Below are 56,508 nucleotides of genomic sequence, written 5' to 3' on the forward strand. Positions count from 1 at the left end.
GCTCGACGTCGAAGCGCTGCTCCGGGATGAGGATGACGTTGGCGCCGCCGGCGAGCCCGGAGTGCAGCGCGATCCAGCCCGCGTGCCGGCCCATGACCTCGACGACGAGGACGCGCATGTGGGACTCGGCGGTGGTGTGCAGCCGGTCGATGGCCTCGGTGGCGATACCGACGGCGGTGTCGAAGCCGAAGGTGTAGTCGGTCGCCGAGAGGTCGTTGTCGATGGTCTTGGGCACGCCGACGCAGGGGACGCCGAACTCGTCGGACAGCCGCGCCGCGACGCCGAGGGTGTCCTCGCCGCCGATCGTGATGAGCGCCTGCACCTCCTCCTTGGCCAGGCTCTCCTTGATCCGGCGGATGCCGTCCCGCTCCTTGAACGGGTTGGTGCGCGAGGAGCCGAGGATGGTGCCGCCGCGCGGCAGGATGCCCCGCACGGCCGGGATGCCGAGCGGAACGGTGTCACCTTCGAGCGGCCCGCGCCAGCCGTCCCTGAAGCCGACGAACTCGTACCCGTACTCCTGCACGCCCTTGCGGACGATGCCCCGGATGACGGCGTTGAGCCCGGGGCAGTCGCCGCCTCCGGTCAGTACTCCGACCCGCATGGAAGATGTCCCTTCGCCTGGATGAGCCCGAATGTGCCTGACGCGGGTCACGCTAATGGTGATCCAGGTCACTTCGGCATGGCGCGAAGAGTCAATTCCGTTGCAACACAAGGGAGTTGATCTTTGGCCGTTCACCCTTAAGGGTGGCCGGGCGGCGAGGAGGTGCCGGGACGCTCCCGTGTCGGCTACTCCTCGTCGAGGCCGCGCTCTATCGCGTACCGCACCAGCTCCACGCGGTTGTGCAGCTGGAGCTTGCCCAGGGTGTTCTGGACGTGGTTCTGGACCGTGCGGTGCGAGATGACCAGGCGCTCGGCGATCTGCTTGTAGCTCAGGCCCTTGGCGACCAGGCGGAGCACCTCCGTCTCGCGGTCGGTGAGCTGCGGGGCCTTCGGCTCGTCCGGCTCGGTGGGGACGGGCTCGGAGGCCAGCCTGCGGTACTCCCCCAGGACCAGGCCCGCGAGGCCGGGCGTGAACACCGCGTCCCCGACGGCGGTGCGGCGCACGGCGTCCAACAGCTCTTCCGTGGACGCCGACTTGAGGAGATAGCCGGTCGCGCCGGACTTGACCGCCTCCAGGACGTCCGCGTGCTCGCCGCTCGCCGAGAGGACCAGGACGCGCAGCTTCGGGTCGGCGCCGACCAGCTCCTTGCAGACCTGCACGCCGGGCTTGGCGGGCAGGTTGAGGTCGAGGACCAGGACGTCGGGGGCAGCGGCCTTGGCGCGGCGGACCGCCTGCTCGCCGTCCCCGGCCGTCGCGACCACGTCAAGGCCCGCCTCGGCCAGGTCGCGGGCGACCGCGTCCCGCCACATCGGGTGGTCGTCGACGACCATCACCCGGACCGGTGCCACGCCCGCGCCGTCCTGCTGCGTCTGCTCTTCCGTCACGTCAACTCGCCTTCCCCCGTGGGACCTTCAGCTCTACTTCCGTGCCCTGCCCTGGTACCGAGATCAGCTCGGCGGTGCCCCCGATGTCCCGGAGGCGGCCGCGGATGGACAGGGCGACCCCGAGCCGCCCCTCTCCCTCGGCCTGGGCCAGCCTGCCCTCCGGGATGCCCGGTCCGTCGTCCCGGACCGTCACGATGATCTCGTCCGGCCAGTCCTCGACCAGGATCCAGGCCTGGGCATCCGTACCCGCATGGCTTTTCACATTGTCCAGGGCGGCACTGACAGCGGCGGTCAGCTCCCGCGCCGCGGCGGGCCCGAGCAGCACCGGAGCGCCCGGTTCCGAGAGCGTGACCCGCGCTCCGGCGTACGGCGCGAGCAGCGTACGCAGGTCGCAGGGGCCGGTGGCCGCCGCGCCGTCCGCCCCGTCCGGGCCGTCCGGCTCGTCCACCTCGCGGACCAGGGCGCCCTGCGAGGCGTCCTCGGACGCGCGGGACGCGGGCGTGAGGCCGCCCGCCACCAGGGTGCGCAGGGCGACCTCCTGCTCACCGGCGAGCCGGCCGAGCTCCGCGGCCTCGCCGCCGATGGCCGTGCCGCGCCGCTGCACCATCGCGAGGACCTGCAGCACGCTGTCGTGGATGTCGCGGGCCAGGCGCTCACGCTCGCGCGTGGCCGCCTCGATCTCCAGGGCGCGGGCGAGGGTGCGCTCGGAGGCGCGGGCGACCTCCACGACGTACCCGATCGCTATGGAGGCGACCCACACGAGCAGCACGTTGTGCACGGTGTCCCGGCTGGGGGTCTCGCGCTGCACGATGTTCGCGACGGCCACCAGGGACGAGGCGAACGCGGCCCAGCGCCAGCCGCCCTTCAGGGCGAAGGCGAGCACCGGTCCGGCGGTCCAGATCGTCGGCAGCGTCGGCCCGTCCCCGTGGTCCGGGTCGGCGACCGTGGTGAGCAGGATGCCGGCGAGGGCAAGCGTCAGGTCGGCGCCGAGGAACCGCTTGGTGCAGCTCTGCGCGCTGGACACGCGCGGCAGCGTCGCCAGGGTCCAGACGACGAGTACGGCGAGATAGCCGACGCCGATGAGGGGGCGCTGGTAGTCGCCCCACTGGTGCACGAAGATCGCGATCGCGTAGAGCGCGGTCAGCACGCGGTACCCGGACACCGCACGCCACAGCGGCAGTTCGACGGACATCCGCATGACGCGTTCCCGCTTGGCCATGAATCCCCCCACGGTGCGGCCGGCGGCCGGTTGCCCGGTGCGTCCCTGAAGTCACGCCCCGGCGAGCTCCGGAATCTACGCCTTGGCGGCCTTCTCCTGCTCGGCCTTCTTCTTCGCCGCCTCGGCGATCCGGCGCTTGGCGGCGGTCGCGTAGATGTCGACGTACTCCTGGCCGGAGAGCTTCATGATCTCGTACATCACCTCGTCGGTGACCGAGCGCAGGATGAAGCGGTCGCCCTCCATGCCCTGATAGCGGCCGAAGTCGAGGGGCTTGCCGATGCGGATGCCGGGGCGCATCAGCTTGGGGACGACCTTGCCGGGCGGCTGGATCTTCTCCGTGTCGATCATCGCCACCGGGATCACCGGGGCGCCGGTGGCGAGCGCCACGCGCGCGAGGCCACCGGGTTTGCCGCGGTAGAGGCGGCCGTCCGGGGAGCGGGTGCCCTCCGGGTAGATGCCGAACAGCTCGCCGCGCTCCAGGACCTCGATGCCGCTCTTGATCGCGGCCTCACCGGCGCCGCGCGCGCCGGAGCGGTCCACGGGCAGCTGGCCGACGCCCTTGAAGAAGGCGGCCGTCAGCTTGCCCTTCACTCCGGGTGACGTGAAGTACTCGGCCTTCGCGATGAAGGTGACCTTCCGGTCGAGCACAGCGGGCAGGAAGAACGAGTCCGAGAACGACAGATGGTTGCTCGCGAGGATCGCGGGTCCGTCGGCCGGAACATTCTCCAACCCCTCGACCCAGGGCCGGAACACAGTCTTCAGACTGCCTCCGACGGTCAGCTTCATAACGCCGTAGATCAACGCGTACGCCTTTCTCATCTGTCGAACAGACCTTAACCCGAGCCCGGCCTGCGCTCCTTCCGGGACGACCCTGGTCGGTGTCGGTCCGGTCGCGTACGGTGAACGCAAACTCCTGTTCCACCCCGATCCTCATGAAGGAGACCGAACGTGCCGGTCCTGCCCGGAGCCGAGCCGTACCGCCACGAGGGCGGTGAGGTCGGTGTGCTCCTCTGCCACGGTTTCACCGGAACCCCGCAGTCGCTCCGTCCGTGGGCGGAGTATCTGGCCGAGCGCGGTCTGACGGTCTCGCTGCCGCTGCTGCCCGGACACGGCACGCGCTGGCAGGACCTGGCGGCCACGGGCTGGCAGGACTGGTACGCGGAGGTGGACCGCGCCCTGCACGACCTGCGCGAGCGCTGCTCGCAGGTGTTCGTCTTCGGCCTGTCCATGGGCGGTGCGCTGGCGCTGCGTCTGGCGGCCAAGCACGGGGACGCGATCAGCGGCCTGGTCCTGGTCAACCCGGGCAACAAGGTGCACGGCCCGGCGGCCCACGCGCTGCCCGTCGCCCGGCACCTGGTGGCGACGATCCCGGGCATCGCCAGTGACATCGCGAAGGAGGGCAGCGAGGAGGTGGCGTACGCGCGCGTGCCGCTGCATGCCGCGCACTCGCTGCGGAAGTTCTTCCGCCTGGTCGACGCCGAGCTGCCGCAGGTGACCCAGCCTGTGGTGCTCCTGCACAGCCCGCAGGACCATGTGGTGCCGCCGGCCGACTCCGCGCGTGTGCTCGGCCGGGTCTCGTCCACGGATGTCACCGAGATCCTGCTGGAACAGAGCTACCACGTGGCGACGTTGGACCATGACGCGGACCGGATCTTCGAGGAGAGCCACGCCTTCCTCGCCCGGCTCGCGCCCAGTGTCGGCGCAGGCAGCACAGAGGGGACGGCCACCGGTGGCTGAGCACGGCGCGGAGAGGGACGGCAGCCGCGAGGAGGACGACGGCCCCCGGCTCGACGAGGACGCGGCCTGGGCGGCGATCGTCGCCGGGTACGGCGAGGAGCCGCCGGACCCGCCGGGCGCGAAGCCGTTCAAGTCGGTCGAGGACTTGGCGGGCCTGGAGGCAGAGGCGGCGAACGACGCCAAGCCCGGCTCCGAGGCAGCCCCGGACGCCTCCGCGGACACCTCCGAGGACGACGGCGAGGGCGACGGCAGGGACGACGGCGAGGGCAACGGCAAGGACAACCACAAGGACAGCGGCGACCAGGACAGCGGCGACCAGGACAGCGGGGACCAGGACAGCGGGGGCAAGCACAGCGACGACAAGGGCACCGGCAAGGTCGGCGCCTCCGTCACGTTCGCCCCCGGCATAGGCCCGGGCCCGCGGGACTACAGCCCGCCCAAGGCCACGGACGACGACTTCGACGAGGACGACGAGGGCCACTTCGTACCGCCCGAGCCGCCGCCGCTGCCGGAGGCGGACGCGACCGCCAAGTTCGCCTGGCTCGCCGTCGTCGGCGGCCCGGTCCTGCTGCTGCTCGCGGTGCTGCTCGGCTGGGACATGACGTGGTGGCTGACCACCCTCGGCATCGGCGGCTTCGTCGGCGGCTTCGCCACGCTGGTGCTGCGGATGAACGGCGACGACGACGAGGACGACGACCCGGGGCGGGGCGCGGTCGTCTGAGCCGGGCTCGCCGCACGGCCGGCCGGGCTCCCGCGGCCGCCTTCCGGCCTGCCTCCCCCCGCCAACACCCCTTATTCTGCCGGCTGTTCACGTCCGGGACCGCAGGCGCTCGTGGCCGGCGGCACGGTCTACCTCATCGAGCGCAACCAGGACGACCAGGACGCCGCGCCCCGCCCCGGCGACAGCGCCCCGAAGGACCCCGGTTCAACCCCGACCTCGCCCGGCCAGGGGAGGATGCGCCCTCCGGCAGCGTCCCCTCGTACTTCGTCGGCACATGGACGACCGACACGGGGTACGGACGCCCCAGTCGGATCGAGATCAAACAAGCCGCCGACGGCCGGCAGGCGGTGACCTTCTACCGGTACCCGCAGGACGGGGGCGCGGGCGGGCTGTGCGTGACCGTGTCCCGGCTGATCGCGGTGGAGCAAGGCGGCACACGCCTCAACTTGGACACCGGGAAAGTGGACTCGTCGCGTTCCTCCCCCTACTGCGTCAACGAGTCGGCCTCGATCATCGACGCTCACTCATCCGGAATCCGCAGATCCACGAACAAGAGCAACAGCAACGGCGGCACGGTCTACAGCCGCAGCCGACCCACTGTGTTAGTACGACTATTCACCGCGCCGGATACGCCGTCCGGGCCACGGGTAGGGACTCGCTGACGTGATCACTTAAGGTCGCCGTCCGATGACCCTCCGTACCGTGGATCGCGAAAGGCCTGGCGCACGCAATGGGACAGCCGTTCACCCTCCCCGACTTCTACGTGCCGTATCCGGCGCGGCTCAACCCGCAGGTGGAGGCTGCCCGTTCGCACTCCAGGGGGTGGGCGCGGCGGATGGGGATGCTGGAGGGTTCCGGGGTCTGGGAGGAGCGCGACCTGGACGCGCACGACTACGCGCTGCTGTGCGCGTACACCCATCCCGACTGCGGCGCGGACGAGCTGTCCCTTGTCACGGACTGGTACGTGTGGGTCTTCTTCTTCGACGACCACTTCCTGGAGCTGTTCAAGCGGACGCAGGACCGGGCCGGGGCCAAGGCGTACCTCGACCGGCTGCCCGCGTTCATGCCGGACGACCTGGCCGAGGGGTTTCCGGAGCCGCGGACTCCGGTGGAGGCGGGCCTCGCCGACCTGTGGGCGCGGACCGTGCCGAGCATGTCGCGGGGCTGGCGCGCCCGCTTCGCCCAGGCCACGGAGAACCTTCTCAACGAGTCCCTGTGGGAGCTGTCCAACATCAACGAGGGGCGGATCGCCAACCCGGTCGAGTACATCGAGATGCGCCGCAAGGTCGGCGGCGCCCCCTGGTCGGCGGGGCTCGTGGAGTACGCGGCGCGGGCCGAACTCCCGGACGCCGTAGCCGGATCCAGGCCGCTGCGGGTGCTGCGGGACGCGTTCTCGGACGCGGTGCACCTGCGCAACGACCTGTTCTCGTACCAGCGCGAGGTCGAGGACGAGGGCGAGAACAGCAACGGCGTCCTGGTGATGGAGACATTCCTCGGCTGTACGACGCAGGAGGCGGCGGACGCGGTCAACGACCTGTTGACCTCGCGCCTGCAGCAGTTCGAGCACACGGCGCTCACCGAAGTGCCCGGCCTGTGCGCGGAGCGCGGCCTGGACGCGGCGCAGACGGCGGCGGTCGCGGCGTACGCGAAGGGGCTGCAGGACTGGCAGTCGGGCGGGCACGAGTGGCATCTGCGCTCCAGCCGGTACATGAACGCGGAGGCGGCAGGCCGCGACCCGAGCGGCCTGACCGTGCCCTTCACCCCACCCGGCACCGTGCCCTTCACCGCACCCGGCACCGTGCCCTTCACCGCACCCGGCACCATGCCCTTCCCTCAGCCCGGCACCGTGCCCTTCACCCCGCCCGGCGCCGTCCCCGGCACCGCGATCGGCGCCGGTCTGCGGTTCACGCCGCGGGCCGAGCGGGCCAGGCTGCGCAGCCGCAGCCACCCGCCGCATCGGCACGTCGGGCCTTCCCTGCTGCCGGAGTTCCAGCTTCCGTACCCGGTCTCGCTGAGCCCGCATCTGGCGGGGGCGCGGCCGCGCTGTGTGGAGTGGGGGCGCCGGATGGGCATGCTCCGGACGCAGCCGGGCCGGCCGCTCTCCGACATCTGGGACGAACGCCGCCTCGCCGGTTACGACTTCCCCCTCTGCTCGGCCGGCCTGGACCCGGACGCCACCCCGGACGAGCTGGACCTGTCGGCGCACTGGCTGACGTGGGGCACGTACGGCGACGACCTGTACCCGGCACTGTACGGCCGCACCCGCGACCTGGCGGGCGCCCGCGCGGCGACCGAGCGGCTGTCGCTGTTCATGCCGCTGGACGCGAGCGCCGCGCCCGAGCCTCACGATGCCCTGGAGCGCGGCCTCGCCGACCTGTGGGCGCGCACGGCGGGGCCGATGCCGGAGCGGGACCGTGCGGCGTTCCGCAAGAGCGTCGAGGACATGACGGCGAGCTGGGTGTGGGAGCTGGCCGAGCGGGCGCAGCAGCGCATCCCGGACCCGGTGGACTACATCGAGATGCGGCGCCTCACGTTCGGCGCCGACATGACGATGCGGCTGGCCCGGATCCGGCACGGCGGGGCGCTGCCGGAGGAGGTCTCCCGCAGCGGCCCGCTCCGCTCCCTGGAGAACGCCGCCGCGGACTACGCCACGCTGCTCAACGACCTGTTCTCGTACCAGAAGGAGATCGAGTACGAGGGCGAGGTGCACAACGGCGTCCTGGTCGTGCAGAACTTCTTCGACGTCGGCTACGCCACGGGCGTGGCCCTCGTCGACGCCCTGATGAACTCCCGGCTGCGCCAGTTCCAGCATGTCGTCGCGCATGAACTGCCCGTGCTGTACGAGGACTTGGGGCTGGACGCGGGGGCGCGCGCGGCGGTCGGGGGCTATGTGCGGGAGTTGCAGGACTGGATGGCGGCGATCCTGCACTGGCACCGGGGGTGCCGGCGCTACCGCGAGGCGGATCTGCGGGCGGGTACGGGTGGGGCCCCGTGGCGGCTCGGCGGGCCGACGGGGCTCGGCACGTCGGCTGCGCGTGCTTTCCTCCCCGCCCCGCCCCTTCCCGAAGGTCCTGCCGGACGGGCCTCCTCAATCGCCGGAGGGGCTCATTTTTGAGCCCCTCCGGGGAGCCCCCGCTACCTGCCGCCCGCCGGCACCCGCAGCGCAGCCAGCACCGGCAGGTGATCCGTGGCCGCCACCAGGTCCGCCTCCGTCACACCCGCGTGCCCGGAGGGCACCCCGCACCCCAGGACCTCGATGCCCGAGGTGGCGAAGATCGCGTCGATCCGCTGGTGCGGGTCGGCCGGGACGGAGGTGTACTCGCCGCCCCACGGCTTCACGGCCCAGCCGTCCTGGAGGGCGGTGGCCAGGCGGCGGAACGTGCGGCCGGTGGGCCGGTCGTTGAGGTCGCCGCCCGCGACGGCGTGCTCGGTGCCCATCCCGGCAAGCCGGTCGAGGAGCAGGGCGCCCTGCTCGTACCGCTCGTCGGTCTGCAGGCTCAGATGGCAGCTGAGGACGCCGAGCCGGGCCCCGCCGAAGCGGACCACGGCGGTGGCGAAGCCGCGGCGGTGCAGGCCGGGGGTGAGCGGGAGCAGGACGTCCTCGGTGCGCTCGACGGTGGCGCGCAGCGAGCAGAGCAGCGCGGGCCCGGCCGCGGTGCCGCCACCGGAGAGGATCACCAGGTCGGACGCGGCGGCGAGCCTGGCCAGCTTCTTGCGCCAGCGGAAGAACCGCGGGGCTTCCTGGACGAGTACGAGGTCGGGGGCGCAGGCGGCGATGACGCGGGCGAGGGCGTCGGTGTCGTCGCGCAGGGAGCGGACGTTGTAGCTGAGGACGCGGATGACGGCCGAACCGTCCGGCTCTGCAAGGGAGTTGGGAAGGGCGGTCATGGGGATCAAGGTACGGGAAACGCCACCCGCGGCAGCACGGAAAACGCCGCCCGCGGCAGCACGGAAAACGCCACCCGCGGCAGCGCGGAAAACGCCCGCCGCCCCGAAGGAAGCGGCGGGCGTTCACCCGTGCACGAAGCGCTGGGTCACATCACCGGATCCGGCTGCCGGGCCAGGTCCGCCGCGCCCACCAGGCCCGCCTTGTTGCCCAGCTGGGCGGCGACCACCTCCGCCACCGGCCGCCAGTTGCTGCCGACCAGCCAGCGCTTGTACGACTTGCGGATCGGGTCGAGGACCAGCTCGCCCTCGTCCGAGAGCCCGCCGCCGATGATGAACGCGGACGGGTCGAACAGCGACGCCAGGTCGGCGAGCCCGGCGCCGGCCCAGCGGGCCAGCTCGCGGTACGAGTCGACGGCGACCGGGTCGCCCTGGCGCGCGGCCATGGAGATGTGCTTGCCCTCGATGCCCTCGGGGGTGCCGTCGCCGTACCCGAGGAGGATCTCGGCGTTCTCCGGGGTAGCGTTGGCGCGCTGGCGCGCGTACCGCACGAGGGCGCGGCCCGACGCGTACTGCTCCCAGCAGCCCTGCGAGCCGCAGCCGCAGAGCAGGCCGTCCGGGACCATCCGGATGTGGCCGAACTCGGCGGCGACGCCGAAGTGTCCGCGGCGCAGCTTGTTGCCGATGATGATGCCGCCGCCGAGGCCGGTGCCGAGCGTGATGCAGATGACGTTGCGGTGGCCCTTGCCGCCGCCGAAGCGGTACTCGCCCCAGGCGGCCGCGTTGGCGTCGTTCTCCACGACGATCGGGAGGCCCACGCGGGCCTCGACCTTCTCCTTGAGCGGTTCCTGGCGCCAGTCGATGTTGGGCGCGAAGTAGACCGTGGAGCGCTGGCGGTCGACGTATCCGGCGGCTCCGATGCCCACGCCGACGATCTCGTGCCCCGCTCGGGCGCCCTCGACGGCCGAGGCGATCGCGTCGACGATCCCGTCAGGCGTGCTGGGGGTCGGCACCTTGAAGGTGGAGAGGATGTTGCCCTCTTCGTCGACCACACCCGCTGCGATCTTGGTGCCGCCGATGTCGACGCCGATGGTGAGTCCCATTAGTCCCTCAGTTTTCGGTTCGAGCCCCGCTAGGGGCAACCGTACCCGAGGTCGACGGGCCCCCAGGGGCGTCTCCCCTAGTCGCCCCCTAGTCGAGGTCGATGTGCTCCCCGCCGCCGGTGTCCTCGGGCTTTCCGCCGCCCGGGGCCTGCGGCTTCGCCTCGTCCGGGCCCGCGGTCCAGCGGCGCTCGTGGCCAAAGACGGCGCTGCGGTAGGCGGCGAGGAGTTCGGAGCCCGCGTTGGCGAGGTGGTCGAAGACCTCGGGGTTGCGCTCGATGACCGGTTCGACGGCGGCCTTGGCCTGCTCGACGAAGTGCTGCACGGCGCCCTGGGCGGCGGTGCCGGCGATCGGGGCCTGGAACGAGGAGAGCTTGTCGGTGACGGCGTCCATCAGCTTGCGCAGCTCATCGGCGGCGGAGCCGGGCTCCGGTGCGCCGTGCTGCGCGCGGTGGCGGGCCTGCTCGGCGGCGAGGTCCTCGGCGCAGGCCTTCTGCCAGGCGTCGGCGTCGGGTGCGGTGCGCTCGGTGTCGCTCATGGGAGGCTCCTGCGGAGGCTGCGTACGGCGTGTGACTGCTCACTGTCGACGTTACCCGAACGGGGGTACACGGTTCACCGCCCTTGCGGCCACAGCCCCGGATCCGGTGTGAAGCGGATGCGCAGCTCGCCGTCCCTGAGCCCCGCACCCGAGACCGTGCAGCGGCGCAGCGCGGACGGCAGCGGCACCATGCGGCGGAACGGGCCGACCGTGACCACGAGTTCGTCGCCGCGCCGCACCAGGTCGAGGTCCTCGCGGACGGCACCGGGCAGCGGGATCCGCCAGACCAGGACGCCGTCGTCGGCGAGCCGGTCCTCGACCGGCCACTGCACGGCATCGGGCACCGGGTCGGGTAGGGGCAGGGCGAGCGCGGCCAGGTCGTCGGCGCCGCGCGGGTCCCGCCCGAGGTGGGCGGCGGCGTGCAGCGGGTACGCGTCGCGCCACTCGGCGAGGGCCTTGTCCTGCTGGGCGGCGGCCGAGGCGAGCCACGGGTCGGCCGAGTCGTGCGGCAACACCCGGTTGGCGACGAGGAGTTCGGTGCGCAGTGCGTGCAGGGCGAACCCGGTGCGGGCGGTGTGCACGGCGTCGGCCCCGGCGGGACCGGGCTCGGCGACGAGGCGTACGGCGGTGGTGTCGGCCTCGATCACCGACTGGACGGCGGCGAGGTGCTGGTCCCAGTGCGCGGCGGTGTCGTACAGCCACTGGGCGGGCATCGGGACGCCCGCGAGCTGGGCGAGCATCGGGCGCAGCGCGCGGGCGGCCTGCCGTTCGGGCGGCAGCAGCCGGCGCAGGTAGCGGCGCAGCTGGGCGGGGAGCGCGAGCAGCGCGAGGGCCTGCGGGGCGGGCGGCAGGTCGACGACGACCAGGTCGTACGGCTGCGCGGCGGCGTCCCGCACGGCCCGCAGGAGCGCGAGCTCACCCGCGCCCGGGAGCTCGGTCAGCTCCTCCTCGTCCAGGCGCTGGGCGCCGAACAGGTCGAGGGCGGTGGCCGCGCGGTCCTGGAGGGCGAGGAGTTCGCGCCGGAAGTGGGCGCCGCTGTCCACATGCCGCACGGTGAGTCCGGGTAGCTCCACGGCGCCGAGCACCGCGGGCAGGGTGTCGTGGGCGTCGGCGGTGAGGAGGAGGGTCCGGCGCCCGTCGCGCGCGGCGGCGAGCGCGGTGGCCGCGGCGGTGGTGGTCCGGCCGCTGCCGCCGGGGCCGGTGACGAGAAGGGTCTGCATGGAGGGCCTAACTCCCCGACTCCACCCGCTTCTTGAGGCCCGCGAGCGCCCGGTCGATGATGACCTTCTCCGCCTTGCGCTTGATCATCCCGAGCATGGGGATCTTGACGTCCACGGTGAGCGCGTACGTGACCTCGGTGCCCTTGCCCTTCTCGGCGAGGACGTAGGAGCCGTCGAGGGCGCGGAGCATCTGGGACTTGACGAGGGTCCAGCTGACCTTGCTGTCGCCGGACCAGGTGTACGCGAGGACCTGGTCGTCCTTGATCGCGCCGGTGTCCATGACGAGGCGGACCTGCTCGGCGCGGCCCTGCCCGTCGGCGGCCAGCACCTCGGCCTCCTTGACCTCGGCGGTCCAGTCCGGGTAGCGGCCGAAGTCGGCGATCACCGCCATGACGTCGGCGGGCGCCGCCTCGATCTCGATGTTCGAGCTGGTGTGTTCCGCCATCGCGGTGGCTCCTCCGGTGCGGTTCCGTCGAGGGTGTGATCGGCGGCGTACCACGTGCGCGCCGCCCGCGTGAAGGCTACCGCGCTCCGATCACTCACCACTCCAGGGCCCAGGGCGTCCCGGTGCCCGCGAAGTGGCCCACGTTCACGCACTCCGTGACGCCGATCCGCATGCGGCGTACGAGGGGTTGGTGGACGTGGCCGAAGAGGGCGTAGCGGGGGCGGGTGCGGCGGATGGCGTCGAGGAGGGCGCTGCTGCCGCGCTCGAAGCGGCGGGCCACGGTGTCGTACACGAGGTCGGGGACCTCGGGCGGGATGTGGGTGCACAGGACGTCGACCTCGCCGACGGCCTCGACCTTGGCCGCGTACTCCTCGTCGCTGATCTCGAAGGGGGTCTTCATGGGGGATTCGAGGCCGCCGCCGACGAAGCCGAAGACGCGGCCGCCGATCTCGGCCCGCTGACCGTCGAGGACGGTGGTGCCCGGGAGGGCGTACTCGCTCCAGAGGGCCGGCATGTCGACGTTGCCGTAGGTCGCGTACGTCGGAGTGGGGAAGGCGGCGAACAGCTCGGCGTACTGCTTGCGGACGGCGTTCTCGATGGCCGTGGCGCGGTCCGCGTCCAGGCCGGCCCAGAGCCGCGCGCCCAGTTCGCGGGCCTCGTCGAAGCGGCGGGCGGTGCGCAGCTCGACCAGGCGTGAGGCGTTCTGTGTGCCGAAGAGCTCGGGGAAGATGCCGCGCGAGTGGTCGGCGTAGTCGAGGAACAGGATCAGGTCGCCGAGGCAGATCAGCGCGTCCGCGCCGTCGCCCGCGCGGGCCAGCGCCTCCGCGTTGCCGTGCACGTCGCTCACCACATGTACCCGCATGTCTGGCATGACGATCACCCTAGGGCGAGCCGCCTTGAGCCGGTAGGGGCCGCCGGACCTGCGGTTACTTCCGAGTCGCCCGAAAAGTGGATTACTGTGCGCGAAGGAACGCCGCGACGCGTGACGTGATGTGTGACGCAGCGAACATCTGGCCCGACCCCCCTACCGAAAAGGCAGTACCGGTGGGTAACGTCCGGGCAGTCCAGTCGTGCTCGATGCACCCCACCTGCAAGTTCAGCCATCGAGCACCTGCCCGATCTTGGACCGCACCGTCGCATCGCACACCGTCGTGGCGCCGGCGCCCTATGAGGAGCAGCAGTCTTGCGCGAGTTCAGCCTTCCGGCCCTGTACGAGGTCCCCGCGGACGGCAATCTGACCGACATCGTCCGCCGAAACGCCGCGCAGCACCCGGATGTTGCCGTCATCGGCCGCAAGGTGAACGGCACCTGGACCGACGTCTCGGCCAAGGACTTCCTCGCCGAGGTGCACGCCGCCGCCAAGGGCCTGATCGCGTCCGGCGTCGGCCCGGGCGACCGGGTCGGCCTGATGTCCCGTACGCGGTACGAGTGGACGCTCCTGGACTTCGCGATCTGGAGCGCGGGCGCGGTGACGGTCCCGGTGTACGAGACCAGCTCGCCCGAGCAGGTGCAGTGGATCCTCGGCGACTCCGGCGCGGTGGCCTGCCTGGTGGAGCTGGACGTGCACGCGAAGGCCGTCGAGGCGGTGCGCGACCGGCTCCCCGACCTGGCGAACGTCTGGCAGATCGAGACGGACTCCCCCGAGGCGGGCGCGATCGAGCAGCTGCGCCGCGCGGGCGCGGACGTCGCCGACGAGACGGTCGAGGAGCGCGGTTCGCTCGCGAAGGCCGACGACCCGGCGACGATCGTCTACACCTCGGGCACCACGGGCCGCCCCAAGGGCTGTGTCCTGACGCACCGTTCGTTCTTCGCGGAGTGCGGCAACATCGTGGAGCGGATCCGCCCGCTGTTCCGCACCGGCGAGTGCTCGGTGCTGCTGTTCCTGCCGCTCGCCCATGTCTTCGGGCGCCTGGTGCAGATCGCCCCGATGCTGGCGCCGATCAAGCTGGGCCACGTACCGGACATCAAGAACCTCACGGACGAACTGGCCTCGTTCCGGCCGACGTTGATCCTCGGTGTGCCGCGGGTCTTCGAGAAGGTCTACAACTCGGCGCGCGCCAAGGCGCAGGCGGACGGCAAGGGCAAGATCTTCGACAAGGCCGCGGACACGGCGATCGCGTACAGCCGCGCCCTGGACACGCCCTCGGGCCCGTCGCTGAGCCTCAAGCTCAAGTACAAGACGTTCGACCGGCTGGTCTACCGCAAGCTGCGCGCGGTCCTCGGCGGCCGTGGCGAGGCGGCGATCTCCGGCGGCGCCCCGCTGGGCGAGCGGCTCGGCCACTTCTTCCGCGGCATCGGCTTCACGGTCCTGGAGGGCTACGGCCTCACCGAGTCCTGCGCGGCCACCACGTTCAACCCGCACGACCGGCAGAAGATCGGCACGGTCGGCCAGCCGCTGCCCGGTTCGGTCGTCCGGATCGCGGACGACGGCGAGGTGCTGCTGCACGGCGAGCACCTGTTCAAGGAGTACTGGAACAACCCCGGCGCGACCGAGGAGGCCCTGGCCGACGGGTGGTTCCACACCGGTGACATCGGCACCCTCGACGAGGACGGCTATCTCGCGATCACCGGCCGCAAGAAGGAGATCATCGTCACAGCCGGCGGCAAGAACGTCGCGCCCGCGGTGATCGAGGACCGCATCCGGGCGCACGCCCTGGTCGCCGAGTGCATGGTGGTCGGCGACGGGCGGCCGTTCGTCGGCGCCCTGGTCACCCTGGACGAGGAGTTCATCGGGCGCTGGGCCGACGAGCACGGCAAGTCCGCTAAGTCGGCGGCGGACCTGCGGGACGACGCGGAGCTGCTCGCCGCCGTCCAGCAGGCGGTGGACGACGGCAACGCGGCCGTGTCCAAGGCGGAGTCGGTGCGTAAGTTCCGGGTGCTCGGGGCGCAGTTCACGGAGGAGTCGGGGCACTTGACGCCGTCCCTGAAGCTCAAGCGGAACGTGGTCGCCAAGGACTACGCGGACGAGATCGAGGCGCTTTACACCAGCTGAAGTGGCCGCCCACTCGCCGTAGGGCTGCTGTTTCGTTCGCGGCTGCGGCCCGGCTGTGGTTGCTCGCGCAGTTCCCCGCGCCCCTTTCGGGGCACGGGGAACTCGGCGTTTACAGCAACTCCCGCAACCGGTCCGCGAGCAGGTCCCAGCGCCACTTCTCCTCGACCCACTCCCGCCCCCGCTCCCCCATTCTGCGGCGCAGTTCGGGGTCCTGCAGGAGCGTGACGATGCGGTCGGCGGCCTCCGAGGGGGCGCCCCCCCGGACGACCCACCCCGTCTCCCCGTCGAGCACGGCATCCGGCGCCCCGCCCGAGTCGCCCGCGACCACCGGCAGGCCCGTCGCCGAGGCCTCCAGGTAGACGATGCCGAGGCCCTCCACGTCCAGGCCGCCCCGGCGCGTGCGGCAGGGCATGGCGAAGACGTCGCCGGCGCCGTAGTGCGCGGGCAGCTCCTCCCACGGCACGGACCCCGTGAACCGCACCGAGTCCGCCACCCCGGTCTCGGCGGCGAGCTTGCGCAGCTCGTTCTCGTACGGGCCGCCCCCGACGATCAACAGCACCGCGTCCGGGACCTTCGCGAGGATCGCGGGCAGGGCGCGGACCAGGGTGTCCTGGCCCTTGCGCGGCACGAGCCGGGAGACGCACACGACCACCGGCCGGCCGCTGAGGCCGAGCCGCGCCCGGACCTCGTCGCCGCCGGAGCCGGGGTGGAAGGTCTTCTCGTCGACGCCCGGCGGGAGTTGGACCATGCGGGCCGCGGCCGCGGGGCTGAGGGCGCGGGCGATGCGCGAGCGGGTGTACTCGCCGAGGTACGTGATCGTGTCCGTGGACTCCCCGATCCGCCCCAACAGGCCGCGGGAAACCGGGAGTTGGGCCCAGCCCGCCTCGTGCCCGTGCGTGGTGGCGACCAGGCGCTCCGCCCCGGCCCGGCGCAGCGCGGGCGCCATCAGGCCGAGCGGCGCGGCCGCCCCGAACCACACCGACGTACAGCCGTGCTCCTTGAGCAGGCCGACCGCGCGGCGGGTCACGCGCGGGGTCGGAAGCAGCATCGTCGTGCGGTCGCGTACGACGGTGAAGGGCTGCTCGGCGTCGAACGCGGCGGTGGCCTCGGCGCCCTCGCGGCCGCGCTTCCAGGTGGAGGCGTAGACGACCAGGCGGTCCGGGTCCAGGCGCAGCGCCATATTGTGCAGGAAGGCCTGGATGCCGCCGGGGCGGGGCGGGAAGTCGTTGGTGACGATCAGGGTCTTGTGCATCGCCGCCGACAGTACCGAACGGCCGCGCCGCACGCCCCGGCCGATCCCCGCCCGCCGCCGCGCTCGCCGTGCTCTCCCCCGGCCTGCGGCCCTTCCTCGACTACGCGACGGCGTTCTTCGCCCTGCGCTGCCTCCGCGCCGCGGCGGTCCTCAGCCCAGCACCCGCCGCAGATAGTCCTGCCACGCGCGCGTGAACGCCTCCGGGGTCAGGCCGAGCACGTCCCGCAGCGCCTCCGCCATCGCGCCCTCGCGCCCCGGGTGGGCGCCGGCCTTCCGGTAGAGGTCCACGAGCGCGCTCTCGCCGTGCCGTTCGGCGATCATGCGGCAGGCAAGCCAGCCGCTCTCGTACGCCCGCGCGAGCCGGCCCGCGTCGCCCGCGAAGCCGAACGCCGCGTCGTCCGGGAGCTGCTGCGGCACCCGCCCGGCGCGCACCTCACGGGTCACCTCGGGCGCCGCCTGCTCGGGCGCGCGGCCCGTGCCCCGGTACCCGACCCAGTCCGCGAAGCCCTCGGACAGCCACAGCGGAGTCGCGTCCGAGGTGGCGGCGCGGGTCGCCACATGGGTCGTCTCGTGGGTGAGGACGACCTGCTGGCCGAGGTCGCCGAGCAGGTCGTACGACTCGGGGTTGACGATCACCCGGTCCGCCGGGGCCTTCACGCCGCCGCCCGACTCGCCCGTGGTGACCGCCGCTATGCCCTGGTACGAGGAGGCGGAGGCGCCGAGCAGGTCGGCCATGTCCTGCGTCGAGTCCGGTACGAGGACCACGACGCGCCCCGGCCAGCCCCGCCCCCACGCGCGCTGCACGGCGGGCACGGCACGGTCGGCGAGGTCCGCGTACCGGCGCAGCCGCGACTCGCCCTGGCCCACGCCGAGGACCAGGCTGCGCTCGCCGCGCACCGCTGTGACGGCGCCCTGCTCCCACAGCTGCTCCCCGGCGTCCGGCCCCGGCCGCTCCGCCGCGACGTACCAGCGGCCGTCGCGCCGCCTCAGGTCGAGGGTGCGCTCGACGGTGACGGGGGCGCGGTCGTGCCCGGCGATGCGGTAGTCGAGGGCGGCCGTGGCGGTGGCGCCGGTGCGGGTGCGGTCGAGGCGGATGAGCCGGTACGTCCAGGAGTGGAGCGGGACCTGCGCGAGGTGGTCGAACTCGGCGCCGGGCCCGCCGGTGGCCGCGTACGCCTCCTCGTCCCGCCCCAGCACGGCCTCCGCGCGCCGCTCCAGCAGCGCCTCGACGGCGGTGGCGGCGGAGTCCCGCGGCGCCGGGGCGGAGCAGGAGGTACCGAGCAGGACCGCGGCCAGAGCCGCCCCCACCACCCGCCTGCACCACGCCCGACCCGCCATCCCCCCGATCGTACGAGCCTGGAAGCCCAAAAAGGGGCGCGGGGAACTGCACGAGCAACCACAGCCGACCCGTGAGCCTCGATCGGAAGCAGCCGCCCCACGGCGAGCGGGCGTTGTCCGGGGGCGGGGCTCAGACCCGGGTGACGCCCGAAACCGGCATCATGCCGACCGGGTCGTACCGCACCACGGCCCCCGGGTACGGGGCATGCACCACCTGACCCCCGCCCATGTACATCCCGATATGGCTCGCATCATCCCGGTACGTCACCAGGTCCCCGGGCCGGGCCTCCGCGAGGGAGACCTGGCGGCCCGCGCCCCGCTGGGCCTGCGAGGTGCGCGGCAGTCCGACGCCGGCCCTGCCGTACGCCCACTGGGTCAGGCCCGAACAGTCGAAGCCGCTCGGCCCGTTGGCGCCCCACACGTAGGGGCGTCCGACGGCCTGCCGGATCGCGGCGACGGCGGCCGCGGCCCGGCCCGAGGACGCGGCGGCTCCGGTGGGCGCGGGGACGGCGCCGGAGCCCTCCGTGATGGCCCGACGCTCCTGCGGGGAGAGGGAGTTGAGCAGCCGCTGCGCCCGCGCGAGCTTGGCCTCGACCTTGCGCTTGTGCCGGGCGACGGCCTTCCTGGACGCCTCCAGGTCGGCGAGCTTGCGGGTGGCCTCCGCGCGCTCCTGGGCGAGTTCGCGCTGTGCGGTACGGAGCTTGTCGAGGCGGCCGGCCTGGCGGGCGTTGATCCGGTTCAGGGTCGAGGACTTGGCGAGGTAGCCGTCGGGGTCCTCGGAGAGCATCAGGGCGAGCGTCGGGTCGATGCCGCCGGACCGGTACTGCGCCCCGGCCAGCGAACCGAGCACGCCCCGCATCGTGTTGATGCGCTCCTGCCCGCGCGCCACGCTGCCTTGCGTGTGGGCGATCTCGCGGCGCAGCCGGTCGGCCCGCTCATCGGCCTTGTCGTACGCCTGCGTCGCCCGCTCGGCCTCCTCGAAGAGGCGGGTGACCTCGGCCCGGGTCTCGGCCGGGGAGGCCTGCGGGTCGGCGGTGGCGGTCGGTGCGGTGAGGGCGGCGGCCGCGGTGGCCACGGCGGCGGACAGCACGATCGCCCGGGCGCTGAGGTCACGGCCGGGGCCGGGCTGCGCAGGGCGCGAAGGACGGCGATGGGACGCCACGGGGTACGTCTCTCCTTCCCGCGCCGCTGCGTCCACCGCCCTCGGGGCGGCGGAACTGCCGGGGAACAGCGGCGGTCGGACGTCCTCCGCGGCCGTCGGCCCGGATCCCGGCCTGCCGTCCCGCGGCGCGGAGCGACTTCCGGCGGGTTCCCGCTTCACCGGCCGGGCCCGGGACTTCGTCCCGGCCGAAGAGGCCTCCACAGGCGTCACTTCCCGCCCGTCCGGCGGTAGGTCCGACGGCGCTCGCCGACGAACAGCGGGGAAGCTATCAGCAGCCGGGGCGCGCCGGCGGCGCACCACACGCGCGTGAAAACGCCGAAACCCCGCCGTCCACGCAGGTGGACGGCGGGGCGCCGGGCCGGCACACGATCGGTGAATTCGCCCGTTCGGAGGGCGTGTCGGGACGTGCCGAGCCGCCTTCCGGCCGGTTGCGCGTGTCAGATACGGACGCCGAACTGGAACGGCATGTTGTTGATCGACTCGTACCGCACGGCGGCACCGGGCTTCGGGGCGTGCAGGATCTGGCCGTTGCCCGCGTAGAAGCCGACGTGGTGCAGGTCGCCGTAGAAGATGACCAGGTCGCCGGGCTTGAGCTCGCTGCGCCCGAGGCGGGTGCCGGCGTTGGCCTGGTCCTGCGAGATGCGCGGGATGGAGACGCCGGCCTGCGCGAACGACCACTGGGTCAGGCCCGAGCAGTCGAAGGAGCTGGGGCCGGTGGCGCCGTAGACGTACGGCGAACCGATCTTGCTCTTGGCGATGTTGAGGGCGGCGGCGCCACGGCCCGAGGCGGGCGCTTCGTCGCCCAGGTCGGCGCGGTCCCCGGCGGCGCGGCTGGCGCGCTCCTCCGCGGCGGCCATCGCGGCGCGCTCCTTCTCGGAGAGGGTGTTGAGCAGCTTCTGCGCCTCGGCGAGCTTGCCCTGGACTTCCTTCTTCTTCTCGCCCAGTTCCTCGCGGGTGTCCTCAAGGTCCTTGAGCTTGCCGGAGGCCTCGGAGCGCTGCTGCGCGAGGGTCCGCTGCTTCGACTGGATCTTCTTGAGGGCGTCGGCCTGCCTGCTCGTCAGCTGGTCGAGCGAGGAGGCCTTGTCGAGGTACGAGTCCGGGTCGGAGGAGAGGAAGAGCTGCACGGAGGGGTCGATGCCACCGGAGCGGTACTGCGCGCTGGCCAGCGAACCGATGCCGGAGCGCAGCTCGTTGAGCTCGTCCTGGCCGCGGGCGACCTTGTCCTGCAGATCGCTGATCTCGTCTTCGAGCTTGTCCTGCTGCTCCTTGGCGCCGTTGTACTTCTCGGTCGCCTTCTCGGCCTCTTCGTAGAGCTTGTCGACCTTCGCCTTGACGTCCTTCTTGCTCGGCTTGGGGTCGGCCTGTGCGGCCTGTGAAGTGAGGGCGACGGCAGCTGCGGCGGTCGCGGTGAGCACGGTCACGCGCGTGCGGCTCGGCTGCTTCGGTCGACGGTGGGACGCCACGGGGGCGGCTCCTTCTTCCTCAACGCGCCTACCGGTCGCGGTGGGCGGGACCCCCACCGCCACTCCTGATGAGTGATCAACCGAGCGGAGGTTCGAGCCCAGACACTAAGTGACCTCATCGTGATCCTTCAAATCCTGCCGGGGAAAATCTCGCCAGCGGAGCGGATTCTTTACTCTCAACGCACGGGCAGTGATGCGCACTTGACGCGGGGTAGCGCTTAGGGTTCGCCAAATCGGGCATTAGGGGCAGGAGTTGCCTTGTTCCTCGAATGCCGCGAGCGGGTAGTGATCGGTGCCGGGCGGGTGCGTCCAGAAGGTGAACGTCAAATGCGGCGCAAGCGCGGCGATTGAGGACGAGGCCGCAGGGCAACCGGGCGGGGCCCAGGCCGACGGTGCGGGGCGGACTACCCCCGCGACAACCTCTTCAGCAGCACCGCCGAAGCCACCGGCCGCGCCCCCGCCCGGGCGATCCCGTCGGCCACCTCGCGGTCCGTGGAGACGACGGTCACCGGCCGTCCGGGCGGTTCCGCCCGGACCAGCTGGCGGATCAGCTCGTCCGCCGTGACCCCCGGCTTCGAGAAGAGCACCCGTACCCCGCGCGGCGGCGCGAGCAGCACCGGGGCGGCCAGTTCCGCACCGTCGAAGACACAGGTGACCTCGGCCCCGGTCTGCGCGGCGAGCGCGGAGAGCGAACCGAGCAGCCGCAGCCGCTGCTTCTCCAACGGCATCGTGGGATAGCCGGTCTTGGTGACGTTGTACCCGTCCACGACCAGGTGGGCCTGGGGCAGCGCAAGGAGCTGGTCGAGGATCGCCGGGTCGTTCTCGGACAGCGCGCGGGCCGCGATGTCCTTGGGCGTCATCCGGCCGGGCTCGACCGCGTCCACGGTCTCCGCAGGGCGTACGGACACGGGCGGCAGGGCGAGTTCGCGGCGCAGGCCCTGCGTCGACTCCAGGAGGGTGTCGAGCAGCAGCCGCACCCGCATGTCCTCCACGGACCGCCCCTCGCGGCTGGCCTTGCGGCTGGCTTCGAGCGCGGACTCGGCCTCGCCGAGCCGGGACTTGAGGCGACGGGCCTCGCTGTCGGCGGCGGAGAGCTGCGTGTGCGTCTCGGCGCGCAGCGCCTCCGCCTCTGCGGCGGCCTTGCGCAGCGCCGCCTCGCCGCGCTTGATGTCACTGTGTGCCGCGCGCAGCTTGCGGTGCAGCGACTCGGCCTCGCGCTTGGCGGTGTCCAGTTCGGTGCGCAGCCGCTCCGTCTCGGAGCGGGACTTGTCGCGGGCCTCGGCGAGTTCGCGGCGCAGCCGCTCCAGCTCCGTCCGGGTCTCCTCGCCGACCCGCTCGGCGTCGGCGCGCTGCGCCTCCTCGCCGGCGGCGGTGACCAACTTGACCCAGCCGGTGGGCCGCAGGACGTACGCGGCGGCCGCGACGTCCAGCGGGTCGGCGGCCGGGGGCGGGGTACCGGCGTCGAGCGCGTCGGCGAGTTCGGGCTGGGCCTCGCGGAGGCGTTCGCCGATGCGCTGCCGGAAGAGGGTCTCGCCCTCCAGGGCCGCGGCCATCGCGTTGCCCGCGAACTTCAGGCGCCGGGTGGGGGTGAAGCGCGCGTACTGCCGCAGCTGGGCGGGGAGTTCGGCGACGGTCAGGCCGCCGAAGCCCTCCGCGGCGATCGCGACGACGCGGCGGCGCACGCCTTCGGGCAGCGGACGGTCGAGCGTCTCGGCGGGGCCGTCGGCCGCACCGGCAGGCTCGGCACCGGAGTCACGCCCCGCCGCACCGGCAGGCTCGGCACCGGAGTCACGCCCCGCCGCACCGGCAGGCTGGGCACCGGAGCCATGCTCACCCGCCTCCACCATCCGTCACCCCACTTGCTGTGGGCGGGACCCCTCAGGATTCCGCGCCCGGCCTGTCCACCAACTCGATCTGGTCCACCGCGTTGCACCAGCGGCAGCGCACGGACTCGATGGTCTCACTGACCACCTCGCGTTCCTCGACCTTCGGCTCACCGGCCAGGTCGAGATGGACGTACTCCACCACCTTCGAGGAGCGGGTGACGTCGAAACGCGTGAGGTTGCCGCACAGCGTGCAGCGCCAGCGGGTGGTGTCGGTCGGCAGGGGAACCGTCATCGCGCTCGTGCGCCTTTCCTCGGGTCGTACTCGGGTCGTGCTCGGGGTAGTGCTCGGTGGGTCCCGGTGGGTCCCGGGGGGAAACACTCCGTTTCAACCCTACGGCCTGCCGGAGGGCCTGGGTACGCCGCGTCCACGGGCCGGTACGGCGAGGCGGTCCGTCCCGCTCGGCCCCGTTACGTCAGGATCTGTCGCATGATCACGGACAAGAGCGGACCAAGCCCCGCCGCCCAGGCGCTCAAGCAGCTGCTGCTCGGCCACGGCCCCGTTGTCACGTACGCCCTGGCCGCGCTCTGCTGCGCGGTCTTCGTGCTCTCCCCGTCCTCGGGCCTGAACGCCACGTACGGCACCGGGGAGGCGCTGCTCGCCGCGCAGCGCGGCTACTTCCAGCGCTGGGGGGTGATCCCGGCCGAGCTGCTCACCGGCGACCCGCGGGCCGCGCTGACCCCGCTGACCGCGCTGTTCGTGCACGGCAGCTGGCTCCATCTGCTCGGCAACGTGCTGTTCCTGTGCGTGTTCGGCGTGATGGCCGAGGAGCGGATGGGGCACCTCCAGTTCGCGCTGTTCTACCTGGGCTGCGGCGCCCTCGCGCTGTGTGCGTACGCGATGGTCCACGGGGACTCGCAGGCGACCCTCGTCGGGGCCTCCGGGGCGATCGCGGCGGTGCTCGGGGCGTTTCTGCGGCTGTTCCCGAAGGCCCGGGTGACGAGCCTCTTCCCGTTCCTGTTCTTCGTGCCGCTGCGTTTCCCCGCCTGGATCGTGCTGCCGTTCTGGGTGGCCCTGCAGTGGGTGGCGGCCCAGCGCGACTCGGGCGGCCCCGGGGTCGCGTATCTGGCACACGTGGTGGGGTTCTCGCTTGGTTTCGTCTACGCGTGGGTGCGCTATTCCCGTACGGCTAGGCTGGGGGGCACTGCGACGACGGCCACCGAGGGAGACAGTCAGCCGTGATCACCGCGATCGTGCTCATCAAGACCAGCGTGGACCGGATTCCGGAGATCGCCGAGTCGATCGCCGCGCTGGACAGCGTCAGCGAGGTCTTCTCCGTGACCGGTACGTACGACCTGATCGCCATGGTGCGGGTCGCGCGCCACGACGACCTGGCGGACGTGATCCCCGGCCGGATCAGCAAGATCCCCGGCGTGGAGGGCACGGACACGCACGTCGCGTTCCGTACCTACTCCCAGCACGACCTCGAAGCCGCCTTCGCCATCGGCCTCGACTCCTGATCCGGGCATCCGGGCATCCATACCCCCGTACATCCGGACACCTGTCCGCCGTGAGCGGCGCCGGATGAAGGTTCCTTCACCTTGGCCTCATCCTGGCGCCGCACCCCGTACCGCACGCTCGATGCATGGCCTTCTCCCACCGCATGGCGGCCCTCGCCGCCGTCGTCGCGATTCCGCTCGGCATCGCGGCGACCAGCTACGCCCTCACCGACAGCCCCGAGCCGCCCAAGGCGCCGCCCAAGCTGGAGCTGGAGAGCGGTTCGCCGACCCCGTCCGGCTCGGGTTCCGGCTCCCCGAAGCCGGAGCCGACGCCGACGCCCAGCGACGAGGTGGTCTCGCGGCCGCCGGTGAGCGACGGCCCCACGGGCGGCGACGATGACGGCGCGGACGGCCCGGACGAATCCGCCGACGACACCGACGACCGGTCCGAGCGCGGCGCGGGAGACCGTGACGACGGCTGAACCCGGGCCCGCGCGGTGGATATCCGCGCGCGTCCGGATCCTGCTCTGGCTGCTCGTCGTGATGGCCGTGGCGCTCGCCGCGGTCGCGATGACCACCCGCTCCGTCCTGGTCCGCGACGTCGACCACCGCATCTCCCGGCTGCTCGCCCAGGAGACCAGCGAGTTCACCAACTTCGAGGCGCAGGGCGTCGATCCGGAGACCGGCCGCCCGTTCACCGACCCGGACCGCCTGATCCACGTCTTCCTCGAACGGCAGTACGCCGACACCGACGAGGAACTGCTCGGCCTGGTCGCCCGCGACGGCCGCTCCCCCGCCCAGCGCGTCCAGCAGCGCGAGATTCCGGTCGAGCGCCCGCTGCACGAGGACGCCGCCGCCCGCCGCGCGATCTTCGAGGCGGACGAGGCCACCGGCGCCCTGCACCGCCCCGAGGGGGAGATCCGCTGGGCCAAGGTGAGCGTCGCCCGGCACGGCGGCGAACCGGAGGCGGCCTTCGTGGTCGCCTTCCACCCAGAGCGCGAACTCGCCCGCGTGGACGAGGTGTTCCGCCTGATGCTCGCGATCTCCGGAGTGGCGCTCCTGATGACGACGGGCATCGGCTGGGCCGTCGCGGGCCGCATCCTCAAGCCCGTACGCACGGTCCGTACCGCCGCCGCCCAGCTGACCGAGCAGGACCTCACCCAGCGCATTCCGGTGCAGGGCCGGGACGACGTGGCGGCGCTCGCCGAGACGTTCAACGCGATGCTGGACCGCCTGGAGCGGGCGTTCGCCGCGCAGCGGGAGTTCGTCGACGACGCCGGGCACGAGCTGCGCACCCCCATCACCATCGTCCGCGGGCACCTGGAGCTGATGGGCGACGATCCGGCCGAGCGCGAGGAGACCGTCCGCCTGGTCACCGACGAACTGGACCGGATGAGCCGGATCGTCGAGGACCTGCTGCTGCTCGCCAAGGCCGAGCGGCCGGACTTCGTCACCCCGGCGCCCGTGCAGCTCGCGGAGCTCACCGCCGATGTCTTCGTCAAGGCCCGCACCCTCGGCGAGCGCGACTGGCAGCTGCCCGAAGTGGCCGACGGCGAGGCCGGGCTGGACGCCCAGCGGATCACCCAGGCGATGGTCCAGCTGGCCCAGAACGCGGTCCAGCACACCACCGCGGGCCAGACCGTCCGGATCGGGTCACGCCTGGCCGGGGCCCGGGTCGAGCTGTACGTCGCCGACTCGGGCCCCGGCGTGCAGCCGCAGGACGCCGAGGTGATCTTCGAACGGTTCCGACGCGGCACGGCCCGGCGCGGCGCCCGTACGACCGGGGCCGGGCTCGGCCTGGCCATCGTGCGGGCGATCGCCGAGGGCCACCGGGGCGGCGTGCGGCTGAGGTCATCGGACGCCGGGGCCACGTTCGTACTCGATCTGCCGCTGGAGGAAGACCGTTGAACGCTCCCCTCCCTCGAAAGGGACACAGGTGAACCGGATTCTGATCGTCGAGGACGAGGACCGCATCGCCTCGTTCGTCGAGAAGGGCCTGCGCGCCAACGGCTTCACCACCACCGTGGTCGGCGACGGCGACGCGGCCCACGACTACGCCCTGACCGGCGGCTTCGACCTGATCGTCCTGGACATCGGCCTGCCGGGCCGGGACGGCTTCACGGTTCTGCGGCAGCTGCGCGAGGCCCGCGTCACGGTCCCGGTGATCGTGCTGACCGCGCGGGACTCCGTACGGGACACGGTCGCGGGCCTCGAAGGGGGCGCGGACGACTGGATGACCAAGCCGTTCCGCTTCGAGGAGCTGCTCGCCCGGGTCCGGCTCCGCCTGCGCACCGCGGCCCGCGCCCCCGAGGTGACGGTGCTGCGCAGCGGCGAGCTGAGCCTGGATCTCCGTACCCGCAGGGCGCGTTCGGGGACACGGACGGTGGACCTCACGGCCCGCGAGTTCGTGCTGCTCGAACTGTTCCTGCGCCACCCCGGCCAGGTCCTCGCCCGCGAGCAGATCCTGTCGCACGTGTGGGGCTACGACTTCGACCCGGGCTCCAACATCGTGGACGTCTACGTGCGCGCGCTGCGCAAGAAGCTGGGCGCGGAGCGGGTGGAGACGGTTCGGGGGATGGGGTACCGGCTGCCGGGGGACGCGGCGTAAGGGGCATGTCGGCCGTGGGTGAACTTCCTTTCATTTACGGCTCATAGAGGACTCACGCCCGCCTCGAAGACTGTCGTACGTGACAGTGAACTTCCGGCAAGCGGCAACCCTCTGCGTGGCCCTGACCCTCTGCGGGCTGCTGCTCGTCCCCACCAACTTCCCCGGCCTCGGCGGCGACGCCCGTCTCACCCTCGCCGTGTTCGCGCTCGCGACGTGCGCGTGGATCGGCACGCCGATCGACGACACGTACATCGCGCTCGGCGCGGGGCTGGCGCTCACCGCGACCGGGGTGATCAGCAGCGACACCCTCTTCGGCACCCTCGGCGACGCCACGGTGTGGCTGCTGATCTGCGCGTTCGTGCTCGCCGCGGCGGTGGCCCGGACGGGGCTCGCGGGGCGTGCGGCGGCGTTCCTGGTCTCGGGGGCCCGCAGCGTACGGCAGTTGACGCATCTGACGACCGCCGCGCTGGTGGTGACGGCCTTCGCGGTGCCGGCCACCTCGGGGCGGGCCGCGCTCGCGCTGCCCGTCTTCCTGGCGCTCGCCAAGGTGCTGTCCGACCGCAGGCGGCTCGTCGTGATGCTGGCGCTGCTGTTCCCGACGGTGATCCTGCTCTCGGCGGTGGCGACGCTGATCGGCGCGGGGGCGCATCTGATCACCGTGTCGGTGCTGTGGGAGGCGACCGGTGACCGGATCGGGTTCACGCAGTGGCTGCTGCTCGGCCTGCCGCTCGCCGTCGCCTCCTCCCATCTGGCCGCCGAACTCGTCCTGTTGACGACGACCCGGCGGGCGGACCGGCGCGGCCCGGTCCGGATCACCGCCGACCGGATACAGGAGCACAGCGAGCAGCCCGTGACCGGCCCGCTGTCCTCCGCCGAGGCCCGCTGCGCGCTGCTGCTCGGCACGGTCGTCGCCCTGTGGTGCAGCGAGCCGTTGCACCAGGTGCCGCCCGCCGTGGTCGCGTTGATCGGCGCGGTCGTCGCGGCCTCCCCCGCGCTCGGCACCGTACGCCTGAAGGACGCCCTGAAGACGGTGCCGTGGGCGCTGCTGCTCTTCATGGCCGCGACGATGGCGATGGGCGTGGCGCTCGCCGACTCGGGTGCGGCGAAGTGGCTGGTGTCGGGGCTGCCGGTGGCGGTGGAGCCGTGGGTGTTCCTCGGGGTGGTCGTGGTGATCAGCACCGCGGCCCACCTGATCCTGCAGTCCCGCTCGGCCCGTTCCTCGGTGCTCGTCCCGCTGGTCGTGGCGGCGGCGGTCGGGGCGGGCGTCAACCCGGTGGCCGCCGCGCTCGCCTCCACGGCCGCCGCGGGCTTCTGTCACACCCTGCCCGCCTCGGCGAAGCCGGTCACGCTCTTCTCCGACCTGGCGGGCACGCCCACGTACGGCCCTCGCGACCTGCTGCGCCTGTCCGCCGTCCTTGCCCCGGCGACCGCCGCGCTCGTCCTGCTCTTCGCCCTCACCGTCTGGCCGCTGCTCGGCGTGCCGGTCCTGAACCCCTGAACTCACCTGTGTCATCGAGGAGTTGACAGCCATGCTGACCCGTTTCGCCGTAGCCCCCAGCGGCTTCAAGGAGTCCCTGTCCGCCCAGGACGCCGCCGAGGCGATCGCCTCGGGGGTACGCCGTGTCGTCCCGCACGCCGAGGTCGACCTGATCCCGCTGGTCGACGGCGGCGAGGGCACCGCGGGCGCGCTCGCCTCGGCCACCGGCGGCCGGCTCGTCGCGCTCCCGGCGACCGGCCCGGTCGGCGAGCGGGTCGGCACCCACTTCGCGCTGCTCGACGGGGACACGGCGGTGGTCGAGATGGCCGCGGTCGCCGGCCTCTCCCTGGTCCCGCAGGCCCTGCGCGACCCGGGCGCCACGACCACGTACGGCGTCGGCGAGCTGATCCGCGCCGCCCTGGACACGGGGGTGCGGCGCATCCTGGTCGGCTGCGGCGACTCCGGTACGTCGGACGGCGGCGCCGGCGCCCTGCAGGCTCTCGGCGCCCGGCTGCTCACCGCGAGGGGGTACGAACTCCCGCGCGGCGGCACCGAGTTGCGCCGCCTGGACCGCGTCGACGCGAGCGGCCTCGACCCGCGCCTGAAGGACGTGGAGCTCCAGGTCGCCTGCAACCCGTTCAACGTGCTGTGCGGGGAGCGCGGCGTGGCCCGCGTGTTCGGACCGCAGAAGGGCGCCTCCCCCGAGCAGGTGGAGGAGCTGTCGGCGGGCCTGGAGCGCTGGGCGTACGTACTGGAACGCGACCTCGGCGCCGTCGGCCTGCGCGAGGGCCCCGGCACCGGCGCGTCCGGCGGCCTCGGCGCGGGCCTCGCCGCCCTGGGCGCCCGCCTGCTCCCCCGCTTCGACGTGCTCCTGGACCACCTGGACCTGGACGCCCGCCTGGCCCGCGCCGACCTGGTCGTGACCGCGGAGGGCGCCCTGGACCACCAGACGCCGCGCGGCAAGGTACCGGCCGAGGTGGCCCGTCGCGCGAAGCAGTCCGGCCGGCCGGTGCTCGCCCTCGCGGGCACGATCGGGGAGGGCGCTCACCAGGTCACGGCGGCGGGAGTGGACGCGTACAGCTCGATCCTCCCGGCCCCGGTGTCCCTGCCGGAGGCGCTGGGCCGGGGCGGGGAGTTCTTGACGGACGCCACGGAACGAGCCCTGCGGATGGTGCTGTTGGGGGCACGGTTGGCGGCGTGAGCAATGCAGTTTGTCCGGCTAGGACGCCGAACCCGTGTCCGGCACGCAACGACCACCCTCGGTGCGGTACGACCACCGCGCACCGTCCCGTACCAGCTCCCGGACCGCCCGTACGAACCGCTCCACGTGCTCGTCCGGGGTGCCCGCGCCGAAGCTGACGCGGATCGCGTTGAGGGACTTCTCGCCGGGCGCGCCCTCCGGGGCACCGCACTCGCCCTGCTCCTGCGGGTCGCTGCCGAGGAGGGTGCGGACCAGGGGGTGGGCGCAGAACAGGCCGTCCCGTACGCCGATCCCGTACTCGGCGGAGAGCGCGGCGGCGAAGTGCGAGCTGTTCCAGCCCTCCACGACGAAGGAGAGCACCCCGACCCGCGGCGCGTCGTCGCCGAACAGCGAGAGCACCTTCACCTCGGGCACCTCGGCGAACCCGTCCCGCACCAGGTCGATCAGCTGCCGCTCGCGCGCCACGAGCGAGTCGAACCCGGCCTCGGTGAGCGCCTTGCAGGCGGAGGCGATGGAGTACGCGCCGATCACGTTCGGCGAACCGGCCTCGTGGCGGGCCGCGGTGGTGTGCCACTCGACGTCCACGCCGCCGTCCGTACGCCGGGCCACAGCCTTCGACGCGCCGCCGCCGGCGAGGTACGGCTCGGCCTCCTGCAGCCAGTCGGCGCGCCCGGCGAGCACACCGGAGCCGAACGGCGCGTACAGCTTGTGCCCGGAGAACGCGACCCAGTCGACGTCCAACTCCCGGACGGAGAGCGGGTGGTGGGGTGCGAGCTGGGCGGCGTCGAGGACGATCCGGGCGCCGTGCGCGTGCGCGGCGGCGGCGAGCTCCTTCACGGGCCACAGCTCACCGGTCACGTTGGAGGCGCCGGTGACGCACACGAGCGCCGGACCATTGGGGCCTCCCCTGCTCGAACGAAGCTGAGAGCTCGGGGAAGGCTCGCGGTCGGCGAGCGCCCGCTCCAGGGTGGTGACGGCCTCACCGGGCGTGCGGGGCGCGTTGAGGTACGTGACCCGCGCGTCGCGCCACGGCAGCAGCGAGGCGTGGTGCTCGGTCTCGAAGACGAAGACCTGGCAGTCGGCGGGCAGCGCGGCGGCGAGCAGATTGAGGGAGTCGGTGGTGGACCGGGTGAAGACCAGCTGGTCGTCCGCGCGGCAGTCGAGGAACTCCTCGACGGTGCGGCGCGCGTTCTCGAACAGGTCGGTGGAGAGCTGCGAGAGGTACCCGGCGCCGCGGTGCACGCTGCCGTAGTACGGGGCGTAGGCGGCCACGTCGTCCCACACGCGCTGCAGGGCCGGCGCGCTGGCGGCGTAGTCGAGGGCCGCGTAGGTCACTTCGCCGCCGGTCACCAGCGGGACGGTGACGTCCCGGCCGAGGACGGGCAGCGGGGTACAGCCGGACTCGTCGGCGGCGGCAGAGGCGGCGGTGGTGGTGGCGGCAGAGGTGGCGACAGACATGGCGAACTCCCGTAAGAGGCAGGCGAATTCACCGCGACCGGACGCAGCCTCAAGCACACACGGGGGTGCACGGGGGCGCGTCGACGGCGCGGGAGTGAGGAAAGAAAGGTGATACGCGGGAAGGGGCTCTGCGCCCTATCGCATTCGCTTGCTCACGAGACTGCTCCCTTGAGGACCAGGACCCCAGGGTGTGCAGGGGTCCGCGCTTGCCGCAGACCTCGCTGCCTGCGGCCTGGTCTTCACCCGGGGCACCCCGCCACGGACGGAGGGTTGCCGGACAGCGGGCCGGGGCCTCGATCGCTGTCACTCATGACCTGACGAGCATCTTGCCAGAAGATCGAGCACGCGCAAGGCGCAGTCCAGAATCCGGACTGCGCCTTGCGTCACACTGCCTGCTGTCTCAGCAGATACGGGCTCACGAGTTGCTGGCCGCGACCCACCGGTCGAGCGCCCGCTTCGCCGCCCCCGAGTCGATCGACTCGGCCGCCCTGGCCATCCCGGCCGCGATCTGCTCGGCCAGCGGCGCCCCGGTCGGCTCCAACGCCACCAGCGCCGCCGCCGCGTTGAGCAGCACGGCCTCCCGTACGGGCCCGGTCTCGCCGCTCAGCAGCCGCCGGGCCACATCGGCGTTGTACGAGGCGTCCGCGCCGCGCAGCGCCTCCACGGGCACGAGATCGACGCCGACGTCCCGGGGGTCGAAGGCCTCCTCACGCACGCTCCCGTCGCGCACGATCCACACCCGCGAGGTGGCGGTGGTGGTGAGCTCGTCCAGGCCGTCGTCCCCGCGGAACACCAGGGCACTGGAGCCGCGCTTGGCGAGCACTCCGGCGACGATCGGCGCCATCCGCGGGTCGGCGACGCCGGTGGCCTGGGCCTTGACGTGGGCGGGGTTGGTGAGCGGGCCGAGGAAGTTGAAGGTCGTCCGGATCCCCAACTCCTTGCGCGCGGCGGCCACATGGCGCAGCGCGGGGTGGAACTTCACCGCGAAGCAGAAGGTGATGCCCGCCTCGCCGGCCACCTCGGCGACCCGCCGCGGCGTCAACTCCAGATTCACCCCGAGCTTCTCCAGGACATCCGAGGCCCCGCTCGCACTCGAAGCCGCCCGGTTGCCGTGCTTGACGACCTTGGTGCCGGTGCCGGCCACCACGATCGCGGACATCGTGGAGATGTTGACGGTCTTCGCGCCGTCCCCGCCGGTGCCGACGATGTCGACGCTGGGCCCGGGCACCTCGATGGTGTTGGCGTGCTCGTACATGGTCCGTACCAGACCGGAGATCTCCTCCACGGTCTCGCCCTTGGCCCGCAGCGCCACCGCGAACCCGGCGATCTGCGCGTCCGTCGCCTCGCCGCGCATGATGCGGTCCATCGCCCACGCGGTGTCGTCGGCGCTCTGGTCCCGCCCTTCGAGCAGTCCGTTCAGTACGTCGGGCCAGGTACGGCCCGCCGCGTGGTTGCCTCCAGCGGGGGTCGTAGCGCTGCTCATGGCTACTCCTGGTCTCGTACGTACGAAAGGGGTGTGGGCCCCAGCCTAGCCAAGGCCGGGGACGGCAAAGAGCCCCGTCCGACGATTGGACGGGGCTCCTGCCGTGGCGTTCAGCTACAGCCGACGGGGATCAGTGGTGGCCGTGGCCGCTGGTGATCTCCTTGTACTCGTCCGCCGTGGCCTTGGGGATCTGGCTGTCCTCCCCGTAGTAGCCCTTGGAGAGCTTGGCCCGGAGCTTCTCGCCGCGCGACAGCTTGCGCCTGACGCCGTTCTCGTCGACCTCGGGGCCGAGTTCGACCGGCTCGTACTGCTCGTGCGCGGTGAGGGTGTGCAGCTGCTCCTGGTTGAGCGGCTCGTGCACCTCGATGAACTCGCCGTGCGGCAGGCGCTTGATGATGCCGGACTCGCGCCCGTGCAGCACCTTCTCCTTGTCGCGCCGCTGCAGACCCAGGCAGATCCGCTTGGTGATGACGAACGCGAGGACGGGAGCGACGAAGAACGCGATCCGGACGAACCAGGTGATCGAGTTGATCGACAGGTGGAAGTGGGTCGCCCAGAGGTCGTTTCCACCACCGACGAGCAGGACGAAGTACCAGGTCAGCCAGGCGACACCGAAGGCCGTACGGGTCGGGGCGTTGCGCGGGCGGTCCAGGATGTGGTGCTCGCGCTTGTCGCCGGTGACCCAGGACTCGATGAACGGGTAGACCGCGATGGCCGCCAGGACCAGCGGGAAGATCATCAGCGGGACGAACACACCCAGGACGAGCGTGTGACCCCAGAGGTTGATCTCCCAGCCCGGCATCACACGGATCAGGCCCTCGGAGAAGCCCATGTACCAGTCGGGCTGGGCGCCCGTGGACACCTGGTCCGGCCGGTACGGGCCGATCGCCCAGATCGGGTTGATCGTGGCGATCGCGGAGACGACGGCGATGACACCGAAGACCAGGAAGAAGAAGCCACCGGCCTTGGCCATGTAGACCGGAAGCAGCGGCATGCCGACCACGTTCTTGTTGGTCCGGCCGGGACCCGCGAACTGGGTGTGCTTGTGGTAGAAGACCAGGATCAGGTGGGCCACCAGCAGGCCCATCATGATGCCGGGCAGCAGCAGGATGTGCACCGAGTAGAACCGGGCCACGAAGTCGCCGCCGGGGAACTCACCGCCGAACAGGAACATCGACAGGTACGTGCCGACGACCGGGACGGACAGCACGGCGCCCTGCATGAAGCGGACACCCGTACCGGACAGCAGGTCGTCCGGGAGCGAGTAGCCGGTGAAGCCGGTGAACATGCCGAGCACGAGCAGCAGGAAGCCGAACAGCCAGTTGACCTCGCGCGGCTTGCGGAACGCGCCGGTGAAGAAGACGCGCATCATGTGCACGAGCATCGCCGCGACGAAGATCAGCGCGGCCCAGTGGTGGATCTGCCGGATCAGCAGACCACCGCGGACCTCGAAGCTGATGTGCATCGTCGAGTTGAACGCCTCGGACATCAGCTGACCCTGCAGCGGGACGTAACTGCCCGCGTACTCCACCTCGTTCATCGACGGGTGGAAGAACAGCGTCAGATACACACCCGTGAGGATGATGATGATGAAGCTGTAGAGGCAGATCTCGCCCAGCATGAAGGACCAGTGGTCCGGGAAGATCTTCCGCATGTTGGCCTTGGCCAGGGAGTAGATCCCCAGGCGGCCGTCGGCCCAGTCGGCTACGCGCTCGCCGGCCGGTGCCTTCCTCTTGTTCTCAGTATTGGTGCTCATCCGCGCTCCCAGAAGGCAGGACCGACGGGCTCTTCGAAGTCGCCGAGCGCCTCAAGGTAGCCCTCCTCGTTCACACCGATGCGCAGTTGCGGCAGGGCGTGACCGGCCGGGCCGAAGATCACTCGGGCACCGTCGGAGAGGTCGAAGGTGGACTGGTGGCACGGGCAGAGGGCGTGGTGCGTCTGCTGCTCGTACAGGGAGATCGGGCAGCCCACGTGGGTGCAGATCTTCGAGTACGCCACGATGCCCTCGTGCGACCACTCAAGCTCGCGCTTGTCCTTGATGTCGTCCGGCTGGATGCGGACGATCATCAGGGCGGCCTTGGCGATCTCCTTCTGGAAATCGTGGTCGTGCTCCGACATGCCCTCGGGCATGGCGAAGGTCAGCGAACCCACGGCGACGTCCGACGGGCGCAGCGGCTCGTGCGTGTTCATGTTGACGAGCATCTTGCCCTTGGCCCAGCGCGTGTGCCGCAGCTTGTCCTCGGGCAGGGGACCCAGGTCACGCAGGAGTACGACGCCGGAGAGCGGCACGAGGGCCATGGCGCCGAACATCGTGTTGCGGATCAGCTTGCGCCGGCCGAAGCCGGACTCCTCGGCGCCGGCCGCGAAGTCCGCCATGACCTTGGCCTTGACCTCGGGCTCGGCCTCGATCGCGTGCCGGTCGTCGGCGATCTCCACGTCGGACATCAGCGTGCGGGCCCAGTGGACCGCGCCCGCGCCGATGCAGAACAGCGCGATGCCGAGCGTGATGCCCAGGGCGAAGTTCAGCGCGCTGATGTGCCCGAGCGGCCAGATGTAGACGATCTTCTCGACCGGGAAGGTCACGTAAGAGGCGATGAAGCCGATGGTGGCGAGCATCGAGATCGTGAACAGCAGGGCGACCGTGCGCTCGGAGCTCTTGGCGGCCCGCTCGTCGATGTCCTGGACCCGGTGCTCGTGCGGGGGCAGTCCCGGGTCCGCGAACGGGTCGGTGTCCGCGGTCTTCTGCAGGGTGTGCCCGGCAGCGTCCTGCTCGCTCGGCAGGTTCTCTTCAGGAATGTCTTGGCTACTCATGACTTCTTGGCCTTTGCGGTCCGAGCGGCTACCCAGACGGCGACGGCGATCATCGCGCCCAGACCGAAGATCCAGGCGAACAGACCCTCACTGACGGGGCCGAGGCCGCCCAGCTTGAGCCCGCCCGGGCTGGCGGTCTTCTCACCGTTGACCGCGTCGATGTACGCGATGATGTCCTTCTTCTCCTTCTCCGGCATCGTGGTGTCGGGGAAGGACGGCATGTTCTGCGGGCCGGTCTGCATGGCCTCGTAGATGTGCTTCGGAGACACGTCCTCAAGGGTCGGCGCGAACTTGCCGTGGGTCAGGGCGCCACCCTCACCGGTGAAGTTGTGGCACTGCGCGCAGTTGCTGCGGAACAGTTCGCCACCCTTGCCGATGTCGGCGCCCTCGGGGTTGTACTGCTTTTCGGTCGGCACCGCGGGACCGGCGCCGAGCGACGCGACGTACGCCGCGAGCTGGTCGATCTCGGCCTGGTCGTAGATGACCTTCTTGCGCGGCACCTGGGCGCCGGGCTGCTGGGCCGGCATACGGCCGGTGCCCACCTGGAAGTCCACCGCCGCGGCGCCGACGCCGACAAGGCTCGGGCCGTCGGAAGTGCCCTGACCACCGGTGCCGTGGCAGCTGGAGCAGCCGACGGCGTAGAGCTTCTTGCCCTCGTCGATGGCGAGGGACTGGGCGGTTTCATCGGCCTGCGCCTTGTCCGCGGGTGCGAACGCGGCGTACAGCCCCCCGGTGGCCGCCAGCGCGAGGAGTAGGACGACGACCGCCGCCAGCGGATGGCGTCGTCGTGCGGAGAGCTTTTTCACGGATTACCCCGGTGTCAGGATCTTCTGCGTCGATGCTTCTGGAATGTGATGGGCGGCGGGTTCGTCGTACGGACCCGGGCCCGATTACTTGATCATGTAGATCGTGGCGAAGAGGCCGATCCAGACGACATCGACGAAGTGCCAGTAGTAGGACACGACGATGGCGGAGGTTGCCTGCTCGTGAGTGAACCTCTTGGCCGCGTACGTCCTGCCGAGAACCAGCAGGAAGGCGATCAGACCGCCGGTCACGTGCAGACCGTGGAAGCCGGTGGTGAGGTAGAACACCGAGCCGTACGGGCCGGACGAGAGCGAGAGGCCCTCGTGCTTGACCAGCTCGGTGTACTCGAAGACCTGACCGCCGATGAAGATCGCGCCCATGATGAAGGTCACGATGAACCAGGCCCGGAGCTTCTTCACGTCACCGCGCTCGGCGGCGAAGACGCCGAGCTGGCAGGTGAGCGAGGAGAGCACCAGGATCGTGGTGTTCGTCGCCGAGAAGGGGAAGTTCAGGGCCGAAGCCATTTCCTTCCAGTGTTCGGCACCCGTAACCGAACGCAGGGTGAAGTACATCGCGAAGAGGGCCGCGAAGAACATCAGCTCGGAACTCAGCCAGATGATGGTTCCGACGCTGGTGAGGTTCGGTCGATTGACCGACGGGTGCGCGTGCCCCTTGTCTACTGTCATTGCTGTCGCCACGCCGACATTATGTCGGTCGCTTATCCAGCCCTCACTCCGGGGGGTGCCGTTCGGAGTGTTCCCAGCCCATGTCCAGCCCGGATGGCCCATCAGCGGCCTGTTCGTACCGGTGTTGACAGGGTATCGACAGGAGTAACATCCGCGCATCGGCCCCGAGTCGAGGGGCCGGGCCTTGCACCTCGACGAAGCGGAGCAACCATGAAGTCGACCGCCACGGTCCTGGTCTACAGCGACAACGCGAACACCCGCGAGCAGGTGCGGTTGGCGACGGGGCGCAGGCCGGCCGCGGACGTTCCCCGGGTCGAGTTCATCGAGTGTGCGACGCAGGCCGCGGTCCTCAAGGAGCTGGAGCACGGCGGCGTGGACGTCTGCGTCCTGGACGGCGAGGCGGTGCCGGCCGGCGGTATGGGCGTGTGCCGGCAGATCAAGGACGAGGTCTTCCGGGCCCCGCCCGTGCTGCTGCTCATCGGGCGCCCGCAGGACGCCTGGCTGGCCACGTGGAGCCGTGCGGAGGCGGCCGTGACGCTGCCCGTCGACCCGGTCGAGTTCGCGGACTCGCTGGCCGCCCTGCTGCGCCGCAGGCTCACCGCGACCTCCTGAGGCGGCCCTCCGCCGACGACCGGCGCCCCTGCCTCGTACGCGCCAACGGCCGTACGGCGCAGGGGTGCTGGTCGTGGCAGGGGTGTCGGGCATGTGGGCGGGCTCAGACCTGCGGGCGCAGGCGGGCCTTGTCGACCGGGGACTGGCCTTCGCGGGTGTCGGCGAGGAGCACGCTGCCCTTGCGCCAGTCCTTCCAGTCCATGTTCCAGTCGCCGAGGCCGTTGCCGAAGGTGGGCATGTCCTCGCCGTAGCTGTTGATCGTCTTGACGAGGTCGCCCTGGCGCAGGGTCTCGTACAGCCAGGCGGCGTTGCCGGTGCTCATTCCGACGCAGCCGTGGCTGGTGTTGGCGTAGCCGTGCGAGCCGGCGGACCAGGGGGCGGCGTGCAGGTACTCGCCGGTGTCGGTGACGCGGGTCGCGTAGTACACCATCTTGTCGTAGAAGTCCGAGGCGCCGATGCTGGCGCTGGTCATGCGGACCACGTATTGCTGGCCGAGGACGACCTTGATGCCGTTGCGCGTGGAGTAGCCGGGCTTGCCGGTGGTGACCGGCACGGATTTGATCTCCTCGCCGTTGCGGTAGACGGTCATGTTGTGCGAGCCGGCGTCCACGACGGCGACGACGCGGTCGCCCGTCTTGAACTTCACGGGCTTGGTGTCGGTGCCCCACAGGCCGTCGTCGACCTTGATGCCCTCCAGGTTGGAGCGGACCTCGACGGTGGCCTTGGTCGGCCAGTACTCCTTCGGGCGGTAGTGCAGCGTCTTGCTGTCGACCCAGTGCCAGGCGCCCTGAGCCGCGGGCACGGAGCGGACGGTCAGGGCGCGTTCGACGATCGCCCGGGCGTCCTTGCCCTTGACGGCCTTGCTGAGCTTCGCGGTGACGGGCTGTCCGACGCCGTACGTGCCCTTCTCCGGGCCGAACTCGACCTTCAGGAGCTTCTTCTTGGGCTTGCCGGTGTCGAAGCCCAGGAGCTTGCTTCCGGGCGCCCCGTCCTCGTCCTCGGTGCTGACCTTCACCGTGTAGTGCACGCCGGCCGCGAGGGGGCTGGTGCTGTGCCAGCGGGTGCCGTCGGCGGAGAGTTCGCCCGCGAGGTAGCGGCCGAGGGAGTCGGTGGCCGTGACGTCGGTGATCCGGGCCTTCTCGCCCTGGGTGGTGACCTCCAGGGGCTTCTCCGGGTCCACCTTCTTGGTGCCGTCCTGACCACTGAAGGCGATCTGGTCGGCCGCGTCGTACGGCTTCGCCGAGAGCGGATGGCTGTCGGAGCTGCCGCACGCGGTCGCTCCCGCGCCGAGCGCGACGACCAGCAGTGTGCAGCTCAGAACCGTGGTGATGCGCGGTGAGTTGCTCATGACCACACGGTATGAAGATTCGTCGGCCGCGGCGCGCCGAGTGACCCGTTCGGGGGTCCCGGTGTTACTGCACAAGAGGGGCCCGGACGCTCCTTCACGGAGTGTCCGGGCCCGTCTTGCGGTGCCGTGTGCTAATGGCTCACTGGTTCTGGTTCTCGCCGCGGTAGTACTCGTACACCCAGCCCCACAGACCGATGAGGATCAGCGGAGCGGAGAAGTACAGCAGCCACCAGCCGAACACGACGCCCAGGAAGGCGAGCGCGCCACCGACGGCCAGGGAGAGCGGCTGCCAGCTGTGCGGGCTGAAGAAGCCCACCTCGCCGGCCTCGTCCGCGACGTCGGCCTCCTTGTCGTCCTGCGCCATGGCGTCGACCCGCCGGGCCGTGAAGGCCAGGTAGTAGCCGACCATGATGCACAGGCCGAAGGCCAGGAAGAGCGCCGTGGTACCGGCCGGCTCCTTCGACCACACGCCATAGACGATCGCCATGGCGAGGACGAAGACGCTCAGCCAGATGAACATCTTGCCCTGGATCTTCACTTGCCGGCCTCCTTGCCGCCCGCGAGCGCCTTGTCGGACTCGTCGCCGTGTCCGAGCTGTTCGAGCGCCGCGATCTCCGGGTGGTGCAGGTCGAACGCCGGGGATTCGGAGCGGATCCGCGGCAGGGTGAGGAAGTTGTGCCGCGGCGGCGGGCAGGACGTGGCCCACTCCAGCGAACGGCCGTAGCCCCAGGGGTCGTCGACCTCGATCTTCTTGCCGTACTTGGCGGTCTTCCAGATGTTGTAGAAGAACGGCAGGATCGACATGCCGAGGACGAACGAGGCGATCGTCGAGATCGTGTTCAGGGCGGTGAAGCCGTCGGCCGCGAGGTAGTCCGCGTAACGCCGCGGCATGCCCTCGGCACCGAGCCAGTGCTGCACCAGGAACGTGCCGTGGAAGCCCACGAACAGCGTCCAGAAGGTGATCTTGCCGAGTCGCTCGTCGAGCATCTTGCCGGTCATCTTCGGCCACCAGAAGTGGAATCCGGAGAACATCGCGAAGACCACGGTTCCGAAGACGACGTAGTGGAAGTGCGCGACCACGAAGTACGAGTCCGATACGTGGAAGTCCATCGGCGGCGAGGCCAGGATGACGCCGGTCAGACCACCGAAGGTGAAGGTGATCAGGAAGCCGACGGCCCAGAGCATCGGGGTCTCGAAACTCAAGGACCCCTTCCACATCGTTCCGATCCAGTTGAAGAACTTCACGCCGGTTGGCACGGCGATGAGGAACGTCATGAAGGAGAAGAACGGGAGTAGCACGCCACCGGTGACGTACATGTGGTGCGCCCACACCGTCACGGAAAGACCGGCGATCGCGATGGTCGCGCCGATCAGGCCCATGTAGCCGAACATCGGCTTGCGGGAGAAGACCGGGATGACCTCGGAAATGATTCCGAAGAATGGCAGGGCGATGATGTACACCTCTGGGTGTCCGAAGAACCAGAAGAGGTGTTGCCACAACAAGGCGCCGCCATTGGCCGCGTCGAAGATATGCGCACCGAACTTGCGGTCCGCCTCCAGGGCGAACAGCGCGGCCGCCAGGACCGGGAAGGCCAGCAGGACCAGGACGGCGGTCAGCAGCACGTTCCAGGTGAAGATCGGCATCCGGAACATCGTCATGCCGGGGGCACGCATGCAGATGATCGTGGTGATGAAGTTGACCGAACCGAGGATCGTGCCGAAGCCGGAGAAGGCCAGACCCATGATCCACATGTCGGCGCCGATGCCCGGCGAACGGACCGCGTCCGACAGCGGGGAGTAGGCGAACCAGCCGAAGTCGGCCGCACCCTGCGGGGTGAGGAATCCGCCCACCGCGATCAGCGAGCCGAAGAGGTACAGCCAGTACGCGAACATGTTCAGCCGCGGGAACGCCACGTCGGGCGCGCCGATCTGCAGCGGCATGATCCAGTTCGCGAATCCGGCGAACAGCGGCGTCGCGAACATCAGCAGCATGATCGTGCCGTGCATCGTGAACGCCTGGTTGAACTGCTCGTTCGACATGATCTGCGTGCCGGGACGGGCCAGTTCGGCGCGCATGAAGAGCGCCATCAGGCCGCCGATGCAGAAGAACGCGAACGACGTGACCAGGTAAAGCGTGCCGATCGTCTTGTGGTCGGTGGTGGTCAGCCACTTCACGACCACGTTGCCGGGCTGCCTGCGCCGAACCGGGAGCTCGTTTTCGTACGAGTCGTCATCAGCTGCGGCAGCACCCTGGGGTTCATTGAGGATGCTCACAGTTGGTTCTTCTCCGCATTCCTGGCCGGGTCCGTCTGCTCGATGCCGGACGGGATGTAGCCGGTCTGCCCCTTCTCGGCCAGCTCCTCAAGGTGCTGCTGGTAGCGCTCCGGGGAGACGACCTTGACGTTGAACAGCATCCGGGAGTGGTCGACGCCGCAGAGCTCGGCGCACTTGCCCATGAAGGTGCCCTCCTTGTTGGGGGTCACCTCGAAGACGTTGGTGTGGCCCGGAATGACGTCCTGCTTCATCAGGAACGGCACCACCCAGAAGGAGTGGATGACGTCACGCGAAGTCAGGATGAAGCGGACCTTCTCGCCCTTCGGCAGCCACAGGGTCGGGCCCGGGTTGCCGTTCTGCGGGTTCCGGGTGCCGGGCGTGCCGACCTCGTAGACACCGCCGGCGTTCTCCGGGAAGTCCTTCTGGTACTTGTCCGGAATCGCCGAGAGTTCCTTGTTCGACTTGGCGTCGCCTTCGGAACCGGGGACGTTCTCGATGTAGTTGAAGCCCCAGCTCCACTGGAAGCCCACCACGTTCACCGTGTGTGTCGGCTTGTCGGAGAGTGCGAGGAGCTTCGATTCATCGCGCGCGGTGAAGTAGAAGAGCACCGAAACGATGATGAGCGGAACCACGGTGTACAGCGCCTCAATGGGCATGTTGTACCGGGTCTGCGGAGGAACCTCGACCTTGGTGCGGCTGCGCCGGTGGAAGACAACGCTCCACAGGATCAGGCCCCACACGAGCACGCCGGTGGCGAGCGCCGCGGCCCACGAGCCCTGCCACAGGGAGAGGATCCGCGGAGCCTCTTCCGTGACAGGGGTGGGCATTCCAAGCCGAGGGAAGTCCTTGTATGTGCAACCGGTCGCGGTCGCCAGGACCAGGCCCGCAGTCAGCACCTGCGGCAGCTTCCGCCGCATCGGGCGCCGCGACGAGCGGTCGGAGCCGTTGGGACTCACGTAGCGCCTTCCCGAGAGTCTCGCCCGCTCGGCCGGGCTCGGCCGGTGATGCGATCGGTCGGGCTCCGGTCCCTGTACGGGCAGGGTTTGGATGTTTATGCGGACCAAACCCTACTGGACGCTATTTGGGGTCGCGCGGGGAGGGTGCCCAACGCGCCGCCGCACGACCCGAAGGGGTGGCCGGAACTCTCCCACCGAGGCACAACACCGCACGTGAACGGGCAACTGACGCCCCCTCCAGAGATACCGACAACCAGTCGGCGGCGGCCCCGGAACGACCCCTTCCGGGCGTGTGCACGAGAGGGCTGTCCGAGGGCTGTCGAAGGGCTCTGCCGGAGGGCTGTCGAAGGGCTTCCCGAGGGTTATCCACAGGCCTCCCGGGCTCCCCCGCGACCCGGGTAGCGTGACGGCGTGCCCTACTTCGACACCGCATCGTCCGCTCCCCTGCACCCCGTCGCCCGCCAGGCGTTGCTCGCCGCGCTGGACGAGGGCTGGGCCGACCCGTCCCGGCTCTACCGCGAGGGTCGGAAGGCCCGGCTGCTCCTCGACGCCGCGCGCGAGGCGGCGGCCGAGGCCGTGGGGTGCAGACCGGACGAGCTGGTCTTCACTCCTTCGGGGACGCGGGCGGTGCACTCGGGGGTGGCGGGCGCGCTCGCGGGCCGCCGCCGCGTGGGCCGGCGCCTGGTGGTGTCCGCCGTGGAGCACTCCTCCGTGCTGCACGCGGCGACGGCCCACGAGGACCGGGGCGGTACGACAGCCCGGGTCCCGGTGGGGCGTACGGGGCGGGTGGACGCCGAGGAGTTCGCCGGGGCCCTCGGGGCGGACACGGCGCTGGCCTGCCTGCAGTCCGCCAACCACGAGGTGGGCACGGTGCAGCCGGTGGCCGAGGTGGCCGAGGCGTGCGGGGCGGCCGGGGTGCCGCTGCTCGTGGACGCGGCGCAGTCGTTGCCGTGGGGGCCGGTCGGGGGCGCCTGGTCGCTGCTCGCGGCGAGTGCGCACAAATGGGGCGGGCCGTCCGGGGTCGGCCTGCTCGTCGTACGGAAGGGGGCACGGTTCGCGGCTCAAGGGCCGTCGGACGAGCGGGAGTCGGGGCGGGCGCCGGGGTTCGAGAACCTGCCGGGGATCGTCGCGGCGGCGGCCTCGCTGCGGGCGGTGCACGCGGAGGCGGCCCAGGAGGCCGTGCGGCTGCGGGAGTTGACGGAGCGGATCAGGGCGCGGGTGCCGGAGCTTGTGCCTGATGTGGAGGTGGTCGGCGATCCGGAGCGGCGACTGCCGCATCTGGTCACGTTCTCTTGTCTTTATGTCGACGGCGAGAGCCTGCTGCACGAGCTGGACCGGGCGGGCTTCTCGGTGTCGTCGGGCTCGTCGTGCACGAGTTCGACGCTGACGCCGAGCCATGTCCTCCATGCGATGGGGGTGCTGAGCGAGGGGAACGTACGGGTGTCGCTGCCGGTGGGCACGGCGGCGGCGGACGTGGAGCGGTTCCTGGGGGTGCTGCCGGAGGCGGTGGCCGGGGTGCGGGCGAAGCTGGGGGCGCCTGCGGCGGTGGTGGCTGCCGGTCCGGGCGGGTCGCTCGTCCTGGACGTGGTCGGGGAGCGGTGCCCGGTGCCGGTGATCGAGCTGGGCAAGGTCATCGGCGAGGTACCGGTGGGCGGCACGGTGACGGTGCTCTCGGACGACGAGGTCGCCGCGCTCGACATCCGGGCCTGGTGCCATATGCGGGGGCAGGAGTTCGTGAGCGAGGAGCCGGCGGACCGCGGCACTGCTTATACGGTCCGCCGGCTCACCTGACTCACGCGGGCCCGTACGTCAGCCGGGCCCGGCCTGCAGGGGTGGCCGGATCAGGCCAGGTGCTCCTGGACCTCGGTGGCGGCCTCGTGGCCGTACGCCTTGGTGAAGCGGTCCATGAAGTGGGCGCGGCGCAGGGTGTACTCCTGGGTGCCGAGGGTCTCGATGACCAGGGTGGCGAGCATGCAGCCGACCTGGGCGGCGCGCTCCAGGCCGACGCCCCAGGACAGGCCGGAGAGGAAGCCGGCCCGGAAGGCATCGCCGACGCCGGTCGGGTCGACCTTCGACTCCTCCTCGGGGACGCCGACCTCGACCGGGTCCTCGCCCGCCCGCTCGATGCGGACGCCGCGGGCGCCGAGGGTGGTGACGCGGTGCCCGACACGGCCGAGGATCTCGTCGTCGCTCCAGCCGGTCTTGGTCTCGATGAGGCCCTTCTCGTACTCGTTGGAGAAGAGGTAGGTGGCGCCGTCCATGAGGGTGCGGATCTCGTCGCCGTCCATGCGGGCGATCTGCTGCGAGAAGTCCGCGGCGAACGGGATGGAGCGGGAGCGGCACTCCTCGGTGTGGCGGAGCATCGCCTCGGGGTCGTCGGCGCCGATCAGGACGAGGTCGAGGCCGCCGACGCGCTCGGCGACGGAGTGCAGCTCGATGAGGCGGGCCTCGCTCATGGCGCCGGTGTAGAAGGAGCCGATCTGGTTGTGGTCGGCGTCCGTGGTGCACACGAAGCGGGCGGTGTGCAGGACTTCGGAGATGCGGACGGAGTCGGTGTCGACGCCGTGGCGGTCGAGCCAGGCGCGGTACTCGTCGAAGTCGGAACCTGCGGCCCCGACCAGGACTGGGCGGGTGCCGAGCTGGCCCATGCCGAAGCAGATGTTGGCGCCGACCCCTCCCCTGCGTACGTCGAGGTTGTCGACCAGGAAGGAGAGGGAGACCGTGTGCAGCTGATCCGCGACCAGTTGGTCGGCGAATCGGCCGGGGAAGGTCATGAGGTGGTCGGTGGCGATGGAGCCGGTGACTGCGATACGCACGGCGTATGTCTCCTGCGGGAGAGGCTGCGGTGGAGATTGACAGTTCACGCTATCGGGTCGGCACCCCTTCGCTGAACCGCCAAAACTACCCGATAGTAGACCTTTTTCTGTGGGGTTCCGCGTGCGTACGGTGCGTATATGTCGAAGCACACCGCCATGCCGGAACAGCCCGACCTCACGCTGAAGCAGCTTCAGGGGGACTGCGCCCGGATGGCTCCGCACTGGAGGGCGGTGCGCGAGTCCGCGCCGCGGCCCGTCTCGCCGGCCAGCATCCACGGCGTGATCGTGCCGGGCGCCTCGGCCCGGCTCCTGGACGCGATGTCCGACTACTGACCGGCGCGCAGGCGGGAACCGCGCGCCCTTGAGGACCGTCCCACCGGCAGTCGTCCCCGTACGGGGAGTCGGCGCGGACGAAGGAGCGATGCGGTGGGCAGCGAGGAGACGCACGAGGGCACCCGTCGGCGGCGGCCCGGGATCGTGGCCGTCTCGGTGGCGGCCGCGGTGCTGCTGGCCGGGGGCGGCGGTGCGTATGTCGCGGCGAACGCCTCGGGAGGTTCCGGTTCTGGTGTGCCGGCGGCCGATGAGACTCCTCCCCCGTTGACGCTTGACGACCCTGCGGGGATCGCGCCCGGGGAGCCCGCGCCCGGCGGGGTGACGTACCGGGCGGGCGGCGAGCTGCCGAAGGGGCCGGGTTCCGCGTCCGTGCACCGGCTGCGCGGCACGGTCGACGCGGACCAAGTGGCCCGGCTCGCCGAGGCACTTGACGTGTCCGGCACGCCGCGCGCCGAGGGCACCACGTGGAAGGTGGGGCGCGCCGGGGACGGGCCGTTGCTGACGGTCGGCAAGGAGGCGCCGGGCACCTGGACCTTCCAGGCATATGCGGGCGGTACGGACAACTGCGTCAAGGGCAAGTCCTGTGCGCCGAAGGGCGGTTCCGGGACCGGGGACACGGGTCCCGGAGCGGAAACGGACCCCGCCGGGGACACGGATCCCGGGCCCGTGAGCGAGCGGGCCGCCAAGAGTGCCGCCGCGCCCGTACTGAAGGCGGTCGGGCAGGCCGGCGCCGCGCTCGACGCCTCGCAGACGATGGGCGCGGTGCGGGTCGTGAACGCCGACCCGAAGGTGAGCGGACTGCCCACGTACGGCTGGTCGACCGGCGTGCAGATCGGCTCGGACGGTCAAGTGGTGGGCGGCAGCGGCAAGTTGACGAAGCCTGTGAAGGGCGCCGCCTATCCCGTACTGAGTGCGGAGAAGACGATCGCGGAGCTGAACGAGGCCGCCGCGAAGACCGGGCCGGGAAGCGGCAGCGGTGGGTGTGCGCGGCCGGTTCCGCACACCGAGGGCGCCTCGGACGCGCCCGGCCCCGGCGGCATCGCTCCGGGTGAGCCCGCGCCGGGCGGGGGCGCGGGACCGCGGCAGCCGTGTCCGCCCGAGTCGGGGGCGAAGGGTGCCGGGCCGGAGCCGGTCGAGGTGGCGAAGGCGACGTTCGGGCTCGCGCTGCACTTCGAGCGGGGGCGGCCGGTGCTCGTACCGTCCTGGCTGTTCCAGGTGCGGCCGGAGGGTGCCGAGCGGCCGTTCACGGTGACGCATCCGGCGGTGGACCCGCAGTATCTGACCGGGGCGAGCGCGCCCGAGCCCGCGCCGACGCAGGACGCCGGCCCGGAGTCCAGGGACGTTCCCGTGACCTCGTACAGCGCGGACGGGCGGAAGCTGACGCTGCACTTCTGGGGCGGGGCGTGCAGTGAGTACACGGCGCGGGCGACCGAGAGCGCGAGCGAGGTGCGGGTCGCGGTGGCCGAGAAGCCGCAGAAGAAGGGCGAGGTCTGCGTGATGATCGCCGAGGAGCGGACGGCCGAGGTGACGCTGGACAAGCCGCTCGGCGAGCGCACGGTGGTCGGCACGGACGGGGTGGCGGTGCGGCGGAAGTAGCGCGGCGCGGCGGAAGGATCGGCGGTGCGGCGGAAGCAGCAAGGCCCGCATCTACGACGAAGGCGGCGCTCCCCTCGCAGGGGGGCGCCGCCTTCGTGCGTACGTCAGTGACTCCGGGGAGCCGGCTGGCTCAGCTGAAGGAGTCGCCGCAGGCGCAGGAGCCCGTGGCGTTGGGGTTGTCGATCGTGAAGCCCTGCTTCTCGATGGTGTCGACGAAGTCGATGGAGGCGCCACCGAGGTACGGGGCGCTCATGCGGTCGGTGACGACCTTGACGCCGTCGAAGTCCTTGACGACGTCGCCGTCGAGCGAGCGCTCGTCGAAGAACAGCTGGTACCGCAGGCCCGAGCAGCCACCGGGCTGAACGGCGACGCGCAGCGCCAGGTCGTCACGGCCTTCCTGGTCGAGGAGGCCCTTGACCTTGGCCGCGGCGGCGTCGGACAGGATGATGCCGTCGCTGACGGTGGTGGTCTCGTCCGATACGGACATCTAGATCTCTCCCGGGTTGTTCGGACTGCTTGCCGACGGGTGCAACCTTCGGGGCCGCGGATTCATTCCGGGCCCGGCGCGCCGATTCTGCAAGTGCGCCTGCCTCTTCATGCTCGCACACCCGCGCGGGGCAAGGCGCCGGTGCGTGGTCCGGGAATGCGTCACATCGACACGATGGCCATCGTCAAACTGACGTGAAGCAGTTATGATAGATAGCGTCAATTCGACGAAAAGCAGGCCCGGACAGCGGGTTCTGCCCGCCGGAAGAAGAAAGGGTGCGTGTCGTGACCACCGCCCACTCCCCCGTAGACCTGGCTGTCGAGCCCACGCCGCTCGCCCTGCTGCTGCTCGGCCGCGAGGCCGACCCCAAGAGCGAGCGCGGCGTCGACTGCCCGGGCGACCTGCCCTCGCCGTCCGACCCGGACCTGGTGGAGCGCGCCCGCGCCGCCAAGGAGAAGCTCGGCGACAAGGTCTTCGTGCTCGGTCACCACTACCAGCGCGACGAGGTCATCCAGTTCGCCGACGTGACCGGCGACTCCTTCAAGCTGGCCAAGGACGCGGCCGCCAAGCCGGAGGCCGAGTACATCGTCTTCTGCGGTGTGCACTTCATGGCCGAGTCGGCGGACATCCTGACCTCCGACGACCAGAAGGTGGTCCTGCCCGACCTCGCCGCCGGCTGCTCCATGGCCGACATGGCGACGGCCGAGCAGGTCGCCGAGTGCTGGGACGTGCTGACCGAGGCGGGCATAGCCGAGCAGGTCGTGCCGGTGTCGTACATGAACTCCTCGGCGGACATCAAGGCGTTCACCGGCAAGCACGGCGGCACGATCTGCACCTCGTCCAACGCGAAGCGCGCGCTTGACTGGGCCTTCGAGCAGGGGGAGCCCCATGCGACAAAGGTGCTGTTCCTGCCCGACCAGCACCTCGGCCGGAACACCGCCGTGCGCGACCTGGGCATGTCCCTGGACGACTGTGTGGTCTACAACCCGCACAAGCCGAACGGCGGCCTGACCGCCGAGGAGCTGCGCGCCGCCAGGATGATCCTGTGGCGCGGCCACTGCTCGGTGCACGGCCGGTTCTCGCTGGAGTCGGTCGAGGACGTACGGGCGCGCATCCCCGGCGTGAACGTCCTGGTGCACCCCGAGTGCAAGCACGAGGTCGTGGCCGCGGCGGACCACGTCGGGTCGACGGAGTACATCATCAAGGCCCTGGAGGCCGCGCCCGCCGGTTCGAAGTGGGCGATCGGCACCGAGCTGAACCTGGTCCGCCGGCTCGCCAACCGCTTCGCGCCCGAGGGCAAGGAGATCGTCTTCCTCGACAAGACGGTCTGCTTCTGCTCGACCATGAACCGGATCGACCTTCCGCACCTGGTCTGGGCCCTGGAGTCCCTGGCCGAGGGCAATCTGGTCAACCGCATCGAGGTCGACACGGAGACGGAGAGCTTCGCGAAGCTTGCGCTTGAGCGGATGCTGGCGCTGCCGTAGGTGGCGTAGCTTCCTTGGGTCTGCGTTGCGGTGGCCGACCGGTGATCCCGGTCGGCCACCGCCGTGTTTCAGAGAGTGCGGTCCGTGTTCAGAGAATCCGGTCCGGGTGTCAGAGAATCCGGTCCGTCAGAGAATTCGGTCCGGCTGGTCGGGGTGGCAGACGCCGATCTGATGCTCACCGAGCGCCTCGCGGTACGCCAGGATGTCCTCGATGTCCGTCGTCACCACCAGAGCGCGGCCGTGGTGCGCCGCGATGACGAGGACCAGGGCGTCGACGACGTCGAACGACTTCTTGGCGGGCAGCTTGACGCGCGAGGCCAGGGCCCCGACGCGCTTGCCGTCCTGCTCCGTGTGCCCGGACGCGCACGGCAGGCATGCATGGCGGGGGTCGTCCCAGCCCTTCGCCCCGAAGTGCGGCGGCCGGGAATCGCGGGCCGCGTAGACGGTGCAGCCGGCCAGGATCGGCTTGAGGTTGGTGTAGTTGCCCGGCCCCGGGCGCCAGACCTGCCCGAGGACCGGGAGCGGTACGACGGGGCGGTGGCCGCCGCGCTCAAGCACCCTGCGGTGCAGGGCCTGCGCCCGGCCGCGCCCCTGTTCCAGGCGGATCAGCATCCCGGCGTCGTAGACGACGGTCATCAGGCGGCGCCCTGCCCGCGTCCGGCGGCGGGACCCGTCGCAAAGAAGTCGTCGAGCGCCTGGCCGATGGCCTCGCTCTCGCCGTCAGCGATTCCGTCGGCGCCCTCGGCCGGCCGCGCTGCGCCGGGGGTGCTCCGCTCGGTCTCGGCGATCAGTTCGTCGAGGGGTGCGAAGGCGCGCGCGACCTGGTCGTCGCGCTCCATCGCGGCGCCGATCGCGGCCGCGACGTACGTGGTCAGGTCCACACCCGCAGCGTCGGCATAGGCACGCACGCGTTCTTTCGTCTCCGTGTCCACGGCCAACGTGATCATGCTTCGTTTTGCGCCCATACGGGCAGCGTACAACAGTGTTGTACGCGCGGAGCGCGAAAGGGCGCCCCTCTCCGGCAGTTGACCGGCGAGGGGCGCCCCCTTCGTGCGTACGACCGTCCGTCAGACCTGCGCAGGCTCCGGCTCGTCGGTGTGCGACTGCGACGGGGCCTCGGGCTGCTCCGGGATGCCCGCCTTCCTGGCGCGCCTGGCTGCCTTCTTCTTCGCTCGGCGCTCCTTGCGGAGTTCGATCATCGCGTAGAGCGTCGGCACCAGGAGGAGCGTGAGCAGCGTCGACGTGACCAGGCCGCCGATCACCACGATCGCGAGCGGCTTGGCGATGAAGCCGCCGTGGCCGGTGACGCCCGCCGCCATCGGGGCGAGCGCGCAGATCGTCGCCAGGGCCGTCATCAGGATCGGGCGGAGGCGGTGGCGGCCGCCCTCGATGACCGCTTCGACGGTGCCGTAGCCCTTCTCGCGGTACTGGTTGATCAGGTCGATCAGCACAATCGCGTTGGTCACCACGATGCCGATCAGCATCAGCATGCCGATCATCGCCGGGACGCCCATCGGGGTGTCGGTGGCGATGAGCAGGCCGATCGCGCCGGTGGCCGCGAACGGGATGGAGACCAGCAGGATCAGCGGCTGCACCAGGGACTTGAAGGTCGCCACGAGCAGCATGAAGACGATCGCGATCGCCGCGAGCATCGCCAGGCCGAGCGAGGCGAAGGCCTCGTCCTGGTCCTCGGAGACGCCGCCGATGGAGACCGTGGCGCCGTCGGGCAGGTCCTTCTCAAGCTCGTTCAGCTTGGTCTGGAGCGCGGCGCTGACCGCGCCCGTGTTGTCGCCCGTCGGCTTGGCGGTGATCGTCGCGGCGCGGGCGCCGTCGATGCGGGTCATCGAGACCGGGCCGTCGACCAGCTTCACCGTGGCGATGTCGCCCAACTGGACCCGGCCGAGCCGCAGGTCACGCAGCTCCTCCAGGGTCTCGGCGGGCTTCGCGGACTTCACGACGACGTCCCGCTCGGTGTCGTCGAGCACCGCCTTGCCGCTGGGGGTGCCGCGCACCGCCTGGGCGACGGCCTGGCCGAGCGTGGTGTCGTTGAACCCGGCCGCGGCGGCCTTCTCGTTGGCCTTGACCGAGATCCGCGGCACCGACTGCGACAGGTCGCTCTGCACGTCGGTGACGTCGTCGAGCTCCGCGACCCCGTCCCTGACCTGCTCGGACGCCTTCTTCAGTACGTCGGCGTCGGCGGCCTTGACGACCACGCTGAGGCCTTGCCCGGCCATGGGGTCACCGGCGGCGATGCGGGTCTCGCCGATGCCGTCGAGGGCGCCGAGCTCCCGCTCGATGGCGTCGCCGGTCTGCTCGAAGTCGGCGCCGTCGGTGAGGGTCACCTGGTACGAGGCCTGGTTGGTGTCGGTGCCGCCGCCGAAGGCCGCCATGAAGCCGGACGAGCCGATGGTGACCTGGTAGTCCTTGACGCCGTCGATCCCGGCGAGGGCCTTCTCGACCTTCGCGGCGGCCTCGTCGGTGGCGGCGAGGCTGGTGCCCGGCGCCAACTCCTGCTTGACGGACAGGACTTCCTGCTCGCCCTGGTCGAAGAAGTTGGTCTTCAGCATCGGCGCCATGCCGAACGTGCCGACCAGGACCACGACCGCGATCAGCAGGCTGGTGAAACGGCGCCGGGTGGCGAACCGGAGCACGGGCACGTACAGCCGCTGCAGCCGGCTGCGGGCCTCCTTCTCCTCGGCCTTGCGCCGCGCCTCGTCCGGGTCCAGGCCCGCGGTGGCCTTGGGGGCGCGCAGGAACCAGTACGAGAGCACCGGAACGACCGTCAGGGAGACGATCAGGGAGGCGAGCAGGGCGGCCGTGACGGTCAGCGAGAACGAGCCGAACAGCTCGCCCACCATGCCGCCGACCAGGCCGATCGGCAGGAACACCGCGACCGTGGTGAGCGTCGACGAGGTGACCGCGCCGGAGACCTCCTTGACCGCGCTGAGGATCGCCTCCTTGCGCTCCTCGCCGTAGCCGAGGTGCCGCTTGATGTTCTCCAGGACCACGATCGAGTCGTCCACGACCCGGCCGATGGCGATGGTCAGCGCGCCGAGCGTGAGCATGTTCAGGGACAGGTCACGCGTCCACAGGACGATCAGCGCGAGGACGACCGAGAGCGGGATGGAGACCGCGGTGACAAGCGTCGAGCGGATCGACGTCAGGAAGACCAGGATGATGACGACCGCGAAGGCCAGGCCGAGCGCACCCTCGGTGGTCAGGCTGGAGATCGACTTCGAGACCGCCGGGCCCTGGTCGGAGACCACGGTCAGCTCGGCGTCGGCGCCCAGGTCCGCCCGCAGGTCCGGGAGTTCGGCCTTGACCTCGTCCGAGATGTCGACGGCGGAGCCGTCCTGGTCCATGGTGACGACGACGGCGAGGCTGGGCTCCCCGTTCGTACGGGTCAGCGAGGTGGCCGCGGCCTCCTGCAGCTCGACCTGCGCGACGGAGCCGAGGCGTACGGGCTTCTTGGGCCCGCCCCGGGACGCGCCGGGTGCCGCCTCCGGCGCGACCATCAGGTCCTCGACCTGCTTCAGGGAGGTGAAGCCGCCGCCGACCTGAACGGTGCGGTTCTTGCCCGCCTCGTCGAAGGAACCGGCCGGGACCGACGCCCCGCCCTGCTGCAGCGCCTGCACCAGCGCACCCGGGGTGAGGCCCGCCCGCGCCAGCTTCGCCGCGTCCGGGGTGACCGCCACCTGCAGGTCGCGCACGCCGTCGACCGAGACCTGGCCGACGCCGTCGATGTCCTCCAGGACGGGTACGACGCTGCGCTCCAGCTTCTCGGCGAGCGCCTGCTGGTCGGTGCCGTCGGCGGAGGCGGCCAGGACGACGGTCGGGATGTCGTCCGTGGAGCCGGCCACGACCTGCGGGTCGACGTCCCGGGGCAGCTGGGCGCGGGCCCGGTTCACGGCCTGCTGGACGTCGGCGACGAGCTGCTTGGAGTCGCTGTCCCCGTAGTCGAACTGGGCCATGACCAGGGCGTTGCCCTCGCTGGCCGTGGCGGTGATGCCGGTGATCCCGTCGACCGCCTCGATGGACGACTCAAGCGGCTCGACGACCTGCTTCTCGACCACGTCGGGCGACGCGCCCTGGTACGGGGCGATGACGGAGACCATCGGAAGTTCGATGGACGGGAGCAGCTGCTGCTTGAGCTGCGGGACGGCTATGGCGCCGAACGCGATCGCGACGATCGAGATCAGCCCGATCAGGGCCCGTTGGGCGAGGCTGAATCTTGACAGCCAGGACATGGGTGAGGGTCTCTCTTCTGTGGCTTGCGCGGCAGGAGAGGGCGCAGCCTGCGCCCGACCCTTCAACCCTCGGTCATGCCGGGAGCGGTATCCCTCGCTCCCAGGTCCCCTTCCTTGTCCGGCACCTACTGCGAGCGCAGTACGGCCCTTCGGGCTCAGTCCACCCTCGGACGTACCAGGCCCGATTCGTACGCGATGACGACGAGTTGTGCCCGGTCGCGGGCGCCCAGCTTGGCCATCGCACGGTTGACGTGGGTCTTCACGGTGAGCGGGCTGACGGTCAGGCGTTCGGCGATCTCGTCGTTGGAGAGACCGCCCGCGACCTGCACGAGGACCTCCCGCTCGCGCCCGGTGAGGGCCCGCAGGCGCTCCGCGTGGGCGCCCCTGGTCCCGTCGCCGTCGTCCGAACTGCCGCCCTGGGCGAGGAACTTGGCGATCAGGCCCTTGGTCGCGGCGGGCGAGAGCAGCGCCTCCCCGGCGGCGGCGACGCGGATGGCGCCCAGCAGTTCGTCGGGCTCGGAGCCCTTGCCGAGGAACCCGGAGGCGCCGGCGCGCAGCGACTGCACCACGTACTCGTCGACCTCGAAGGTGGTCAGCATGACGACGCGGACCCCGGCGAGGTCCGGGTCGGCGCTGATGGTGCGGGTGGCGGCGAGGCCGTCCGTACCGGGCATGCGGATGTCCATGAGGACGACGTCGGCGCGTTCGGAGCGGGCGAGTGCGACGGCCTCGGCGCCGTCGGATGCCTCTCCGACGACCTGCATGTCGGGCTCGGAGTCGACGAGGATCTTGAAGGCGCTGCGCAGCAGGGCCTGGTCGTCGGCGAGCAGCACTCTGATGACTGCGGTCATACGGTCTCCCCCATGATGGTCTCGTCCGTGGCGGTCCCGCCCGTAACGGTCCCGCCCGTAACGGTCTCGCCCGTGACGGTCCCGCCCGTGGTGGCCGTGCGGGTCATGTGCGCTCGCCGGTCGTGGCCGTGCGCTCGCCGGTCGTGGCCGCGCGCTCGGCGACCGGCAGGATCGCATGGACGCGGAACCCGCCGCCGTAGCGGGGGCTCGCGGTGAGGGTGCCGCGGAGTGCGGAGACGCGTTCGCGCATGCCGAGCAGTCCGTGGCCCCCGCCGCTGACCCCGTCCGGTCCGTCCGGCTCACCCGGCTCATCCGGTTCGCCCGGCTCGTCCACTCCCGGTCCGTCGTCGATCACGGTGATCTCCACGTTGGCGCCGACCCGGATCACGCTCAGCTCGGCCCTCGCATCGGCGCCCGCGTGCTTGTGGACGTTGGTGAGGGCTTCCTGGATGACGCGGTACGCGGCCAGGTCGACGGCGGCGGGCAGCGGGGCGTTCTCGTCGGCGCAGGCCACCTCGACGGGGAGCCCGGCGTGCCGGAAGCTGTCGACGAGTTCGCCGAGCCGGGCAAGCCCCGGCGCGGGTTCGGTGGGCGCCTCGGGGTCGCCGGTCTGCCGCAGCAGGCCGACGGTGGCGCGGAGTTCGTCGAGCGCGGAGCGGCTGGCCTCGCGTACGTGGCCCAGCGCCTCCTTGGCCTGGTCGGGCCGCTTGTCCATGACGTGCGCCGCGACGCCGGCCTGGACGTTGACGAGGGCGATGTGGTGGGCGACCACGTCGTGCAGGTCGCGGGCGATGCGCAGGCGTTCCTCGGCGACCCGGCGGCGGGCCTCCTCCTCGCGGGTCCGTTCGGCGCGCTCGGCCCGCTCACGGATGGCGTCGACGAAGGCCCGGCGGCTGCGCACGGCGTCCCCGGCGGCCGCGGCCATGCCGGTCCAGGCGAAGATCCCGAGGTTTTCCTGCGCGTACCAGGGCAGCGGTCCGGTGAGCATCGCGGTGCCGGTGAGCAGGGTCATGGTGAGCAGGCCGACCCGCCAGGTGGTCGGCCGGTCGGTGCGCGCGGCGACGGTGAACAGGGCGACGACGGCACACATCGCGACGGGCGCCCGCGGCTCCCCGGTGGCCACCTCGACGAGGGACACGGCGACCGTGGCGGCGAGCACCCACCACGGCCGGCGGTGCCGGAAGATCAGGGCGACGGAGCCGGCCAGCATCAGGGCGACGCTCAGCCCGTCTGGACTGCGCCCGAAGTAGGGCCCGCGCGGGCCGTGCGGCTCGACGAAGGACCCGAGCAGCATGCAGACCAGCACGGCCAGGGCGAGGCTCGCGTCGAAGGCCAGCGGGTGTGCCTTCTGCCAGTCCCTGGCGCGTACGAGGGTGCTCACGTCTGGCAACGGTACCGGTGCGGTCGGACAGCGCTCCGTCGTGCCCGGGGCAGACCTGTCGGGTTCAGCCCGGGATCAGCCCGTCGTCGCTCAGCATCTCCCTGACCTCCTCCAACGTCGCGTCCGGCGACGGAAGGATCAGTTCCGAGGGTTCGAGGGCGTCGTCGGGCAGCGGGGTGCCGAGCTCGCGGACCTTGTCCAGGAGCGCGTGCAGGGTGGTGCGGAAGCCGGGACTGTCGCCGCTCTCCATCTCGGCGAGCAGTTCGTCGTCCAGCTTGTTGAGTTCGGCGAAGTGGCTGTCGGCCAGCTCCACCTGCCCCTCCCCCATGATCCGTACGATCATGACGCTCTCCTCAGAGTCAGGGTTCCGTACGCGGCCTGCTGCTGCCCACTGCGGCCTACTACTGCCTTCTACTGCCTTCTACTGCCTTCTACTGCCTTCTACTGCCTTCTACTGCCTACTGCTTGTCGAAGCGGGGCGTGTCCTGCTGCGGTTGGCCCTGGGCCTGGCCGTTGCCGCCGCCCTCGATGGCCTGCTGGGACGGGCCGGAACCTCCGGACAGCTCGGCCTTCATGCGCTGCAGCTCCAGCTCCACGTCGGTGCCGCCGGAGAGGCGGTCCAGCTCGGCCTGGATGTCGTCCTTGGTCGAGCCGGACTGGTCGTCGAGGGCGCCGGAGGCAAGCAGCTCGTCGATGGCACCGGCGCGGGCCTGCAGCTGGGCCGTCTTGTCCTCGGCCCGCTGGATGGCCATGCCGACGTCGCCCATCTCCTCGGAGATGCCGGAGAAGGCCTCCCCGATCCGGGTCTGGGCCTGCGCCGCCGTGTACGTCGCCTTGATCGTCTCCTTCTTCGTACGGAAGGCGTCGACCTTGGCCTGCAGGCGCTGGGCGGCGAGCGTGAGCTTCCCCTCCTCGCCCTGCAGGGTCTGGTGCTGCGTCTCCAGGTCCGTGACCTGCTGCTGGAGGGCGGCGCGGCGGGACAGCGCCTCGCGCGCCAGATCCTCACGGCCGAGTGCGAGCGCCTTGCGGCCCTGGTCCTCCAGCTTGGACGACTGCGACTGGAGCTGGTTCAGCTGCAGTTCGAGGCGCTTGCGGGACGTCGCCACGTCGGCGACGCCGCGGCGCACCTTCTGCAGCAGCTCCAGCTGCTTCTGGTACGAGTAATCGAGGGTCTCGCGCGGGTCCTCGGCCCGGTCAAGGGCCTTGTTCGCCTTCGCGCGGAAGAGCATCCCCATACGCTTCATGACACCGCTCATGGGCTTCGCGCGCCCCCTTCTGACAGATCCGACCGGCCGTTCCAGCTCCAGCACTGCGACAGAACCCAGCGTACGGGCCCTGCATCCATTACCGCACTGTTCGAGCGCCGATCGACTCCTCCCCAAGGACGACTGCGGAGCCGGTGGCTCCCGCCCAAGGAGTAGGTGAGCGACCCGCGGCCGGGCGCGGCAATGACCGGGAAGGTCCCGTTGGATCCCTTTTTGGATCCCCGTGCAGTTGTCCTTCAGGACGTCCGCCGTTGCCGGATCGTTCCCCGCCGGGCTGGGGTACACACCGGCTACCCCGTACCCTTGGGTTTTGTGTTCCGTAGCCGTTCCAAGGATGAGAAGGCCCCGAGCGCCAAGGCGCCGGTAGCCGACTCCACGCAGCCCCGCGACCCGCAGGCACCCAAGGGTCGCCCCACCCCGAAGCGCAGCGCCGCCCAGTCGCAGCGCCGC

The 56,508-nt window shown here is 71.2% G+C and carries 52 protein-coding genes and 1 riboswitch (2 of these 53 running past the window's edge); of the genes, 17 read left to right on the forward strand and 35 right to left on the reverse strand.

Going from position 1 to position 56,508, the window contains the following annotated elements; genetic code table 11:
* The 4 genes from QIS99_RS13235 to QIS99_RS13250 form a co-directional block, all read right to left on the reverse strand.
* Nucleotides 1-601 carry the 5' portion of a 6-phosphofructokinase gene (locus tag QIS99_RS13235; RefSeq protein ID WP_282513441.1) on the reverse strand. It extends 428 nt beyond the left edge of the window, so the window shows 601 of its 1,029 coding nt (coding positions 1-601); it begins with the start codon at nucleotides 599-601; its stop codon lies off the left edge, out of view.
* A 185-nt stretch (nucleotides 602-786) separates the two neighbouring features.
* Nucleotides 787-1,431 (reverse strand): response regulator, encoded by a 645-nt coding sequence (locus QIS99_RS13240; RefSeq protein WP_282513597.1) that lies wholly within the window; start codon nucleotides 1,429-1,431, stop codon nucleotides 787-789.
* Nucleotides 1,432-1,486: 55 nt separating this feature from the next.
* Nucleotides 1,487-2,704, reverse strand: coding sequence for a MacS family sensor histidine kinase (macS, locus tag QIS99_RS13245; RefSeq protein WP_282513442.1), 1,218 nt, complete (start codon nucleotides 2,702-2,704; stop codon nucleotides 1,487-1,489).
* 75 nt (nucleotides 2,705-2,779) lie between these two features.
* Nucleotides 2,780-3,490 (reverse strand): lysophospholipid acyltransferase family protein, encoded by a 711-nt coding sequence (locus QIS99_RS13250; RefSeq protein WP_282513599.1) that lies wholly within the window; start codon nucleotides 3,488-3,490, stop codon nucleotides 2,780-2,782.
* Between the two features lie 162 nt (nucleotides 3,491-3,652).
* Between QIS99_RS13250 and QIS99_RS13255 the strand changes: the two genes are divergently transcribed.
* The 3 genes from QIS99_RS13255 (at nucleotide 3,653) to QIS99_RS13265 (ending at nucleotide 8,277) form a co-directional block, all read left to right on the forward strand.
* Entirely contained in the window at nucleotides 3,653-4,441 is a 789-nt protein-coding gene (locus QIS99_RS13255; protein WP_282513443.1) for an alpha/beta hydrolase, read from the forward strand.
* Nucleotides 4,434-5,162 (forward strand): hypothetical protein, encoded by a 729-nt coding sequence (locus QIS99_RS13260; RefSeq protein ID WP_282513444.1) that lies wholly within the window; start codon nucleotides 4,434-4,436, stop codon nucleotides 5,160-5,162. Before QIS99_RS13255 ends, QIS99_RS13260 begins: the two co-directional genes overlap by 8 nt.
* 730 nt (nucleotides 5,163-5,892) lie before the next feature.
* Nucleotides 5,893-8,277 (forward strand): terpene synthase family protein, encoded by a 2,385-nt coding sequence (locus QIS99_RS13265; protein ID WP_282513445.1) that lies wholly within the window; start codon nucleotides 5,893-5,895, stop codon nucleotides 8,275-8,277.
* A gap of 20 nt (nucleotides 8,278-8,297) precedes the next feature.
* Here QIS99_RS13265 and QIS99_RS13270 read toward each other — a convergent pair whose 3' ends face one another.
* The 6 genes from QIS99_RS13270 to QIS99_RS13295 form a co-directional block, all read right to left on the reverse strand.
* Complete coding sequence (locus tag QIS99_RS13270; RefSeq protein ID WP_282513446.1) at nucleotides 8,298-9,050, reverse strand: endonuclease/exonuclease/phosphatase family protein; 753 nt, start codon at nucleotides 9,048-9,050, stop codon at nucleotides 8,298-8,300.
* A gap of 146 nt (nucleotides 9,051-9,196) precedes the next feature.
* The gene (locus QIS99_RS13275) at nucleotides 9,197-10,150 is read right to left on the reverse strand and encodes an ROK family glucokinase (protein ID WP_282513447.1); all 954 of its coding nucleotides are present in this window, start codon (nucleotides 10,148-10,150) and stop codon (nucleotides 9,197-9,199) included.
* Between the two features lie 88 nt (nucleotides 10,151-10,238).
* The gene (locus QIS99_RS13280) at nucleotides 10,239-10,685 is read right to left on the reverse strand and encodes a DUF5304 domain-containing protein (RefSeq protein WP_282513448.1); all 447 of its coding nucleotides are present in this window, start codon (nucleotides 10,683-10,685) and stop codon (nucleotides 10,239-10,241) included.
* Between the two features lie 74 nt (nucleotides 10,686-10,759).
* Complete coding sequence (locus QIS99_RS13285) at nucleotides 10,760-11,905, reverse strand: ArsA family ATPase (protein WP_282513449.1); 1,146 nt, start codon at nucleotides 11,903-11,905, stop codon at nucleotides 10,760-10,762.
* Nucleotides 11,906-11,912: 7 nt separating this feature from the next.
* Nucleotides 11,913-12,350: an SRPBCC family protein gene (locus QIS99_RS13290; protein ID WP_282513450.1), complete on the reverse strand. Its 438-nt coding sequence runs from the start codon at nucleotides 12,348-12,350 to the stop codon at nucleotides 11,913-11,915.
* Nucleotides 12,351-12,444: 94 nt separating this feature from the next.
* Nucleotides 12,445-13,212, reverse strand: coding sequence for a metallophosphoesterase family protein (locus QIS99_RS13295; RefSeq protein WP_282513601.1), 768 nt, complete (start codon nucleotides 13,210-13,212; stop codon nucleotides 12,445-12,447).
* Nucleotides 13,213-13,533: 321 nt separating this feature from the next.
* Between QIS99_RS13295 and QIS99_RS13300 the strand changes: the two genes are divergently transcribed.
* The gene (locus QIS99_RS13300; protein ID WP_282513451.1) at nucleotides 13,534-15,342 is read left to right on the forward strand and encodes an AMP-dependent synthetase/ligase; all 1,809 of its coding nucleotides are present in this window, start codon (nucleotides 13,534-13,536) and stop codon (nucleotides 15,340-15,342) included.
* 109 nt (nucleotides 15,343-15,451) lie between these two features.
* Here the strand turns inward: QIS99_RS13300 and QIS99_RS13305 are convergent, their stop codons facing one another.
* The 6 genes from QIS99_RS13305 to QIS99_RS13330 form a co-directional block, all read right to left on the reverse strand.
* Nucleotides 15,452-16,594, reverse strand: a complete 1,143-nt coding sequence (locus tag QIS99_RS13305; RefSeq protein WP_282513452.1) for a glycosyltransferase family 4 protein — start codon at nucleotides 16,592-16,594, stop codon at nucleotides 15,452-15,454.
* A 150-nt stretch (nucleotides 16,595-16,744) separates the two neighbouring features.
* Nucleotides 16,745-17,932, reverse strand: coding sequence for a hypothetical protein (locus QIS99_RS13310; RefSeq protein WP_282513453.1), 1,188 nt, complete (start codon nucleotides 17,930-17,932; stop codon nucleotides 16,745-16,747).
* A 130-nt stretch (nucleotides 17,933-18,062) separates the two neighbouring features.
* Nucleotides 18,063-19,094, reverse strand: a complete 1,032-nt coding sequence (locus tag QIS99_RS13315) for a C40 family peptidase (RefSeq protein ID WP_408909550.1) — start codon at nucleotides 19,092-19,094, stop codon at nucleotides 18,063-18,065.
* Nucleotides 19,095-19,531: 437 nt separating this feature from the next.
* Nucleotides 19,532-20,557, reverse strand: coding sequence for a C40 family peptidase (locus QIS99_RS13320; protein WP_282513454.1), 1,026 nt, complete (start codon nucleotides 20,555-20,557; stop codon nucleotides 19,532-19,534).
* Between the two features lie 404 nt (nucleotides 20,558-20,961).
* Nucleotides 20,962-22,404 (reverse strand): NYN domain-containing protein, encoded by a 1,443-nt coding sequence (locus tag QIS99_RS13325; RefSeq protein ID WP_282513455.1) that lies wholly within the window; start codon nucleotides 22,402-22,404, stop codon nucleotides 20,962-20,964.
* Nucleotides 22,405-22,435: 31 nt separating this feature from the next.
* Entirely contained in the window at nucleotides 22,436-22,675 is a 240-nt protein-coding gene (locus QIS99_RS13330; RefSeq protein WP_161699610.1) for a hypothetical protein, read from the reverse strand.
* A 195-nt stretch (nucleotides 22,676-22,870) separates the two neighbouring features.
* On the opposite strand from QIS99_RS13330, the gene QIS99_RS13335 reads away from it, so the two are divergent.
* The 7 genes from QIS99_RS13335 to QIS99_RS13365 all read left to right on the forward strand — a co-directional run bounded on the left by QIS99_RS13335 (nucleotide 22,871) and on the right by QIS99_RS13365 (nucleotide 29,166).
* Nucleotides 22,871-23,623: a rhomboid family intramembrane serine protease gene (locus tag QIS99_RS13335; protein ID WP_282513456.1), complete on the forward strand. Its 753-nt coding sequence runs from the start codon at nucleotides 22,871-22,873 to the stop codon at nucleotides 23,621-23,623.
* A complete protein-coding gene (locus QIS99_RS13340) occupies nucleotides 23,620-23,901 on the forward strand; it encodes an Lrp/AsnC family transcriptional regulator (RefSeq protein WP_161699606.1) in 282 nt (93 codons plus the stop codon). The genes QIS99_RS13335 and QIS99_RS13340 overlap by 4 nt, the downstream gene beginning before the upstream one ends.
* Before the next feature lie 125 nt (nucleotides 23,902-24,026).
* A complete protein-coding gene (locus tag QIS99_RS13345) occupies nucleotides 24,027-24,362 on the forward strand; it encodes a small secreted hydrophilic protein (protein WP_282513457.1) in 336 nt (111 codons plus the stop codon).
* Nucleotides 24,349-25,788 (forward strand): sensor histidine kinase, encoded by a 1,440-nt coding sequence (locus QIS99_RS13350; protein ID WP_282513458.1) that lies wholly within the window; start codon nucleotides 24,349-24,351, stop codon nucleotides 25,786-25,788. The genes QIS99_RS13345 and QIS99_RS13350 overlap by 14 nt, the downstream gene beginning before the upstream one ends.
* A gap of 28 nt (nucleotides 25,789-25,816) precedes the next feature.
* A complete protein-coding gene (locus QIS99_RS13355; protein ID WP_282513459.1) occupies nucleotides 25,817-26,488 on the forward strand; it encodes a response regulator transcription factor in 672 nt (223 codons plus the stop codon).
* Between the two features lie 79 nt (nucleotides 26,489-26,567).
* Nucleotides 26,568-27,986: an SLC13 family permease gene (locus tag QIS99_RS13360; protein ID WP_282513460.1), complete on the forward strand. Its 1,419-nt coding sequence runs from the start codon at nucleotides 26,568-26,570 to the stop codon at nucleotides 27,984-27,986.
* 31 nt (nucleotides 27,987-28,017) lie between these two features.
* Complete coding sequence (locus tag QIS99_RS13365) at nucleotides 28,018-29,166, forward strand: glycerate kinase family protein (protein ID WP_282513461.1); 1,149 nt, start codon at nucleotides 28,018-28,020, stop codon at nucleotides 29,164-29,166.
* An 18-nt stretch (nucleotides 29,167-29,184) separates the two neighbouring features.
* Here the strand turns inward: QIS99_RS13365 and QIS99_RS13370 are convergent, their stop codons facing one another.
* From QIS99_RS13370 to ctaE, 6 genes are all read right to left on the reverse strand, one after another.
* Complete coding sequence (locus QIS99_RS13370; RefSeq protein ID WP_282513462.1) at nucleotides 29,185-30,624, reverse strand: aminotransferase class V-fold PLP-dependent enzyme; 1,440 nt, start codon at nucleotides 30,622-30,624, stop codon at nucleotides 29,185-29,187.
* Nucleotides 30,625-30,821: 197 nt separating this feature from the next.
* A riboswitch (SAM riboswitch) is annotated at nucleotides 30,822-30,939 on the reverse strand.
* 100 nt (nucleotides 30,940-31,039) lie between these two features.
* Nucleotides 31,040-32,107 carry an anthranilate phosphoribosyltransferase gene (gene trpD / locus QIS99_RS13375; RefSeq protein WP_282513463.1) on the reverse strand — a complete coding sequence of 356 codons (1,068 nt, stop codon included), beginning with the start codon at nucleotides 32,105-32,107 and terminating at the stop codon, nucleotides 31,040-31,042.
* Between the two features lie 130 nt (nucleotides 32,108-32,237).
* Nucleotides 32,238-33,863 (reverse strand): cytochrome bc1 complex cytochrome b subunit, encoded by a 1,626-nt coding sequence (gene qcrB / locus QIS99_RS13380; protein ID WP_282513464.1) that lies wholly within the window; start codon nucleotides 33,861-33,863, stop codon nucleotides 32,238-32,240.
* Complete coding sequence (gene qcrA, locus QIS99_RS13385) at nucleotides 33,860-34,918, reverse strand: cytochrome bc1 complex Rieske iron-sulfur subunit (RefSeq protein WP_282513465.1); 1,059 nt, start codon at nucleotides 34,916-34,918, stop codon at nucleotides 33,860-33,862. Before qcrA ends, qcrB begins: the two co-directional genes overlap by 4 nt.
* Nucleotides 34,915-35,724 carry a cytochrome bc1 complex diheme cytochrome c subunit gene (gene qcrC / locus QIS99_RS13390; RefSeq protein WP_282513466.1) on the reverse strand — a complete coding sequence of 270 codons (810 nt, stop codon included), beginning with the start codon at nucleotides 35,722-35,724 and terminating at the stop codon, nucleotides 34,915-34,917. Before qcrC ends, qcrA begins: the two co-directional genes overlap by 4 nt.
* Before the next feature lie 84 nt (nucleotides 35,725-35,808).
* Nucleotides 35,809-36,408 carry an aa3-type cytochrome oxidase subunit III gene (gene ctaE, locus QIS99_RS13395; protein ID WP_282513467.1) on the reverse strand — a complete coding sequence of 200 codons (600 nt, stop codon included), beginning with the start codon at nucleotides 36,406-36,408 and terminating at the stop codon, nucleotides 35,809-35,811.
* Nucleotides 36,409-36,618: 210 nt separating this feature from the next.
* Between ctaE and QIS99_RS13400 the strand changes: the two genes are divergently transcribed.
* Nucleotides 36,619-37,020, forward strand: coding sequence for a DNA-binding transcriptional response regulator (locus QIS99_RS13400; RefSeq protein ID WP_282513468.1), 402 nt, complete (start codon nucleotides 36,619-36,621; stop codon nucleotides 37,018-37,020).
* 103 nt (nucleotides 37,021-37,123) lie between these two features.
* Here QIS99_RS13400 and QIS99_RS13405 read toward each other — a convergent pair whose 3' ends face one another.
* From QIS99_RS13405 to ctaC, 4 genes are all read right to left on the reverse strand, one after another.
* Nucleotides 37,124-38,368, reverse strand: coding sequence for a L,D-transpeptidase (locus QIS99_RS13405; protein WP_282513469.1), 1,245 nt, complete (start codon nucleotides 38,366-38,368; stop codon nucleotides 37,124-37,126).
* Between the two features lie 139 nt (nucleotides 38,369-38,507).
* Nucleotides 38,508-38,906: a cytochrome c oxidase subunit 4 gene (locus tag QIS99_RS13410; RefSeq protein WP_282513470.1), complete on the reverse strand. Its 399-nt coding sequence runs from the start codon at nucleotides 38,904-38,906 to the stop codon at nucleotides 38,508-38,510.
* Nucleotides 38,903-40,642 (reverse strand): aa3-type cytochrome oxidase subunit I, encoded by a 1,740-nt coding sequence (gene ctaD, locus QIS99_RS13415; protein ID WP_282513471.1) that lies wholly within the window; start codon nucleotides 40,640-40,642, stop codon nucleotides 38,903-38,905. The genes QIS99_RS13410 and ctaD overlap by 4 nt, the downstream gene beginning before the upstream one ends.
* Nucleotides 40,639-41,598, reverse strand: coding sequence for an aa3-type cytochrome oxidase subunit II (ctaC, locus tag QIS99_RS13420; protein WP_282513472.1), 960 nt, complete (start codon nucleotides 41,596-41,598; stop codon nucleotides 40,639-40,641). The genes ctaD and ctaC overlap by 4 nt, the downstream gene beginning before the upstream one ends.
* Nucleotides 41,599-42,009: 411 nt before the next feature.
* Here ctaC and QIS99_RS13425 point away from each other — a divergent pair, with 411 nt between their 5' ends.
* The gene (locus QIS99_RS13425; protein ID WP_282513473.1) at nucleotides 42,010-43,389 is read left to right on the forward strand and encodes a cysteine desulfurase/sulfurtransferase TusA family protein; all 1,380 of its coding nucleotides are present in this window, start codon (nucleotides 42,010-42,012) and stop codon (nucleotides 43,387-43,389) included.
* Nucleotides 43,390-43,439: 50 nt separating this feature from the next.
* On the opposite strand, the gene QIS99_RS13430 is transcribed toward QIS99_RS13425, so the two are convergent.
* The gene (locus tag QIS99_RS13430) at nucleotides 43,440-44,414 is read right to left on the reverse strand and encodes a carbohydrate kinase family protein (protein WP_282513474.1); all 975 of its coding nucleotides are present in this window, start codon (nucleotides 44,412-44,414) and stop codon (nucleotides 43,440-43,442) included.
* 138 nt (nucleotides 44,415-44,552) lie between these two features.
* Here QIS99_RS13430 and QIS99_RS13435 point away from each other — a divergent pair, with 138 nt between their 5' ends.
* Nucleotides 44,553-44,747 carry a hypothetical protein gene (locus QIS99_RS13435; protein ID WP_282513475.1) on the forward strand — a complete coding sequence of 65 codons (195 nt, stop codon included), beginning with the start codon at nucleotides 44,553-44,555 and terminating at the stop codon, nucleotides 44,745-44,747.
* A 93-nt stretch (nucleotides 44,748-44,840) separates the two neighbouring features.
* On the forward strand, nucleotides 44,841-46,343 hold the full coding sequence (locus QIS99_RS13440) for a hypothetical protein (RefSeq protein WP_282513476.1): 1,503 nt from the start codon (nucleotides 44,841-44,843) through the stop codon (nucleotides 46,341-46,343).
* 130 nt (nucleotides 46,344-46,473) lie between these two features.
* Here the strand turns inward: QIS99_RS13440 and QIS99_RS13445 are convergent, their stop codons facing one another.
* Nucleotides 46,474-46,830 (reverse strand): HesB/IscA family protein, encoded by a 357-nt coding sequence (locus tag QIS99_RS13445; protein ID WP_282513477.1) that lies wholly within the window; start codon nucleotides 46,828-46,830, stop codon nucleotides 46,474-46,476.
* Nucleotides 46,831-47,105: 275 nt separating this feature from the next.
* Here QIS99_RS13445 and nadA point away from each other — a divergent pair, with 275 nt between their 5' ends.
* Entirely contained in the window at nucleotides 47,106-48,314 is a 1,209-nt protein-coding gene (gene nadA / locus QIS99_RS13450; RefSeq protein WP_408909551.1) for a quinolinate synthase NadA, read from the forward strand.
* A gap of 126 nt (nucleotides 48,315-48,440) precedes the next feature.
* On the opposite strand, the gene QIS99_RS13455 is transcribed toward nadA, so the two are convergent.
* The 7 genes from QIS99_RS13455 to QIS99_RS13485 form a co-directional block, all read right to left on the reverse strand.
* Nucleotides 48,441-48,950: a hypothetical protein gene (locus tag QIS99_RS13455; RefSeq protein WP_282513479.1), complete on the reverse strand. Its 510-nt coding sequence runs from the start codon at nucleotides 48,948-48,950 to the stop codon at nucleotides 48,441-48,443.
* A complete protein-coding gene (locus tag QIS99_RS13460) occupies nucleotides 48,950-49,279 on the reverse strand; it encodes a hypothetical protein (RefSeq protein WP_282513480.1) in 330 nt (109 codons plus the stop codon). The genes QIS99_RS13455 and QIS99_RS13460 overlap by 1 nt, the downstream gene beginning before the upstream one ends.
* A 102-nt stretch (nucleotides 49,280-49,381) precedes the next feature.
* Nucleotides 49,382-52,561: an efflux RND transporter permease subunit gene (locus QIS99_RS13465; RefSeq protein ID WP_282513481.1), complete on the reverse strand. Its 3,180-nt coding sequence runs from the start codon at nucleotides 52,559-52,561 to the stop codon at nucleotides 49,382-49,384.
* Between the two features lie 155 nt (nucleotides 52,562-52,716).
* Nucleotides 52,717-53,412, reverse strand: coding sequence for a response regulator (locus tag QIS99_RS13470; RefSeq protein WP_282513482.1), 696 nt, complete (start codon nucleotides 53,410-53,412; stop codon nucleotides 52,717-52,719).
* A gap of 103 nt (nucleotides 53,413-53,515) precedes the next feature.
* Nucleotides 53,516-54,793: a sensor histidine kinase gene (locus tag QIS99_RS13475; RefSeq protein ID WP_282513483.1), complete on the reverse strand. Its 1,278-nt coding sequence runs from the start codon at nucleotides 54,791-54,793 to the stop codon at nucleotides 53,516-53,518.
* Nucleotides 54,794-54,857: 64 nt separating this feature from the next.
* Nucleotides 54,858-55,136: a PspA-associated protein PspAA gene (gene pspAA, locus QIS99_RS13480; protein ID WP_282513484.1), complete on the reverse strand. Its 279-nt coding sequence runs from the start codon at nucleotides 55,134-55,136 to the stop codon at nucleotides 54,858-54,860.
* A 115-nt stretch (nucleotides 55,137-55,251) separates the two neighbouring features.
* Nucleotides 55,252-56,049: a PspA/IM30 family protein gene (locus QIS99_RS13485; protein WP_282513485.1), complete on the reverse strand. Its 798-nt coding sequence runs from the start codon at nucleotides 56,047-56,049 to the stop codon at nucleotides 55,252-55,254.
* A gap of 321 nt (nucleotides 56,050-56,370) precedes the next feature.
* On the opposite strand from QIS99_RS13485, the gene QIS99_RS13490 reads away from it, so the two are divergent.
* A protein-coding gene (locus tag QIS99_RS13490; RefSeq protein WP_282513486.1) for a DUF3043 domain-containing protein crosses the window boundary here: on the forward strand, nucleotides 56,371-56,508 show its start. 459 nt of this gene lie beyond the right edge of the window; only the first 138 of its 597 coding nucleotides appear in the window; its start codon is at nucleotides 56,371-56,373; its stop codon lies beyond the right edge, outside the window.

The sequence above is a fragment of the Streptomyces solicavernae genome (assembly GCF_029968095.1).
Lineage (GTDB): Bacteria > Actinomycetota > Actinomycetes > Streptomycetales > Streptomycetaceae > Streptomyces > Streptomyces solicavernae.

Bases quoted from the DNA above. Each gene is read 5' to 3' on its own strand.
- QIS99_RS13240 (WP_282513597.1), bottom strand. From the start codon at position 1,431: ATGGTCGTCGACGACCACCCGATGTGGCGGGACGCGGTCGCCCGCGAC.
- macS (WP_282513442.1), bottom strand. From the start codon at position 2,704: ATGGCCAAGCGGGAACGCGTCATGCGGATGTCCGTCGAACTGCCGCTG.
- QIS99_RS13250 (WP_282513599.1), bottom strand. From the start codon at position 3,490: ATGAAGCTGACCGTCGGAGGCAGTCTGAAGACTGTGTTCCGGCCCTGG.
- QIS99_RS13265 (WP_282513445.1), top strand. From the start codon at position 5,893: ATGGGACAGCCGTTCACCCTCCCCGACTTCTACGTGCCGTATCCGGCG.
- QIS99_RS13270 (WP_282513446.1), bottom strand. From the start codon at position 9,050: ATGACCGCCCTTCCCAACTCCCTTGCAGAGCCGGACGGTTCGGCCGTC.
- QIS99_RS13275 (WP_282513447.1), bottom strand. From the start codon at position 10,150: ATGGGACTCACCATCGGCGTCGACATCGGCGGCACCAAGATCGCAGCG.
- QIS99_RS13280 (WP_282513448.1), bottom strand. From the start codon at position 10,685: ATGAGCGACACCGAGCGCACCGCACCCGACGCCGACGCCTGGCAGAAG.
- QIS99_RS13285 (WP_282513449.1), bottom strand. From the start codon at position 11,905: ATGCAGACCCTTCTCGTCACCGGCCCCGGCGGCAGCGGCCGGACCACC.
- QIS99_RS13290 (WP_282513450.1), bottom strand. From the start codon at position 12,350: ATGGCGGAACACACCAGCTCGAACATCGAGATCGAGGCGGCGCCCGCC.
- QIS99_RS13295 (WP_282513601.1), bottom strand. From the start codon at position 13,212: ATGCGGGTACATGTGGTGAGCGACGTGCACGGCAACGCGGAGGCGCTG.
- QIS99_RS13305 (WP_282513452.1), bottom strand. From the start codon at position 16,594: ATGCACAAGACCCTGATCGTCACCAACGACTTCCCGCCCCGCCCCGGC.
- QIS99_RS13310 (WP_282513453.1), bottom strand. From the start codon at position 17,932: ATGGCGGGTCGGGCGTGGTGCAGGCGGGTGGTGGGGGCGGCTCTGGCC.
- QIS99_RS13325 (WP_282513455.1), bottom strand. From the start codon at position 22,404: ATGGTGGAGGCGGGTGAGCATGGCTCCGGTGCCCAGCCTGCCGGTGCG.
- QIS99_RS13330 (WP_161699610.1), bottom strand. From the start codon at position 22,675: ATGACGGTTCCCCTGCCGACCGACACCACCCGCTGGCGCTGCACGCTG.
- QIS99_RS13335 (WP_282513456.1), top strand. From the start codon at position 22,871: ATGATCACGGACAAGAGCGGACCAAGCCCCGCCGCCCAGGCGCTCAAG.
- QIS99_RS13345 (WP_282513457.1), top strand. From the start codon at position 24,027: ATGGCCTTCTCCCACCGCATGGCGGCCCTCGCCGCCGTCGTCGCGATT.
- QIS99_RS13365 (WP_282513461.1), top strand. From the start codon at position 28,018: ATGCTGACCCGTTTCGCCGTAGCCCCCAGCGGCTTCAAGGAGTCCCTG.
- QIS99_RS13370 (WP_282513462.1), bottom strand. From the start codon at position 30,624: ATGTCTGTCGCCACCTCTGCCGCCACCACCACCGCCGCCTCTGCCGCC.
- trpD (WP_282513463.1), bottom strand. From the start codon at position 32,107: ATGAGCAGCGCTACGACCCCCGCTGGAGGCAACCACGCGGCGGGCCGT.
- qcrB (WP_282513464.1), bottom strand. From the start codon at position 33,863: ATGAGCACCAATACTGAGAACAAGAGGAAGGCACCGGCCGGCGAGCGC.
- qcrA (WP_282513465.1), bottom strand. From the start codon at position 34,918: ATGAGTAGCCAAGACATTCCTGAAGAGAACCTGCCGAGCGAGCAGGAC.
- ctaE (WP_282513467.1), bottom strand. From the start codon at position 36,408: ATGACAGTAGACAAGGGGCACGCGCACCCGTCGGTCAATCGACCGAAC.
- QIS99_RS13400 (WP_282513468.1), top strand. From the start codon at position 36,619: ATGAAGTCGACCGCCACGGTCCTGGTCTACAGCGACAACGCGAACACC.
- QIS99_RS13405 (WP_282513469.1), bottom strand. From the start codon at position 38,368: ATGAGCAACTCACCGCGCATCACCACGGTTCTGAGCTGCACACTGCTG.
- QIS99_RS13435 (WP_282513475.1), top strand. From the start codon at position 44,553: ATGTCGAAGCACACCGCCATGCCGGAACAGCCCGACCTCACGCTGAAG.
- QIS99_RS13445 (WP_282513477.1), bottom strand. From the start codon at position 46,830: ATGTCCGTATCGGACGAGACCACCACCGTCAGCGACGGCATCATCCTG.
- QIS99_RS13455 (WP_282513479.1), bottom strand. From the start codon at position 48,950: ATGACCGTCGTCTACGACGCCGGGATGCTGATCCGCCTGGAACAGGGG.
- QIS99_RS13460 (WP_282513480.1), bottom strand. From the start codon at position 49,279: ATGGGCGCAAAACGAAGCATGATCACGTTGGCCGTGGACACGGAGACG.
- QIS99_RS13465 (WP_282513481.1), bottom strand. From the start codon at position 52,561: ATGTCCTGGCTGTCAAGATTCAGCCTCGCCCAACGGGCCCTGATCGGG.
- QIS99_RS13470 (WP_282513482.1), bottom strand. From the start codon at position 53,412: ATGACCGCAGTCATCAGAGTGCTGCTCGCCGACGACCAGGCCCTGCTG.
- pspAA (WP_282513484.1), bottom strand. From the start codon at position 55,136: ATGATCGTACGGATCATGGGGGAGGGGCAGGTGGAGCTGGCCGACAGC.
- QIS99_RS13485 (WP_282513485.1), bottom strand. From the start codon at position 56,049: ATGAGCGGTGTCATGAAGCGTATGGGGATGCTCTTCCGCGCGAAGGCG.